Annotated in this window: 40 protein-coding genes (2 of these 40 only partly in view); 16 read left to right on the forward strand and 24 right to left on the reverse strand. The window is 43.6% G+C overall.

Features of this window, described 5'->3' with window-relative positions; genetic code table 11:
- On the forward strand, positions 1 to 842 hold the final stretch of the coding sequence (locus tag ACP26M_RS10485; protein WP_426588612.1) for a copper-translocating P-type ATPase. It extends 1222 nt beyond the left edge of the window; 842 of the gene's 2064 nt are visible here — the last part of the coding sequence; the start codon falls outside the window, past its left edge; it ends in the stop codon at positions 840 to 842.
- Between the two features lie 14 nt (positions 843 to 856).
- Here the strand turns inward: ACP26M_RS10485 and ACP26M_RS10490 are convergent, their stop codons facing one another.
- A complete protein-coding gene (locus tag ACP26M_RS10490) occupies positions 857 to 1549 on the reverse strand; it encodes a hemerythrin domain-containing protein (RefSeq protein WP_426588614.1) in 693 nt (230 codons plus the stop codon).
- A 232-nt stretch (positions 1550 to 1781) separates the two neighbouring features.
- Positions 1782 to 3053, reverse strand: coding sequence for a glutamyl-tRNA reductase (gene hemA, locus ACP26M_RS10495; RefSeq protein ID WP_426588617.1), 1272 nt, complete (start codon positions 3051 to 3053; stop codon positions 1782 to 1784).
- 395 nt (positions 3054 to 3448) lie between these two features.
- Between hemA and ACP26M_RS10500 the strand changes: the two genes are divergently transcribed.
- Positions 3449 to 3901: a pyridoxamine 5'-phosphate oxidase family protein gene (locus ACP26M_RS10500; RefSeq protein WP_090525181.1), complete on the forward strand. Its 453-nt coding sequence runs from the start codon at positions 3449 to 3451 to the stop codon at positions 3899 to 3901.
- Between the two features lie 238 nt (positions 3902 to 4139).
- Here ACP26M_RS10500 and ACP26M_RS10505 read toward each other — a convergent pair whose 3' ends face one another.
- The 3 genes from ACP26M_RS10505 to ACP26M_RS10515 form a co-directional block, all read right to left on the reverse strand.
- Entirely contained in the window at positions 4140 to 5660 is a 1521-nt protein-coding gene (locus ACP26M_RS10505) for a RagB/SusD family nutrient uptake outer membrane protein (protein WP_426588619.1), read from the reverse strand.
- A 9-nt stretch (positions 5661 to 5669) separates the two neighbouring features.
- On the reverse strand, positions 5670 to 9092 hold the full coding sequence (locus ACP26M_RS10510; RefSeq protein WP_426588621.1) for a TonB-dependent receptor: 3423 nt from the start codon (positions 9090 to 9092) through the stop codon (positions 5670 to 5672).
- 138 nt (positions 9093 to 9230) lie between these two features.
- Entirely contained in the window at positions 9231 to 10400 is a 1170-nt protein-coding gene (locus tag ACP26M_RS10515; protein WP_426588623.1) for a FecR family protein, read from the reverse strand.
- Positions 10401 to 10540: 140 nt separating this feature from the next.
- On the opposite strand from ACP26M_RS10515, the gene ACP26M_RS10520 reads away from it, so the two are divergent.
- A complete protein-coding gene (locus tag ACP26M_RS10520; RefSeq protein WP_426588625.1) occupies positions 10541 to 11125 on the forward strand; it encodes an RNA polymerase sigma factor in 585 nt (194 codons plus the stop codon).
- 87 nt (positions 11126 to 11212) lie between these two features.
- Here ACP26M_RS10520 and ACP26M_RS10525 read toward each other — a convergent pair whose 3' ends face one another.
- Positions 11213 to 12658 carry a phytoene desaturase family protein gene (locus ACP26M_RS10525; protein ID WP_426588627.1) on the reverse strand — a complete coding sequence of 482 codons (1446 nt, stop codon included), beginning with the start codon at positions 12656 to 12658 and terminating at the stop codon, positions 11213 to 11215.
- Between the two features lie 391 nt (positions 12659 to 13049).
- Between ACP26M_RS10525 and ACP26M_RS10530 the strand changes: the two genes are divergently transcribed.
- The 8 genes from ACP26M_RS10530 to ACP26M_RS10565 all read left to right on the forward strand — a co-directional run bounded on the left by ACP26M_RS10530 (position 13050) and on the right by ACP26M_RS10565 (position 24225).
- Positions 13050 to 14369 (forward strand): glycoside hydrolase family 2 TIM barrel-domain containing protein, encoded by a 1320-nt coding sequence (locus ACP26M_RS10530; protein WP_426588629.1) that lies wholly within the window; start codon positions 13050 to 13052, stop codon positions 14367 to 14369.
- Between the two features lie 287 nt (positions 14370 to 14656).
- On the forward strand, positions 14657 to 17350 hold the full coding sequence (locus ACP26M_RS10535) for a glycosyltransferase family 2 protein (protein ID WP_426588631.1): 2694 nt from the start codon (positions 14657 to 14659) through the stop codon (positions 17348 to 17350).
- Between the two features lie 5 nt (positions 17351 to 17355).
- Complete coding sequence (locus tag ACP26M_RS10540) at positions 17356 to 19038, forward strand: hypothetical protein (protein WP_426588633.1); 1683 nt, start codon at positions 17356 to 17358, stop codon at positions 19036 to 19038.
- Between the two features lie 124 nt (positions 19039 to 19162).
- The gene (locus ACP26M_RS10545) at positions 19163 to 20113 is read left to right on the forward strand and encodes a manganese catalase family protein (RefSeq protein WP_373613976.1); all 951 of its coding nucleotides are present in this window, start codon (positions 19163 to 19165) and stop codon (positions 20111 to 20113) included.
- Between the two features lie 300 nt (positions 20114 to 20413).
- On the forward strand, positions 20414 to 21268 hold the full coding sequence (locus ACP26M_RS10550) for an SDR family oxidoreductase (RefSeq protein ID WP_188831808.1): 855 nt from the start codon (positions 20414 to 20416) through the stop codon (positions 21266 to 21268).
- A 116-nt stretch (positions 21269 to 21384) separates the two neighbouring features.
- Entirely contained in the window at positions 21385 to 21636 is a 252-nt protein-coding gene (locus ACP26M_RS10555; RefSeq protein WP_090525159.1) for a hypothetical protein, read from the forward strand.
- 134 nt (positions 21637 to 21770) lie between these two features.
- Complete coding sequence (locus tag ACP26M_RS10560; RefSeq protein WP_426588636.1) at positions 21771 to 23699, forward strand: PAS domain-containing sensor histidine kinase; 1929 nt, start codon at positions 21771 to 21773, stop codon at positions 23697 to 23699.
- Positions 23700 to 23886: 187 nt separating this feature from the next.
- A complete protein-coding gene (locus tag ACP26M_RS10565) occupies positions 23887 to 24225 on the forward strand; it encodes a hypothetical protein (protein WP_426588638.1) in 339 nt (112 codons plus the stop codon).
- A 109-nt stretch (positions 24226 to 24334) separates the two neighbouring features.
- On the opposite strand, the gene ACP26M_RS10570 is transcribed toward ACP26M_RS10565, so the two are convergent.
- The 13 genes from ACP26M_RS10570 to ACP26M_RS10630 all read right to left on the reverse strand — a co-directional run bounded on the left by ACP26M_RS10570 (position 24335) and on the right by ACP26M_RS10630 (position 48143).
- Positions 24335 to 25942, reverse strand: coding sequence for an arylsulfatase (locus tag ACP26M_RS10570; protein ID WP_426588640.1), 1608 nt, complete (start codon positions 25940 to 25942; stop codon positions 24335 to 24337).
- A gap of 19 nt (positions 25943 to 25961) precedes the next feature.
- Positions 25962 to 28430 carry a glycoside hydrolase family 31 protein gene (locus tag ACP26M_RS10575; RefSeq protein WP_426588642.1) on the reverse strand — a complete coding sequence of 823 codons (2469 nt, stop codon included), beginning with the start codon at positions 28428 to 28430 and terminating at the stop codon, positions 25962 to 25964.
- Positions 28430 to 29575, reverse strand: a complete 1146-nt coding sequence (locus ACP26M_RS10580; RefSeq protein ID WP_426588644.1) for a glycoside hydrolase family 88/105 protein — start codon at positions 29573 to 29575, stop codon at positions 28430 to 28432. Before ACP26M_RS10580 ends, ACP26M_RS10575 begins: the two co-directional genes overlap by 1 nt.
- A gap of 42 nt (positions 29576 to 29617) precedes the next feature.
- Positions 29618 to 31759, reverse strand: coding sequence for a hypothetical protein (locus tag ACP26M_RS10585; protein ID WP_426588646.1), 2142 nt, complete (start codon positions 31757 to 31759; stop codon positions 29618 to 29620).
- A gap of 10 nt (positions 31760 to 31769) precedes the next feature.
- On the reverse strand, positions 31770 to 32843 hold the full coding sequence (locus ACP26M_RS10590) for a glycoside hydrolase family protein (protein WP_426588648.1): 1074 nt from the start codon (positions 32841 to 32843) through the stop codon (positions 31770 to 31772).
- Between the two features lie 23 nt (positions 32844 to 32866).
- Positions 32867 to 33676, reverse strand: a complete 810-nt coding sequence (locus tag ACP26M_RS10595) for a rhamnogalacturonan acetylesterase (protein ID WP_426588650.1) — start codon at positions 33674 to 33676, stop codon at positions 32867 to 32869.
- A 13-nt stretch (positions 33677 to 33689) separates the two neighbouring features.
- Positions 33690 to 34457, reverse strand: coding sequence for a rhamnogalacturonan acetylesterase (locus ACP26M_RS10600; protein ID WP_426588652.1), 768 nt, complete (start codon positions 34455 to 34457; stop codon positions 33690 to 33692).
- Position 34458: 1 nt separating this feature from the next.
- Complete coding sequence (locus ACP26M_RS10605) at positions 34459 to 37338, reverse strand: exo-beta-1,4-galactosidase (protein WP_426588654.1); 2880 nt, start codon at positions 37336 to 37338, stop codon at positions 34459 to 34461.
- 57 nt (positions 37339 to 37395) lie between these two features.
- A complete protein-coding gene (locus ACP26M_RS10610) occupies positions 37396 to 38781 on the reverse strand; it encodes a glycoside hydrolase family 28 protein (RefSeq protein WP_426588656.1) in 1386 nt (461 codons plus the stop codon).
- 302 nt (positions 38782 to 39083) lie between these two features.
- Positions 39084 to 40607, reverse strand: coding sequence for a RagB/SusD family nutrient uptake outer membrane protein (locus ACP26M_RS10615; RefSeq protein WP_426588658.1), 1524 nt, complete (start codon positions 40605 to 40607; stop codon positions 39084 to 39086).
- Between the two features lie 18 nt (positions 40608 to 40625).
- Positions 40626 to 43841, reverse strand: coding sequence for a SusC/RagA family TonB-linked outer membrane protein (locus tag ACP26M_RS10620; RefSeq protein ID WP_426588660.1), 3216 nt, complete (start codon positions 43839 to 43841; stop codon positions 40626 to 40628).
- Between the two features lie 170 nt (positions 43842 to 44011).
- Complete coding sequence (locus ACP26M_RS10625; RefSeq protein ID WP_426588662.1) at positions 44012 to 46870, reverse strand: glycosyl hydrolase; 2859 nt, start codon at positions 46868 to 46870, stop codon at positions 44012 to 44014.
- A 10-nt stretch (positions 46871 to 46880) separates the two neighbouring features.
- Positions 46881 to 48143 carry an oligogalacturonate lyase family protein gene (locus tag ACP26M_RS10630; protein WP_426588664.1) on the reverse strand — a complete coding sequence of 421 codons (1263 nt, stop codon included), beginning with the start codon at positions 48141 to 48143 and terminating at the stop codon, positions 46881 to 46883.
- A gap of 252 nt (positions 48144 to 48395) precedes the next feature.
- Between ACP26M_RS10630 and ACP26M_RS10635 the strand changes: the two genes are divergently transcribed.
- Positions 48396 to 49427, forward strand: coding sequence for a GntR family transcriptional regulator (locus ACP26M_RS10635; RefSeq protein WP_426588666.1), 1032 nt, complete (start codon positions 48396 to 48398; stop codon positions 49425 to 49427).
- Here the strand turns inward: ACP26M_RS10635 and ACP26M_RS10640 are convergent.
- The 5 genes from ACP26M_RS10640 to ACP26M_RS10660 form a co-directional block, all read right to left on the reverse strand.
- Positions 49422 to 50429, reverse strand: a complete 1008-nt coding sequence (locus tag ACP26M_RS10640; RefSeq protein ID WP_426588668.1) for a substrate-binding domain-containing protein — start codon at positions 50427 to 50429, stop codon at positions 49422 to 49424. The two genes, ACP26M_RS10635 and ACP26M_RS10640, sit on opposite strands and share 6 nt — an antisense overlap.
- A 224-nt stretch (positions 50430 to 50653) precedes the next feature.
- Positions 50654 to 52657 carry an FAD-dependent oxidoreductase gene (locus tag ACP26M_RS10645; RefSeq protein ID WP_426588670.1) on the reverse strand — a complete coding sequence of 668 codons (2004 nt, stop codon included), beginning with the start codon at positions 52655 to 52657 and terminating at the stop codon, positions 50654 to 50656.
- 253 nt (positions 52658 to 52910) lie between these two features.
- On the reverse strand, positions 52911 to 53639 hold the full coding sequence (locus ACP26M_RS10650; protein ID WP_426588672.1) for a DUF72 domain-containing protein: 729 nt from the start codon (positions 53637 to 53639) through the stop codon (positions 52911 to 52913).
- Positions 53636 to 53863 (reverse strand): hypothetical protein, encoded by a 228-nt coding sequence (locus ACP26M_RS10655; protein WP_090525124.1) that lies wholly within the window; start codon positions 53861 to 53863, stop codon positions 53636 to 53638. The genes ACP26M_RS10650 and ACP26M_RS10655 overlap by 4 nt, the downstream gene beginning before the upstream one ends.
- A complete protein-coding gene (locus ACP26M_RS10660; RefSeq protein ID WP_426588674.1) occupies positions 53860 to 54243 on the reverse strand; it encodes a TraR/DksA family transcriptional regulator in 384 nt (127 codons plus the stop codon). Before ACP26M_RS10660 ends, ACP26M_RS10655 begins: the two co-directional genes overlap by 4 nt.
- A gap of 229 nt (positions 54244 to 54472) precedes the next feature.
- On the opposite strand from ACP26M_RS10660, the gene ACP26M_RS10665 reads away from it, so the two are divergent.
- The 4 genes in view from ACP26M_RS10665 to ACP26M_RS10680 are tightly spaced (each overlapping or abutting the next) and all read left to right on the forward strand, a layout consistent with a single transcriptional unit that may run on beyond the window.
- Positions 54473 to 56005 (forward strand): FAD-dependent oxidoreductase, encoded by a 1533-nt coding sequence (locus ACP26M_RS10665; protein ID WP_426588676.1) that lies wholly within the window; start codon positions 54473 to 54475, stop codon positions 56003 to 56005.
- Positions 55992 to 56459 (forward strand): hypothetical protein, encoded by a 468-nt coding sequence (locus ACP26M_RS10670; protein ID WP_426588678.1) that lies wholly within the window; start codon positions 55992 to 55994, stop codon positions 56457 to 56459. Before ACP26M_RS10665 ends, ACP26M_RS10670 begins: the two co-directional genes overlap by 14 nt.
- A complete protein-coding gene (locus ACP26M_RS10675) occupies positions 56443 to 56814 on the forward strand; it encodes an STAS/SEC14 domain-containing protein (protein ID WP_426588680.1) in 372 nt (123 codons plus the stop codon). The genes ACP26M_RS10670 and ACP26M_RS10675 overlap by 17 nt, the downstream gene beginning before the upstream one ends.
- A protein-coding gene (locus ACP26M_RS10680; RefSeq protein WP_426588682.1) for a glycoside hydrolase family 130 protein crosses the window boundary here: on the forward strand, positions 56811 to 57671 show its 5' portion. It continues 192 nt past the right edge of the window; the window shows 861 of its 1053 coding nt (coding positions 1–861); its start codon is at positions 56811 to 56813; the stop codon falls past the right edge of the window. Before ACP26M_RS10675 ends, ACP26M_RS10680 begins: the two co-directional genes overlap by 4 nt.

The raw sequence follows: 57671 nt of genomic DNA on the forward strand, positions 1-57671 counted from the left end.
TTAAGCTGGCGGGGGCATTGGAAAGCAATTCAGAACATCCGATAGCCACAGGCATTTTAAGTGAAGTTAAAAAAAGAAAACTAACCCTTCCCGAAGTAACACAATTTAAAGCCATCACAGGTAAAGGCGTTGAAGCGGTTACAGAGCAAAAGCACATCAAAGTGGTCAGTCCCGGTTATCTGAAAGAAAATAGCATCAGCCTCCCGGTAAATTTCAAGGTGGCCAGTAACGAAACAGTGGTATTTGTATTGATCGATGAAAAACTTGCCGGGTTTGTTGCCCTTGCCGATGCCATCAGAGAGGAATCAAATGGAGCGATAGCAACCCTCCACGAAAACGGCATTAAGTCGATACTCCTGACCGGCGATAATAAGCAGGTTGCCGAAAGTGTTAGCACACAGCTGAAAATGGATGGTTTTTTTGCCGAAGTACTGCCGCATGAAAAACTGGAAAAGATCAAAGAATTGCAGCAACAGGGCGAGTTTGTAGCAATGACAGGTGATGGTGTAAACGACGCCCCCGCACTTGCCCAGGCCGACGTGGGCATTGCTGTTGGCTCGGGCAGTGACATTGCTGCCGAAACCGCCGGCATTGTGCTGGTAAACAGCAATCCTAAGGACATCGTTAACCTGATCCTGTTTGGTAAAGCCACCTACCGTAAAATGACACAGAACCTGGCCTGGGCAACTGGTTACAATGTGATAACCCTGCCACTGGCAGCAGGCGTTCTGTACAACCAGGGTATTATGGTAAGCCCGGCAATTGGCGCGGTACTCATGACAGTGAGCACGGTAGTGGTGGCCATTAATGCCAGCCTGTTATCGATAGGTAACAAAAAATAGTTGGCAATTTGCAGTTAGGTGCCTGGCGTGAACCGGGCCAGCTCATAAATGCCTAAAGACTTTTCGATACCGGCCACTTTCTCAACCATCCCTTCAAACCCGTTTTTGCCAAACAGTTTATGTTCGTTATTTTCAAATTCCTCACCCAGCGCGTCATATTCATGATGGGATACGATCTTGCGGAAGGCGGGGAATAAAATGGTATCCTCGCGCGCTTCATGCGGGCGGTACATCCTGTTGAAATTATTCAACAAGGTAATAAGCTGCTGTTTTTCCGTATCGGTCAGGTTTTGAGACTTAGTTAATTGCATGAGCTCATCCGTGATAGTACGCCCAGCCTTATGCTGCGCCAGCAACGTTTGTACAAGATCAGTTAACTGGTTGGCCTTTTGAAAACGCGGGAACAGGTAGTTTTCTTCCTGCTTTTCATGGTAATCCTCAACAAAGGTGCGGATAATGCCCGCCGAGTTTAACAATGCTTCCATCGGGAAACCCTGCTTATCTATTAGGAGGCCTTTGCAATGGTCATAAATAAGCAGCACCCGGTTCAGTAAACCGTGCTCCTGCATAAGATCCTCGGGCGGCGATACTTTTTGATCCTCCTCATCATCGCTGTCATTACAAGCTGATAACAATGTCAGCCCGGTTAGTGACCCAATGGCGGCTGTCTTAATAAAATCCCTGCGGTGTTGATTTGCGGTTTCCATAGCGAAGTCAGATAAGATGATGATCAATGACTAACAAAAATCGTACTGTATCAGGCAATACTGCAAAATATTTAGCAATAAAGGTACTATGATATTTTGAACGCTGGAAATCCTCTTTTTCTTATCCGCTATTTAATAATCTCTTTCATGCCCCGGTTATATTCAGGCAAAATTGATATTACTTCCGTTTATCCGATAACCTCAAACATCTGCCTTGGCTGTCTATTGTTATTTATATTAACGTTCGCTCAGGATTTAATATGTTGGTTGGTAAACCCGGGGGCGACATAAATTCATTTAAAGCCTCCAGGTAATGGCAGCCGGCTTTGTTAACGCCTTTCATTTTTCCCGCTGTTCCGTTTAATATTTGCTGTATTCTTTTTTCATCCGTGGAAGATACAAAGCCCGCAACACAGCCGGCGGATTTGGATTGGCTTAAACAAATGGAGGTTAACTGTTTTTTAATGGCATTCACCACTATGCAGCTTTTTCGCAGTTCGCACCATTCAACAAACCTGTTGATGAAATGGTTGTTGATCTCTCGCGCGGCAATAACCTGGCTTTGCCTTTTCTGAATAGTTTCACTGTTAACAAGCGAGAGTTGGTCGATATTAACCAGTTTAATGTGCGGTAATTCTGATGCTGCGGGTTCAACATTGTTGGGTATTGCCAAATCTATGATCAGTTTTTCACTGCAATGTTCAAGATCAGCTTTAAAAATTACAGGTGTAGCGCAAGCGGTGGCAACGATGATAACATCTGCATGGGAAATGAGTATTGGCAAATCTGCTATATGGCCATAACTAATATCCATTTCTTCGGCAAGCCGCTCTGCCTTATCAACAGTCCTGTTAACCAAAGTAATACGAACCTTTTGTCCCAGGTAATCTTTAATGTTTTTACATGTACGCTGCCCCATTTTACCTGCCCCTACAATCAAAATATTTGTGGCATCAGCATGATATTGCTTAATGGATTGCAGAGCTGCAAATGATATGGAAGTAGTTCCTTTGCTGAGGCCCGTTTGATTTTTGATCTGCTTTGAAGCTTGCAAAACAGTGTTATATAGCTTTTCCAAAAAGGTATTGATAAAACCACGGTCCTTCGCAAACCTTACAGACTGTTTAAACTGCCCGATAATTTCATAGTCTCCAAGTATCTGCGAATCTAAACCAGCTGCAACGTTAAACATATGTTCAACCGCGCCAAGGCCTTCCTTTTTATAGCAGTGACCCTTAAATTCTTTTATTTCGCCATTGGTAACACTGCATAACAGGTTAACCAGTTCATTTGGCGTATTGGTTACTCCGTAGATTTCGGTACGGTTACATGTCGACAAGATAAATAATGAGCTAACGTCATAATTACCGGCCTCTTTCAATATGGCTTCATATTGCTCGTTTGAAATTGCAAAACGGCCTCTAAGCCGGGCGTCCGATTTTTTATAATTAATTCCGACCGCGTAAAAATTTTCGATCCCAGTTATGCTGCTCTTATTATTCACGCTTTTAAAACTTTAAATTGTATAACAGGGAAATGACCGTTCGTTTACTGGCGGCATAGCTTACCTCAACTACTTTCATAACATTATTTTTATGAGGTAAAGTTGCGATGTTCGGCAGGTTAAAATAGTGACGGCCGTCACTTATACAATTGATTGTACACCCGAAACCGGTTCAATTGATTAATAAAGCAACATAAAAAACAATCACAGGGATATTTACCTGTGATTGCGATGATGTACAACAGCCGGCAGATCGGGATGCATAGCATGTATCACAACGTCAACAGCCCAAGCGATACTGACACAAATGTGACGGCGATCATGCCCTTAACTGACCGGCAGCATTTTGTTTAAACAGTGATGAGCTTAGCTTTGGTCAATTAATATTCGCCGTTATGTTAGGAAAATTGGAACAACCGGAAATTGAAGCGTTGCTTAGCCGGCAGGTAATCGGCCGTTTAGGGTGTCATGCCCAGGGCACCACGTATATCGTACCCGTTAACTATGTATACAAGAACGGCGTAATCTATGCGCATTCCGGTCCGGGAAAGAAAATTGAAATGATGCGAAAAAACCCTAAAGTTTGTTTTGAAGTTGATGATATAAAAAACATCTTTAGCTGGAAAAGTGTCATAGCCTGGGGTACATTTGAAGAAATTACAGACATAGCGGAACAAGAGCAGACAATGCAGTTACTGATCCACCGGGTTATGCCACTGGTGGAACATGCTACAGACCATCCCTCCCATGGTATAACCGCAAATGAGTATGATATTGGCGACAAGATCGACCTGATCGTCTATAAGATCAGGATAGACAAGGTCACCGGCAGGTTTGAACATCATTGAGCTGCATAAATAATATTAATAATCAACACATTAAACTTTGGGCCTTGTGCATTCTGTTTTTAGCTTTTATATAAAGTACGGAATTATACAGTTAAAAGCTTTTGGAATGGGTCAAACTCAAACTAAAGGAATGAGCCCGATAAAATACCGGGCTCATCACATGATTAATTAAGACTGTTGTCCAGATTTTGGCATGCGCTTCATTGACAGGCCGCCTCTGGCTTTTAAGATCCGGTTGCTATTTGTAATCCGGATTTTGTATAAGTACGCCTCCGCTCTTGTCAATTTCTGTTTGAGGCAGAGGCCAATGGTAAAATTTATCCTCAAAACGATAATTGATAAGGCTGGTTTTTACCGCGTTAAGTACCGGGCCGGCAATATGCCATCTTAACAGATCATAGTGACGCAAGCCTTCGAAAGCAAGCTCAACACGGCGTTCGTGCCTGATGCGTTCACGCATCTGATCTTTGGTGTACCCGGCCGGGAAAGCCGGCATATTTACCCTTGCTCGCAAATCGGCCATAGCTTTATAAACTGTTGCATCAGGGCCGGCAATTTCATTTTGAGCTTCTGCATACATCAGCATCACCTCACCTAAACGCAGTATAACCGCATCCTGCTGGCTAACGGTTGAAAAGCCGTAAGGGATATTATTCGGTTCGAGGAATTTGATAATTCCGTAGCCTGTAGGCCTCAGGTTTGAAGGATGGTGAACTTTGCCAGGGCCAAAATATACCGAATCGGCGTATACTGTTTTAGCCAGCCTTGGATCGCGGTTTTTGAATTGATTTTTGGTATCGGTTAATGGCGAAGTGCCATATGGTTGTCCGTCAGTACACTCGTAGGCATCTACCATATTTTGCATAGGCGCACAGGCATCCCAGTCGCCGTAATACATGTCCCACGGAGCTGTATTGTTTGGCGCAAGGAAGTTAACCGAAAACATGATCTCGGTATTATTTTTCTGGGTTGCATCCCTGAAAATATCCTCAAAGTTGGTACTCAGTTTGTATTGTCCCATCAAGTCCAAACAAAGGTTTCGTACCTGGGTTAGCATGGCGGCATCAGGCGTACCGGTGCTGCCAAATGCTGCAAATAACAAAACCCTTGCCTTTAATGCCTTTGCAGATGAAGCTGCAGCGTGGCCGCCGTTAGCATAATAAGCTGCAGCGTTCAAATTGGCAATACCATAATCCAGGTCGGCAATGATCTGGGCAAGCACCTGCGCTGCAGGTACTTTAGGTTGCTTTTGATTACTCAAATCAAGTGGTTGTGTAACCAACGGAACGTCGCCATAAATACTGTATAGCTGAAAGTAAAGAAAGGCACGGATAAACCTTACCTCGCCTTCATAAGTTTTACGCTGGCTATCAGAAATATCGGAGCCTTTGTAACTACTTAAATTTTGCAAAAACAGGTTTACCCTTGTAATACCTATATAACTATCGTTATAAATGGCAGTTTCATAACCACCTGTAGTGGGGTTAAAGTTGCCTTGCACAAAGTCCTTGGCAGCACCCGAATTAAACTGATTGTAGCCGTTATCAGTAAAGCCATCCCTGAAGCCCATGCCATAGGAAAATTCTTCTGGCTGAAGGGAAGCGTAAACCGCTGCCAAAGCCGCGTCAAAGTCTGCTTTCGTTTTATAGAAAGTTGAGGTGGCAATCTGATCGTTAGGGTTAAGATCAAGCGCCTTTTTACATGCGCCTAAAAACAGCGATGTAATTAATATGATGGTTAATATAATTCGATTTTTCATGTGGGCTAATTAAAAGGAAACGTTCAAACCAAAAGAGTAGATTTTATTTTGCGGGTACTGCACCTGGTCTCCGCTGCCATAACGCTCAGGATCAAGGCCTTTAAATTTGGTTATGGTTAACAGGTTATCGCCCGCGAAATAAACCCTTAACCTGTTGATACCTACTTTTTTGGTAAGCTGTGACGGCAGGGTGTAACCAAACACCAGGTTTTTAAGCCTCAAATACGATGCATCCTGCAGGAAATACGATGACCTGCGGCCTATTTTATCCGGTGCACTTTGCCCGAAATAAAGACGCGGCATAGTGGCTGAAGGATGCTCAGGAGTCCAGGCATTCAGCCAATCGGTAGTTGGTGAAGATCCCTGTACAAATGGTATTGTGCCCCAACCTGATACATAAGATTTAACACCGTAAACGCCTTGCATCATGGCTGATAAGTCAAAGCCTTTAAAGCTGGCCGATAAGTTAAATGAGTAGTTTAATTTTGGATAAACACCACCGATTATTGTACGGTCATTTTGATCAATTTTACCATCGCCGTTTACATCTTTATATTTCAGGTCGCCAGGTAAGGTAGAGTCAGAAAACTGTTTAGGAGAATTGGCTACCTCTTGTGCCGACTGGAAGATACCGACAACTTGCAGCATGTAGAATGAATTCCATGGCTGCCCGTTTTGGTTAATTTTATAATCGTTGATTTCAGTTTGACCAAATTTCACCAGTTTGTTTGTATTATGGTCAACGTTTGCCCCTACATTAAAGGCTAAGCCTCTTAAAGCACCATCTGTAATTACATTATTATATGATACACCGAGTTCAATACCCCTGTTATTTACCGAACCGTCATTAATAGTAGGTGCACTTAAGCCCACAGCTGCGGTAACCTGTGCCTGCCTTAAAATATCAGACGTTGTTTTATTATACCAATCGGCAGTTAAATTAAAGTTTTTGAAAACTGTTACATCCAAACCAATGTCGGTCATAGTAGTGGTTTCCCATTTAATAGCCGGATTGTTGAGGTTTTGCTGAGCTACGCCAGTTAACAGTGTCGAATTATCAAAAGAATAATTGCCGGTAAAGTTCAATAAAGCCTGATACGGATAGTTGGCACCATAGCCGTTCATTACTATGTTTTGATTGCCCAACTGTCCCCATGAACCTCTTAGTTTGAAATTATCCAACCAGGTTAAATTCATGGCTTTTACTAAAGGCTCTTCAGTAACCCTCCAGCCGGCTGAAAACGATGGGAATACACCCCATTTGTTTTTACCGGCGAATTTTGAACTTCCGTCATCACGAATGTTGCCCTCTAAAAGGTAACGCCCTTTATAGTCGTAATTTACACGACCGAAATAAGACATTAAGGCCCATTGGTTACTGGTTCCGTTTGCGTTTTGAATATCAGAACCACCTGCGTTTAACTCCTGCAAGTCCAGATCGGCAAAGTTTTTACGATATCCGGATAAATATTGATATTTACTTTGCTCAATGCTGTAACCAAATTGTGCTTTAATATTATGCCCATGAAAATTGTGTGCATAGTTCAGGTAACTGAACAGGTTGGTATATACGGTTTGCTCGTCCTGATCTGTTAAACCTTTACCCAGGTCAAGAGATGTTGCCAGTTGATTAGTGCGGAAATTATACTCATCCAGCGTAGCTTTAAAGTCCTTGTACTTATCCATGTTAAAGTTCACAGCACCTTTAGTATACCAGGAAATATCTTTAGTAAACTGCACCTCAAACCAGCCCTGAGCATTTACAGCATAATCATTGGTGATCCTTCTGAAGTTTTGATCAAGTACAGCTATCGGGTTTTTATTGTTATACTCAAAGTCATAAGCTTTGTAGGTGTACCGCCCGCTACCATCAGCTAAATATGGACCATAAGTAGGCGCCTGCGACATGGCCGAAAGGAAAAGGTCCATAGATGAACCATCCCACTGACTTGGTGATGAAGGGTTACCGGCTACAGCATCCCTGGTGCCTGATTTTAACAATACGTTGGTACCAAATTTTATATGGTCGTTAATCTTTGAAGTCAGATTGATCCGTGCGCTATATCGCTTATAATCAAAGCCCCTTTCAATACCGTCCTGGTTAACATATCCCAGTGACACGTTATACGTAGTTTTTTCACTGCCACCGTTAAACGTCAGGTTATGGTTTTGTGTTACAGCAGTCCTGAATATCAGGCTCAGCCAATCGGTATTAGGATAGCGTACCCTATCTGTAGCGTTACGATACAGATCAATCTGGTCCTGCGGATAAAGTGAGTTAGGATCTGTTGTGCCGCTGTTGATGCGTGCCTGGTTAAACATCTCCATATATTGGGCAGAGTTGGTCACCAGTTTAAACATTTTGGTAGGGCTGTTGTACCCTAAGTTACCATCGTAAGTAACAGACATTTGTCCGGCCTTGCCTTGCTTGGTTGTTACAAGCACCACGCCGTTGGCAGCCCTTGAACCGTATATTGATGCAGATGCAGCGTCTTTCAAAACAGATACATTGTCGATATCGGTTGGGTTAAGATCGCTGAAGTTACCGGGAACACCATCTATCAATACCAACGGGTCAGAACCGGCGCCACTGAATGTGCTGTTACCGCGGATCCGGATAGATACGGCCTCATTTCCAGGCTCGCCTGAGCCTGTGTTGATCTGCACGCCTGGTGCAAGACCTTCAAGCATAGACGCAGTGTTAACAACTGGGCGTTTATTCAATGTCTCGCCGGATACCGATGATACAGCACCTGTAAGGTTTGCTTTCTTTTGCGTACCATAACCAACCACTACAATTTCGTTTAGTGCCGATGTTTGCTCTTTAAGCGTTACATCAATTTTGGTTTGATTGCCTACAGGTACCTCCTGGGTAACAAAACCCACAAAGCTGAATACCAACACCGCGCTATTGTCATTCACAGTAACGGTATAATTGCCATCAATATTGGTTTGTACACCCGTGTTGGTACCTTTAACCTTTACTGTAACACCCGGTAAAGACACGCCTTTCTGATCTTTTACCGTACCGGTAATCGTTATTACCTGTACCGGTTTCTTTTCGGCGGGTTTGGGGGTAACTACAATGGTAGTGTTATTAATTACATAGCTAAAAGGCTGATCTCGGAAACATTGCTGCAATGCTTCTTCCAATCCCGCATCTTTAAGGTCGACGTTTACAGGAAGTGCCTTTTTTAGCATTTTGGAATTGTAGAGTACGCTATATCCGCTTTGCCTGTGGATGTCTTTAAGCGTTTCAACAAGCGAAGCGTTATTTTTACTAAGACTTATCCTTTGCGCAAACGTGGTTGAGGCACTTACCTGAAGTATCGAAACCAGACACAAAAAGAACGACAATTTCATGATCAGAAATATTTTTGATACGGCACGGGGTATCTGCCCGCGCTTTAATGCAGTAGAATTTTTGTACATTTGAATGTTAGGTTAAATAACTGGTTGTGAGAAAAAATGATCGTTAACTGACCTGATTGCTATCCGTAGCATTGAGCCAGGGGCGGTGCGAACGCTCCTGGTTACTTCTTTTTGGGATAGTATTATGTAAGTATGAGGTTACTTCATAATGATAACCCTCCTTCCTTCAATTTTATAGTGGATACTGCCGGTAAGCTTGATATTATCAAGCAATTCTTTAATATCCTTGTATTTGGAGATGGTACCGCCAAATTCATTTTCCTGAACCTGCGTATCTTGATACTCAATATCCACGTCATACCAGCGGCTCACCTGCTTCATGATATTCACAATGCTTTGATCATGAAATATAAAAAAGCCGTTTATCCAGGCCATATTGGCTTCAACATCGGCCTTTTGTACTTTTATTGATGAACCATTTTGGTTTACAGTTCCCTGTTGGCCAGGTAAAAGCATTATTGCGGCTGTGCCTTTACTCATTTTAACCGAGCCTTCAAGCAGGGTGGTGGTAATATCAGGGTTATCGCTATAAGCGTTAATGTTAAAGTGGGTGCCGAATACCTGCACCTGTGTACCATTAGCCTTAACTATAAATGGATGGGCCTTATCTTTTGCTACCTCGAAATAAGCCTCCCCGTTCAATTCAATTTCGCGGGTAGCGCCGCTAAAAAACTCCGGGAATCTTATATAAGAGGCCGCATTGAGCTTTACACTGGTGCCATCGCCCAATATAACCTCGTATTGGCCGCCACGGGGGGTAGTAATGGTATTGATCCGCGGGACGCCCTCATGTGGTTGTTCCGCGGGCTTTTTGTCAAATTTATAAACCACTACACCGTTGGCTGCTTTACTTACTTTTACGCCTGCCCCAGCTGCCAGCTGGCCATTTTTGGCATCATCAAGTACTATTTTATTGCCATTGGCCAAAGTAAGATACGCCTTGTTGCTTCCGGGTAATATGGTTGTTTTAGTATTCTTAGCTATGGTACCTGTCGTATTATCCCTTTTAACAGGCATAAACAGCAAGCCAGCCAATACAGCTATAGCAACTAATGAAGCAGCCGCCCATAGCCATTTGTAGCTTGTTTGTTTAAGAGGTTTTATGACGGTAGCCTTTTGCCTGCTTTCAGTTAATTTTTTCCAAATCCGCGCATGTACATCGGCTTCACTAACCTCTTCATCATCCCAAACCTCGTCGGCCAACTGCATTTCATCGCGGTATGCATCCAATAGCTGTTTTTCAGCATCAGTACATTGACCGCTCATATATTTTTCATACAGCGCAAGGAACTCGTTTTTAGTTATCATCAGGTTGCAATTGCAGGTTTATATGGTGTTAGTGTAAATTTTATGACGACACACACATACATTTCTAACTTTTTTTCCCACTCAGGCTTAAATGTTAAATAATTTTAACCGGCTTTTCCTACTTTTATCCAACCAATTGTATGTACAATTCTCATATTAGTGATCAGGAGCTGTGGCTTGCCGTACGTAATGACGATGAGTACGCGTTCGCCGTACTTTTTGACCGGTACTGGGTAAGATTATATAAGACTGCCCTCCGGTACCTGAAAGACCGTGAAAATAGTGAAGAAGCGGTACATGATGTTTTCCTGAATATCTGGGATCGCCGGCGCCAACTGGAAATAGAATCTGTCCCCAATTTTCTGCTCTCGGCCATCCGCTACCAGGTTTATAATCGTATGCGTGCAGCGAAGCCCCTGGTCGTCCTGGAACTGGATAATCTGGAAGCAGGCAGTTTCCCCGACTACAACCAGGGTGACTTCCGGATCAAAAACCAGGAATTGTTACAGGAACTGAGTTATTACCTGGAGAAGTTGCCCAAGCGATGCCAGGAAATATTTTATATGAGCCGCATGGAAAACCTGAGTAACCAGGAAATCGCCGTCCGCTTAGGAATATCCAAACGAACGGTTGAAAACCAGATAACCGTGGCGTTGAAACACCTAAGGAGCTGTTTCAAGCAAGTTTCAACGATGCTTTGCCTTTATTATGTGTTGTTTAAATAATACCGGTGCGGTGGCGCACGGCTTTGCGAAGCCTAACGTCATTTTAGGTACGAAGAGCTGCTGCGGCTCCTGAGCTTTGATTAATAATTATGATTGAATGCTGATGTTAAATAGATCTTTTAAAGCGCGTTTGGCCGAATGGTAGCCGCACATCCCATGTACCCCCCCTCCCGGCGGTGTGGATGATGAACAGATATAAATCCCCTTTGCCGATGTGCGGTATGGTGAGCGGCGCAATACCGGCCGGGTAAACAACTGGCCAATGTCAATTACCCCGCCGTTAATATCACCTCCGATATAATTAGGGTTATAGTTTTCCAGTTGCCCTGTGTTAAAAGTATGCCTGCTTATGATACGTTCGCGGAAACCAGGGGCAAAACGCTCCACTTGTTTTTCGATAAAATCGGTCATGTCTTTGTTTGATCCGTTGGGAACGTGGCAGTATGCCCAGGCGGTATGCTTGCCCTGGGGTGCACGGGTATTATCAAAAAGGCTTTGCTGGGCCAGCAGTACAAATGGTTTTTCGGGGTGCAAACCGTCCCAGATTTGCTGTTCACACGCAGCAATTTCCTTCAGCGTACCGCCAATATGTACCGTTCCTGCTTGTCGGGCCTCTCCTGCTTTAAACGGAATAACATCGTCAAGCGCCCAGTCAACTTTAAAAACCCCCATTCCGTAACGATAACGTTCCAGTTGCCATTTATACAATGATGAAAATTTATGCCCGGCAATTTGCAGCAGTTGTTTTGGCGTAACATCAAACAAAATTGTTTTTGCCGATGGCAGCTGATCAAAATTATTGATGTAAGTATTGGTTTCTATCCTGCCCCCTATTGATGTAAAGTATGACGCCAATGCCTCCGCTATTTTTACCGAGCCACCTTTAGGCACCGGCCAGCCTTTTAGATGCCCGTTAACCATCAACACTAAAGCAATTGCCGATGTGGTAAGATTTGTTAGCGGTAGAATGCCATGAGCAGCCATCCCGGCTAAAAGCCCTTTGGCTTCCTCAGTTTTGAAGCGCTTGGCCAAATAGTTTACTGAAGTTAAAGCAGCCAGCCCAAAAGCAGCCAGGTGGACCGGATGTTTTGGAAAAATAAGCGGGCCTAAAACATCAGGCGCCAAACCGGGCCACGAAGTTACCAGGGGGGCCATCAGTTTGATGTAGGTATCCCTGTCGGCACCCAACAGAGTGGCAGTTTCAATAATGGATTTTTTAAGTACCGCGGCCGTTCCATTATCAAAGGGGTGCGCTGCAGATATTGTGGGATAAATATATTCAAGGCCGTGCTCATGCAGTGGCAGGGTTTCAAAAAACGGCGAACCAACTGCCAGCGGATGAATAGCTGCACAAACATCATGCTTATAACCAGGCAGGGTTAGTTCTTCAGTACGTAAACCGCCGCCAATAGTACTTTTTCCTTCAAGCAGTAACACCGAAAGTCCGTTTTGTTGCAACAATATGGCTGCCGCAAGGCCATTTGGCCCCGAACCGACTATTACTGCGTCATAATCATGCTTTTCCGGTTTCACATGTATCTGTATTTTGGATTTGCCCGCTACTAATTTGCCTTAGTAAAACGCGCACTGACGATTTAAGTTATCAGGCACAATATACACATCATTTCTTGTAGCCTTACCTTTACGTTCTATAAAATTCGGGCAATTTATCCTGCAAATGGCCTCCAATCATACCGGCGGTAAGGTGTATCTGCTAACACCTGGCCCCCTTCTCTTAATTCCTGATCTACATATAAACTATTAATTATACTTTCCGTATACAGTCAATATTTACATGATTTTTTGAATATTCGCAACATGAACCGAAACCTCCAGTTGGAATTTCTTTTTATTCAAATACGAAGAGTTTTATATAACTACAAAAATATCGTTTGCTTTTTTTAATTGAACCGAACTACTATTTATGAGATGTCCTCTTTTACGATTAATTATTAGCTGTCTGATACTTTGCCTTTTCTCTTTCTCTTGTAATCGCTCACAGCCTCGTAATGTCAATAACAATGGAGTTTACATCAAAAATGAGAATGGCAAATATTCGCTGTACCGTAATGGTGAGCCATTTTTCATAAAAGGAGCTTCCGGTTTTACAAATTTAAAACAGTTAAACGAGGCCGGAGGCAATACGATAAGGGTTTGGGACACCTTAAATTTAGGAAGTATTTTAGATTCGGCACAGGCCCATCATTTAGCTGTAATAGCAGGTTTGCCAATGCCACCAAGCGAAAGTATAGATGACTTTTATAAAACCCCGAAGGCCAGTGCCCATGTTACCAAAATTGCCGGGATTGTTAATAGATTTAAGCATCATCCCGCGCTTTTGAGCTGGTGCGTGGGCAATGAGCTTGCATTCCCTTACAAACCGAAATACAATCAGTTTTATACGATATTTAATGATGTGGTTGATATGATCCATCAGGACGACCCACAGCATCCGGTTACCACAACCATTATGTCCTTTCAAAAGAAAAACATTGTCAATATTAAGCTGCGGACGAAGATTGACTTCATCTCGTTTAATGTTTTTGGCTCGATACAAACATTAAATGAAGATCTTCAAAAATTCAATTGGTTTTGGGATGGCCCGTTCCTGATAACAGAATGGGGAATTGAAGGGCCCTGGGTCGCGGACAATCAAAATGCCTGGGGGGCTTATATTGAAAATACCAGTACAAAAAAGGCTGAGCAATATCTTTATACCTATAAAAAGTATATGCCGGTTAATAACTCCAGGTTTCTGGGGTCGATGGTGTTTTATTGGGGTCAAAAACAGGAACTAACGCCAACCTGGTTCAGTCTGTTTGATGAAAATGGCGCTGAAACCGAGGCCGTTCAGGTGATGCGTTATATCTGGACGGGCCAAAAAGCGCCTAAGAAGGCCCCTGCATTGAAATATATGCTGGTAGATGGAAAAGGTGCCAGGGACAATATCTTATTTAAACCTGGCATAACAATAAACAGCAAAGTGTATCTTGAAGATCCTGATACCACCGGCTTAACATTTAAATGGCAAATATTTGCGGAGGATTGGTTCAAACCCAATGGCGTTTTTAACCAAAAGAAACCAAAGGAGATTAAAAATTTAATAATCGGGCAAAGCGGGCCGGACTTGAAGTTTAAAGCACCCGCCACAGAAGGCCCTTATCGCTTATTGGTTTATGTATATGATCAAAAGGGCTCTTTTGCTACCTCAAACACTCCCTTTTATGTATTAAAGAATCCATGAACAATACTATAAAACCACCTTCCAAACGGCAATTATTTTATTTAAGGCTGATGATTATCATCGGTTTGCTTTGTATGTTTTTTTTAATACATAGCCTGCTCAGAAAATCAGTTATTGGTTATCAGCCACTATATTGGCTATTAATATCAACCTTTATTTATACCTTTTTTAAGGTAATATATGAGTGGTATCATTATTGGTCAATAAGCGTTCCGCCTGCTTTACCCATAACGAAACAATATACGGTAGACATATTTACCACGTTTTGCGCAGGTGAACCATATGAAATGATTGTTGAAACACTTACTGCAATTCAGGCTATACGCTATCCTCATGAAACCTTTTTATGTGACGAGGCCGATGATCCTTACCTGAAATCAGTTTGTAAAGAACTGGGTGTTCATCACATAACAAGAACTAAAAAGATCAACGCCAAAGCCGGCAATATTAATAACGCATTAGCCCAGTCATCAGGCGAACTATGTGTAATTCTTGATCCTGACCATATACCCGTACCCGAATTTCTGGATCCGATAATAGCTCATTTTGATAACCCGGAAATTGGTTATGTGCAAATTGTGCAGGCCTATTACAATCATGACATTGGATGGATAGCTAAAGGCGCCGCGCAACAAACCTATCAGTTTTACGGCCCGATGATGATGTGCATGAACAGTTATGGCACCGTGCAGGCTATAGGCGCCAATTGTACTTTCAGGCGAACAGCGTTGGAATCCATTGGCGGGCATGCTGCCGGGCTGGCCGAAGATATGCATACGGCAATGCAGCTCCATGCACGCCATTGGAAATCTGTTTATGTACCCGCTGTATTGACCCGGGGCCTGGTTCCGGCTACTTTATCGGCTTACTATAAGCAACAGTTGAAATGGTCGCGGGGTGTTTTTGAGCTTCTTGTGACTTCCTACGTTAAACTTTTTAGAAAATTCAACTGGCGGCAGAAACTTCATTACGGCCTTTTACCTCTATTTTACCTATCTGGTTTTGTATTTCTTATTAATTTTTCAATTCCGGTCATATCCCTGTTCACAGATGCTTTTCCGTTAAGGATGGACTTTTCTGAATTTTTAGTTATCAGTGTTCCTTTTATAACTTCAGTAGTTCTGATCAGGCATTTTGTTCAGCAATGGGTAATGGAGGATAATGAGCGGGGGTTTCACGTGGTGGGGGGATTACTGCTCATAGGTACATGGTGGGTTTTCATATTAGGTTTTGTCTATACTATTATCAGGAAGAACGTTCCCTACATAGCAACCCCAAAGGATGTCAAAGATGAAAAAAATTTAAAAAACAACTTACCCAATATTGTAGTGTTGGTTGTATCCATTGCAGCTATTATTTACGGCCTTTACAACGATTGGAACCCTTATACACTTTTCATGTCCGGCATCGTTGGTCTGAACTGTATGTTCATGATATTTATGCTTATCGCGAGTTCGGAACTCAAGTTTCAGGCCTACCTGGATAAACATGCAATATTATTTACAGTTGTTTCAAAAATACAGCATGTTAAAGTATTTTTTTGGCTGTTAAGAAGAAAAATATATTTCGGTGTAAGGAAGATTAGCCTGATACTTAGCATATTAGTTGTTGGCATCTGCATATATGCTTCTCAGGAATCGGATGAAGACGCAAACTTTAATGTTGCGCGTGGTTTCGACGCAAAGAATGATAATAGCAAAAAGTCTTTTGCTGAGTTCATCTCCTCATCAGATACCACCGGGTTATCCCAATTGATCAGGCAATCGCGACTTTACAATAGCACTTCGAGAAAGTTTTCAGATACTTCGACAAATATTATTGAACAAGATCCAGTTACCGGTCAAAAACGTTTATCAGTAAACCCTCCATTTTTTTCTTCAGTAAAAGGCGTAATCTACTCTAAAGGAAACTACTGGTACAAGAACATAGCTCCTCTAACCAAAAAAATGATAGTTAATGATTTTGAAGACATTAGAAAAGCGGGGATAAATACCATAAAAATATATGGACCTAATATTTACGACCACTCAATTTTTGAAGCAGCAGCACAAAAGGGCTTAAAAATTAATTATAGCTTCTGGGTGCCTGCCCCATCAAGCTTCATTAATGATACTACCTACCTGCACGAGCAGTTCAATATCATCCTTAACACCATAAATAAAAATAAATCAAACCCTAACATCAGTGCCTGGAACTTAGGCAATAGTACTTACCAGCAACTATCTCAATTTTATCATGGGCCACAGTTGTACCAGGCCCAACAGCATTATATCAATTTGTTAAAACGTTTGGTAAATGAAATTAAACATGAAGACCCAACAAGGCCATTAACCATCGACCTTTTATCCTCCGCCACACTCCACCCTGCTATGCAAATATTAAAGGGGCAAATACCGGCAATTGATGCTTTCGGAGTAATTGTTGATAATAAACTGTCATTGAAATATGTTAGCCGTGATTTTAAAACGCCGTATTTTTTCAGTTGCACTGATCCCGGTGCACTCGAAGGTGTACAGCATTCCGGCGGAATTTTTTACGCTAACTGGCAGGATCAACAAAGCGGCAACGCTGTCACGTTTGACGGTTTAAAAGACGTATGGGGCAGAAATAAACGTTACCTTTATAAAATAAGCAGGAACTGGAATGGCAATACACCTATCTATAATTTGCCCGATATTAAAATACTAAAACCTGCATTAACAACTACTCCCGGGGCATCCCTGCGCTATAACGCCCTCGTATTTTCCTACGGCCACTGGAACATCGCCGCGTATTTAAAAACCGGATTGAAATTTGAATGGTATCTTGTCAAAACAGATAATTGGGGCAATGCTACCGGCATGAAAAAGGTAGGAAGCAGTCCGGACGTTTACGTTACAATCCCAAAAAATGATGACAGATACAGGCTGTACCTTGTGGCAACCGATGGAGATAATGTAACTGTTGACTACGCAACATTAAATACCCCTCTTCAAAATTAATCGTCATGAAAAAAAAATCCGTAAAGATTTATTTAGCGATCAGTTTAGGTATAATCTTCGTTATATCCTTTTGGGGCATTAAACTTTTTCGCAGTGATTATTTTACAAATGACTACTACCGCAGCAACGAACAGGTGGTTGGTATATTTAACCGCAGGAATTTAAGTGATACCTTACCGGCCAAACCCATTATTTGTTACACGGCAGTGTTCAAAAATACAGCTATAAGGTCAAGCCGGGGCAATGTTGAAACAGCTTTGGCTAACAATGATGTATTAATTACCGTGGAAACCTGGCTTAAAGGCGTAGATTATAAAAACAACGTTTTAACTGAAGTGCTTAATGGAGGTTTTGATAAGCAGATCCATGAGCTGGCTGTTTTGGCGGCAAAAAGTCACCATCAGGTTTTTATCCGCTGGAATCCTGACATGGAAGTACCGGCCAGTGTATTTCCCTGGCAATATAAATCGCCTAAAGACTATATTACTTCATTTAATTATTTTTCAAAAAAAATTAAAATGATTGCCCCAAAGGCACAAATCATCTGGGGGCCCTCAGGTTATCCCGGTGATACCGAATACTGGCCCGGAAATAAGACCGTTGATTATGTAAGTATAACCCTTGGAAGCAAATCAGAAGATACCACTCACTTTTATCCAAAAGACAGTACGGTTTCTGATATGTTAAAACATAAGCTTCATCGCTTAAGGTTTATAGACAAACCGGTATTAATCATTGATAATGCCGGAAAAATACCTTTTAAATACAGTTGGCTAAACGAACAAAAAGACTACTTTATAAAATACCGGAATACCGTATACAGTGCCGACAACTACGTGGATAGTGCAGCTAAAAAGCCGGTAAGGACCTCGCTCAAGATTGGGGTATTTGATCCAAATAAAAAACTGCTTAATCAACCAAGAATTAGTGTAGAACATCTTTTTACAGATTGGGGCGAAGTTGAAAGAGGCGATTTTGAGAAAAAATTCTCGGAGGTCATTAGCCGTCACCATGATGTTATTGTAACCATGGAACCATGGCGTGACACCAGCGGAATACCGGATACTGCTGTCACGGAAAGTATTTTAAACGGCCGTTATAACAAGCAGATCAAAAAACTATTTAATATAATTTCTGCCACACAGAACATCGTCTATCTCAGATGGATGCATGAAATGGAGATCCCTATCCACCGGTACAAGTGGCAAAGCCAGGATCCGGTTAACTACATCAATGCCTTCAGATATTTTATGCAGTTTGACGGAGGGCCGGGCAAAAATGTCAGAAAGGTTTGGGGACCAGCCGGCGACCGGGGCTCGGCGGATTTTTGGCCCGGAAGCGATGTAGTAGATTATATCAGTATAGCCATTTACGGGCTGCCGGATAAAAACATTACCGACCAGGATAAGCAGGAAGCCTTCAGCACCATATTTAACCGAAAATATTTTCGGATGAGGTTTCTTGATAAGCCTTTATTCATAACCGAATTTGGTGTAAAGGGATCAGAAAGCTTCCAGGACAAATGGCTTGTCGATGCCGCTGAAACAATAAATGCAAACCCTCATATTTTTGGCGTTTGCTACTTTAATTTGTATGACAACCCCAAAGCCTGGGGTGATATTAAAGCCCCTAACTGGAGTATTACTCCGCAGTCGATGCTCAAATTTTGTAGTTTATTGAAACAGTAATCATATTAACGATTTGTAAAATAGATTACTTATATTTTCATATTAAATAAATTTATTAAATTATAAAACATAAAACATTGCCCATGGTTGTATCATAACACTATCTACTCTAAAATCAAATGTTATGTTTCACCATGTAAAAGAACTACAATTTAACGCGCGCGTGTCGCGCCCCGACCCACAGTTTGCCAATCTATTACTGGAGCAGTTTGGCGGAGAGAATGGCGAATTGGCCGCAGCCATGCAATACTTCACGCAGGCCTTTGGTGCCAAGGTACCATACCCCGACAAATATGATATGCTGATGGATATCGCCACCGAGGAATTCAGTCACCTTGAAATTGTTGGCGCCACTATTCAAATGCTCCTCAAGGGCGTTAATGGCGAGCTTAAGAATGCTGCCGACAGTTCCGAGATCATGCAGGTTTTGAATGGTAAAGCTGCCAAAGAAGATATTATTCACCAGGCAGTATTCGCCAATCCACAGTTTGGCGTTATTACGGGCGGCGGTGTTACGCCCCGCAACAGCCAGGGTATACCATGGTGTGCCAGTTATATCCATTCAAATGGCGACCTGACCGTCGATCTTCGCAGTAATCTTGCATCAGAGTCACGCGCCAAACTGGTTTATGAACACCTGATGAAGTTCACCAATGATCCTTACATCCACGAAACACTGTCCTTCCTGATGACCCGTGAAGTGGCGCATTACAAGATGTTCGAAGCGGCTTTAAACGATATCCAGCCTAACTTTCCACCAGGGGTACTGGCAGCCGATCCACGCTTTACACAGCAGTATTTCAATATGTCTAATGGTGCCGACGTTCACGGCCCCTGGAATGAAGGCGAAATGCCCGATTTGAAAAAAGAATTCATTTACATAGCTGACCCGGTCAAGCACGTAAGGGAAACACAGGGCCTCACCCAACTGGAAGATGATAAGGCGAGGGAACTTAAACAGGCCGAAAAGCTGAATAAGCAAATGAGCCAGGAAAAAAGCACAGAAGTAAAGGACTCTGAACCCGAAGGCGTGGCGCAATGGAGTACTTATCCTGATAATAATAACAGAGTCTGAAATACTAAAAAAAACAATGCTACCGGCCGTCATCCTGCTGATGACGGCTTTTACTAAACAGTTGCCCAGGCGTTTTTAATACCGCTGACTTCCCCCCCCTTTTTCGAGAGCTTTATATCGATCGATTTTAAAGAAAGTTTATTAGATCTGCACTCCCGTGCTTACAAAACATTTTCTAATTTTTTCAATATTATAAACATTTAAGAAAAAAAATCATTATTTAATTAAACAACTTCTAATAAGAGTCGGCATTCCGTTTTATTTAATCAACTCAACAACAAATTTTTTTTTTAAGAATTTATGATAACCAAAGAAGAAACACCGCAAAAACAGGACAGGCAGCCAGGCATTGAAGCAAAGATGCATCCGGCTCCGGAATACATTAAAGACAACTATAAAGCTGCCGGCAAGTTGCAGGGAAAAATAGCCCTGATTACCGGAGGCGACAGTGGGATTGGCCGCGCGGTAAGTGTACATTTTGCGCAGGAAGGTGCCAATGTGGCCATTGTTTACCTGGATGAGGATGAAGATGCCAAAATAACAAAGGACCTGGTTGAATTAACAGGTCAGCAATGCCTGCTCATTAAAGGAGACGTAAAAGACCCCGCCTTTTGCAAACACGCGGTACAACAAACTATAAAAGAATTTGGCAAGCTGAATATCCTGGTGAATAATGCAGGTATGCAGTTTCCGCAAAAAGACGTTAGGGCGATTGACCCCGGGCAACTGGATGTTACCTTCCGCACCAATATATTTGCCTATTTTTATTTTGCAGAAGCTGCATTAGATCATATGCATGCAGGCGATTGCATTATCAATACAACCTCGGTAACGGCCTATCGCTCTTCGCCTTCGCTTATTGATTACTCATCAACCAAAGGCGCTATCACCACGTTTACGCGATCACTGGCTACCAACCTGACAGAAAAAGGGATCCGCGTTAACGCCGTAGCGCCCGGACCCGTCTGGACACCGCTTATTGTATCCACCTTCGACGAAGAAAAGATCAAAAAGTTTGGCAGTGAAACGGCTATGAAACGTGCCGGACAGCCTTCTGAGCTTGGACCCGCCTATGTTTTCCTGGCTTCAGACGACTCTTCCTTTATTACAGGCCAGGTAATCCATGTTAACGGCGGCGAAGTAGTAAACGGATAAGGTGACATCTGATAAAAGTAAACCCAAGAGCGGCATCAGTTATCTTCCTCCGGGCAGACAGGCTTGTTTAGCAGTAAAAGACAATCACCTTTTTTAAACGTTATAATAGCATCACCATGAAAACAACAAATCTAATTATTGCGGTCGCTCTGTTGCTCTACGTCAGCACCGGCTGTAATCCTGCCGATCGAAATAGAAAAATAGGTGGCTCTACCGATAGCAGCAGTGTAAACAGGGGCGGCGGGCCATCCATCTCCGACACAAGCACCATAAACAGTGCAAGGAAACAACACCTACAGGATTCCTTAAGCGGAGATACCACATCGAAAGGCAACGTGCCGCCGAGCGGCCAGCTGCCAAAAAAATAAGCGCTGTCGGTAAAGCTCCCCCACGTTCAATACCAATTGCCTGTCAATTTTTATAACCTGTAAATTAAATATTTTTAATCTCCTTAATTTGTATTTAACTTATATTTATCCATAAGAAATTACTTATTACTTATATGCAGATAGCCGGCGAGGAAGATTTATATTCGATCATGCTCCACGCACCTGTGGGCATTTGTATACTTCATGCGGAAAGTATGACCATTGAAACAGCTAATATTCATTTGTTAAAGCTGATCAATAAACAGGCTGAAGACCTGGCAGGGAAATCTTACCGGGAAATCTTTACCCTTGCAAAACCTGGTGATGAGTCGGCACTGAAAATAGCAGTAGAAGGCAGGCAGCACCAGGATGATAAAGGAACGATGATACAAATGCTTAACGGGGAGAAAGAGATTGTACCCGTTACCTTTGTTTATAAGCCCGTAAAAAACAACAAGGGCAAGGTTACTCACATAGCCATATGGATATTAGAAAACACCAAAGAGGCGCTGGACGAGGAACTGGCAGCCATCAACGAAGAGCTGGCCGCCACCAATGAGGAGTATGCCGCGGCCAACGAAGAGCTGGCAGCTGCCAACGAAGAACTGGCCACAACCAACGAGGAACTGCTGGAAACCCAGGAAAATCTCCGGCGGAGTGAAAAACTTTTCCGCTCCATTGCTCTGAACATTCCAGGTTCGCTGATCCTTGTCGTTGACCGGAACCACCGGTATATAGCCATTGAAGGCGATATTATGGAAAGGATGGGTTATGACCGGCGCGATTATGAAGGCAAGCATCCGTCAGAGATTTCGCCCGAACGCTATGAAGCCTCCAGGCATTTATATGAGAGGGTTTTGTCCGGCGAAAAGTTTTCTATAGAGCGAAAGGCAGAAACGGGAGAATTTTATCTTATCCATTTTGTGCCGCTTAAAAATGACGACAACATTGTAGAATCCGGGCTTATCATAACCCTGGATATTACCGAGATCAAGCAGGCCGAAGAAAAAAGCGCAAAGCTTGCCGCGATCGTCGAAACTTCGGATGACGCCATTGTAAGCAAAACGCTGGGAAGTGTGGTCACCAGTTGGAATGCCGCGGCCGAACGAATGTTTGGCTACACAGCGGAGGAAATGATAGGGCAAACAATTTACAAGATCATTCCCGAAGACCGGCAAAACGAGGAACCGCACATTCTTTCCAGTTTAATTACAGGCGAACGGGTTGATCACTTTGAAACCAGGAGACAAACCAAAGATGGGCGGTTACTGGATGTTTCGCTGACCATCTCTCCTATTATGGATAAGCAGGGGAAAATAATCGGCTTATCCAAGATCGCGCGCGATATCACCGATAAAAAACAGGAAGAACAACGCAAAAATGACTTTATCGGCATGGTGAGCCATGAACTGAAAACGCCGCTGACCTCATTAGCTGCCATTATACAGGTTGCGCAAAAAAAATTGGCGCAAAGTGAAGATCAATTCCTTTCAGATGCGATGGAGAAGGCAAACCAGCAAGCCAGGCGGATGGCTACTATGATTAACAGTTTCCTTAATATCTCGCGTCTCGAAGCCGGTAAATTATTAATTGAGAAGCAGCCGTTCGATCTGGGGCAATTACTGCAGGAAATACTGGAGGAAACCCGGCTAACCGTAACGAGCCATATTTTCAGCCTTAAAGAATGTAGCAACCTCACGGTTAATGCCGATCGGGATAAGATCATTTCCGTTATTTCCAACCTCATCAGTAATGCCGTAAAATACTCGCCCAAAGGCCGCCAGATCGATATCAGTTGTAAACTCAATGGCAGTATGGTAATAGTGAGTGTAAAAGATGAAGGCATGGGCATAAAGCCCGATGATCTCGGCTATATTTTCGACCGGTATTACCGCGTTGAAACCAATCATACACGCCATATTTCCGGTTTCGGGATCGGCCTTTATCTCAGTGCCGAAATTATTAAACGGCATGGCGGCGAAATCTGGGCTGAAAGTGAATTGGATAAGGGATCAACTTTTTATTTTTCGCTTCCCCGGGCTGAATCACCCGATAACTTGTAAGTCTACGACCTGTCCAACTCCATCCCCATTCCACCAGTGTATTAACGCCAGAACCGGCACCTCATCAATTTCGGTAAGCGGGTCGATTCACAAAAGATTATTCAAATGCAGAAAAATAAGGCTTGCATAAATAAAGTTTATAATTTAACTTTGAATAACAAAGTACTTTTAAGTATCAATATAAGCCATGACAGAAACGAGACAATTTACAACAAGACCTTTTTTTACCGATGCTTTGGGAAAGCGTATGTTAACAGGCGCAGGTATCGGTTTATTGATGATCAGCTTTTTTTTGATCAGTGCCGGTAAGGGTAACCCTGCCTGGAATGAGTACTGGCGGGTGAAACCCCTGCTGTTAACTCCTTTTTTAGGTGCGTTGATTGGCGCCTGCTACGATTTAACAGAGCCGCTTCGCCGCCTTGACGGCTGGCTGGGGCGATTGTTCCTTGTGCTGAGTTTTGTGGGTTATTTCATCGGCCTTTGGATGGCCCTTGTATTGGGCCTTAACGGCACTATGTGGAACTGACCTGAAACATTGGCATTGGTAAAAGGTGGAAGCTGAATGCACAAAGCTTAAAAGCTAATTTATAGCTGCTATAGTGTTGCTGCATAAGCAAATGATTAATATTATTTAATCATTCACCTTTTGCTTTTGCTAATTTATCAAACTCCACCACACCTGCCCTGGTGGCCCATATCTTGTACATGGCTTCAAGCTCGGTCACTTTTTGAGGATATTGGGCACTCAGGTCATTTAATTCGGAGCGGTCGGTGCTGATATTATAGAGTTCCCATTTATTTTCGGGGCGTTGAGAAACCAGTTTCCAGTCGCCTTGCCTTACAGCACGATTGCCTTCATGTTCAAAAAACAGCCCGTTATGCCCTTGCCACTTCTGGCCTTTAAATACCGGCACCAGGCTTATACCTTCTGTTGGCGTAATGTTATTGCCATGATAAACTTTAGGATAAGTTGCGCCGGCCAGATCAAGGCAGGTAGCCATCAGATCAATAATGTGAGCAGGCCTATTGACTATTGACCCTGGCTTAATCACATCGGGGTAATAAGCTATAAAAGGGGTAGCTGTCCCCCCTTCATATTCCCAGTGTTTAAATAAGCGGAAAGGTGTGTCGCTTACATTGGCCCCCAATGACCCGTACGATGTAAAAGAAGTTGGGTCACTTGCAGGCTTACTGTTTGCAGCCAGTACCTCGGGGGTAAAACTCGGCCCCGAGATAGTTTCATTACTGGCGCCATTGTCTGACAAGAACATGATCACCGTATTTTTATCCTCACCCAGCTCCTTAAGCTTTTTCCTGATGCGGCCTATATTCTGATCCATCCGGTCAACCATCGCAGCATATACAGCCATTTTGGTATCAAACCGCTCTTTTTCTTCCGGGGTAAGGCTATCCCATTCCGGTACGCTCTTATCCCTCGGCGAAAGCTTTTCATCCTTAGCGATGATCCCCAACTGTTTTTGGCGCTCCAACCGTTCCTGCCTGAGCTTATCCCAGCCTTTCAGGTATTTACCTTTGTATTTAGCAATATCTTCGGGCAATGCCTGAATTGGCCAGTGCGGGCTGGTAAAAGCCATATACAGGAAAAATGGCTTGCGTGTGCCTTTATTACCTTCAATAAACTTAAGGGCATAATCAGCATAGGCATTAGTTGAATACCAGTTTGGCCCTGGTGTGTATTCCTTATCATCTAAAGCGATGGTAAGTTTTTGATTAGGGCGATAAGGCATTGTTGGATTAAAATAACTGCTTGCCCCATCTATTAAACCAAAGTAATGATCAAATCCGCGTTTAACCGGCCAGCGCGAGGGGTCAGTACCCACATGCCATTTGCCTGCCATCAGCGTATTATAGCCTCCTTCTTTAAGCGCCTCGGCTATGGTTACGCAGTTTTGGTTCAGGTAGCCTTGGTAAGCCGGTACATCGCGGTGGTTTACCATATCGCCTACCCCGGCCTGATGCTGATAAAGCCCAGTAAGTAACGACGCGCGGGTTGGGCAGCAACGCGATGCGTTGTAAAACTGGGTCATGCGCAAACCACCTTTCGCCATCGCATCAAGATTGGGCGTTTGGGTGTCGGAGCCGAAACAGCCTATATCCGAGTAGCCCATATCATCGGCCAAAATAATAATGATGTTTGGCCGCTTAGCCGGTTGCTTATGCTGGGCAAATATTGGACTGCTTGCTACTGCAAAAAGAAAGATGGTTTGAAGGAACTTTTTCATAGGAGACGATTATCGCAATCTATTTAAAATTAAGGGTAATATCATCCCTGTTACTATTGGATGTTTTTATCCAAAGCAAATGATTGATTTTATCATAATACCAGCCAGCTGTTTTGTTTAATGCTTCAACATGATCAGCCGCTTTCAATGTTTCATTATTTTCTATTATTGAAGATGGAGCATTATCATAAGCCCAATGTATTTTTGTCAAATAAGTATGCTGCGCCGGGGTAAAGTTACCTGTGGGCTTTTTAATTTGCAGTTGCCAGCCATCGGCAGTATTCGCCACAGCAATTTGGGTGATCGCCTTGTCGCCCTGTTGATATTTTAAACTGATGCCATCATCTTCATACAACTTAAACTCAGATGCCTGGCCCAAAAACACGTCCAACGTTATCAAATCTACCGGTTTTTCATCCATGTATTTCATGGCCGGTTGCATTGGGATAATGCCTCCTGCTTTTACAAAAATGGGTAGATGATCTGGAGGGGTCAGGATATGGATATATTGCTTTCCGGTATATTTTATGCCCGTCCAATAATCAAACCAAATCCCCTTTGGTAAGTAAACAGTACGTGTTTGAGCGCCCTTTACAGTTACCGGGCAAACCATCAAATTATCACCAAACAGGTATTGATCGGCTATATTGTAGGTATTGGGATCGTCCTGGTATTCCAGCACCAAAGCACGCATGAGTGGCATACCGGTTTGATATTGTGTGTATGCGTTACTGTAGATATAGGGGATCAGCCTGTAACGCAGATCGTCGTACTTTTTAAAGTTAGCTAAAGCCTCAGCCCCATAATTCCAGGGTTCTTTATAGCCCGGATGGTCCATACCAAAAACCATAGCTACCGGACTAAACATACCAAACTGTACCCAACGCATGTATAATTCCGGATCGGCAGCATGTTCAAAGCCGCCCATGCAATGCGCCCAATACCCCACGCCCGACAGGCCAATATTTAATCCGGCTTTTATAACCGGCGCAAAGTATTGCCATTCGCTTGGCCAGTCGCCTGCAAAAATGAACGGGTAACGCTGGATGCCGGAATAACCTTCGCGCGTTTGGTTTAAACCACGAATGCCATTGTATTGCTGAAATTTCAAATATGGTGCTTTAGCATATGCAATAGGGAATACATTATGAAGTTGTGCCACTTCTCTACCAGTAGGCCCAACTTTTTCACTTTCATTGGCTAATGAGCCAAAGGCACTGCCTTCATCTGTTTTCAGGAATTTAGCACCAATTGAGGCAACTTTCATAACGCCATTATCCCACCACCAGTTTGCAGCCTGCTGATCAAAAAAATTCACGAACTCGCCTGGTTTGCCATTTTCGGGATAGGTAAAACCTTTGGCCTGTGCCTCATCAAGCAGGTTCAGATTTTTGGCATTATCAAACCTTGGGCGGATATGCAGCCCCACCATTTTAAAGTTCATGGTATACAGGCTATCAAACATGGCTTTAGGGTCTTTAAATGTTTCGCGCCATTCAAAGGTCGTGGCCCCCTTACCCCCCTTTTTACCAAACAAGCGCCAGGTGGAATCAAGAAAAAGAATATCAACCGGGATGCCCATCTCGCGCATCTTACGGGCCAGTTCTATCACATACCTATCCGAAGTAAGTTCTTCATGGCCCCAGGTGCCGCCGCTATAAGTGCCCATGTGCAAACCGAACGCAAACCTTGGCAACAAAGGCGATTTACCTGTAATGCTTAAGTAACTGTTTAAAATTACCGGGAACGTTGGACCGTAAATAAAGTAATAATCCAATTCGCCATCATTTGCTTTAAAGCTGTATTCATCATCAGTTTTGCTACCCATATCCCATTCGGTAGCCGATGAATTGTGCAGGTATATGCCGTAGCCCTTAGTGCTCATAAAAAATGGTACCGGGCAATAATTAGCCTCGTTAATGTTATAGGCACCAAGTAAATTATTTTTGCTTTTTCCCCGGCCCACGTTCAGCTTTACCAGTTTGTTACGCTGATCGGTAAAATCCATGCGCTCACCAAAGCCAAAGAAATGCTCATCGGGCAACAAGTCTTTGGTACACATCACGGTATCGCCCAAGTGATGCAAACCGCCGTTTTGCTTGCTGTCAGGCACATATTCTGACGATAACATCACGCCCTTACTATCAGCTACGTTAATTATAAACGGCGATTTAAGCACCGTGATAATTAAGGCCGACGTTTGAATCACGTATGCCGATTTAGCATCAGTTATTTTATAATCAACAGCAAGCCAGTTATAATTCTCCTGCATCAAATGCTCATCGGGCGCAAATTTGCGGCTCCAGCTGGCCCTTACGCGGAACATGGATGCTGAACAAAATTCTATTTTAACATCGCCACTGGCATTACTGAAAAATAAGGTATTGCCATCCTTTTTATATCCGGATTTATTGCTGCCGATACCCGTTTGCGCAGAGGCAGCTATCGCAATGAAAACAAGGGCTAAAAACAGGGGGATCTTTTTCATTACTTGCTCAGTTTATAAACTTCGCTGCCTGCCAGCAGGAAACATCCCAAACCATAATCTTCAAAATCGGGTACATTGTTATAGCCAACAGGCTGCCCATCCTTGGGTTCCTTGCCTGTGCCCTGCACAAAGCCAAGCATACCATCCGGATGCAGGCACTCTTTTGCCATGGCATTCCATGCTTTGAAAACTATTGGCAAATAGGTTTTCTTTTTCAGGATACCATGGTTAATTCCCCAGGCCATACCATAAGTAAACAAGGCTGTGCCAGACAACTCCTTCCCGCCAAAATTGGTCGAATCTTTCAGGCTCACATTCCAGTAGCCATCAGCATGTTGCAACGGCACTAATGCCTCAATCATTTCTTTATATACCGATAAATATTCCTTACGGTGAGGGGCATTTTTAGGCATAACTTCTAACACGCGCAGCATAGCAGCTACTACCCAACCGTTCCCGCGCGACCAGTAACAATCAGCACCATTAGGTTCTTTGTACGGTGGCACAAAGTCTTTATCTCTCCACCAAAGATGGTCTGCCGTGTTGTACAATCCTTTGCCGCCGTGTACGGTTTTTGAGTAATTGTAGATGTCGAACATCTTTTCATAATACTTATTGTCGTTATATACTGCACCGAGCCTGGCATATACCGGCATAGCCATTTGCAGCGCATCTATCCAGTTCCAGTCATCCTTTTTTTCGCTGTTCACCATCAGGTCGATGCTTTGCTTTATTTTTTCAATCCGTTCTGGCTTTTTATCAATCAGGTAAAGATCGATATAGGTTTGCCCGCAGCACTGATTGTCGGCATTACGGGTATCAACAGCCCCGCGGGGACTCCATTGATGTTTTTCGCCCCAGTCAACCGCATAATCATAGTACTTTTTTTGAGGATCGATTTTGTACATCGCCATCAATCCCTCGTAATAAACAGCCCTCGTCCACAAATTACTGGTGCGGGTTACATTTTTTACGGTAACAGATGCTCCCGGATCGGGCCATTTCTGCATAAAATAATTATTGGCCAGGGTCATACCAGCCAACACCTCTGTTTTTGCAGGCTGTTGGGCATATGCGCTACCTATCATACCCATAACAGCGCATGTACTCAATACCGTTTTTATTGTAAGCAATAGTTTATTCATATCGTAGATTTTATATATCCGTTTTAAAAAACGCGTTAAACATTAAGGCATTTTCTTAAGCCCTTCCCACCTTACTTTCCATTTTCCGTTTTTAGGGAATCCAGGATTTACAGTGGTTGAGCCATCCCAGCCGGCACACATCATGGCTACAGCGGCCAGCAAACCGCCATTGCCGGGCAGGTACATGCGTAATCGCCCGTCCTGGTAATTGTGACCGTTGGCTAAATAAGTATTGGTTTTTATGGGCATAAATAAAGCATCGATGGTCTTTTCGGGCATATTTAAGCGGGCTGCTGTCATGGCAGTCATCGGGAAATCCCAGCCCCAGGTATCCTTCCAATCCCATACATCCCAAATCAGGTTGAAGGTTTTCTTCATTACCACGGTATCCAGTTTATCATTATAGGGCAGCATACCATAGGCAGCTAATACTGCCGGGTGATCTGTTTTTAATTTAGGATTTGTGTAGGCATCGGGCGAGCTTTCAGCAGCGAGGTAAACGCCATCCTTTTGGGGTAACAGGGCCAGTTTATCAAGGATTTGCGCATACCTGCCATCGGGCTGCATGCCCAGACGTTTGCGCCATTGCTGGGCCGTATTCAAAGCCCAGCGCCAGTATTGCAACTCATAGGTTGGATTATATGTTTCTTCGGGCTTATAACGTTCCTGCGCCAGGATAATGCCCTTACCTACATTATACCGGTCATTCTCCTTGTCATAAGTTACGAACGAAGCCATAAAATCCGCATCGGCCATTACAAGGTCTTTATATTTATCGAGGGTTTGCTTATTCGGGTGGGCACGATAATCCAGTTCGGCAAAATAAATAAAGTGCGGTTGCTGCCAGATCAGGAATGCCCCTACCGATGATGGGCTTTCATTGCCATCGGGATCGGTCATTTTTTGCCAGCGGATGCCATCATATCCTTGTCTTTTGGCGATAGCCCTGGCATTGGCTTTTACGTGATGGTACCAGTCCAAACTGTTTTCGAGCAATTTCTCTCTGCCCCATAGTGCAAAATGGATCCCGTGCCACCAGTGCATCTCGAGGTGCGGTTTACCATACCAGCTGTTATACGTTAAGCCGGTTTCCTGCGGGGGCTGATGACCAGAACATTGTATTTTGGTAAGATATTGAGACAGCACCACCCTGCGTTCCAGTTCCTTTGCGCGGGGATCGGTACTGCCACTGAAATCGACCGCACCTCCGCTTTGCCAAAAGGCTTTCCATTGCTGTATGCTGTTGGCTTGCGTTTGGGCAAAACCAGGTAAAGCCGCAGTGGATTTCTTTGGATTAAACGAACAGGTAAACGTCAGTTCAGCGGCTTTATCCAGAGGCGTTAACACAAACTGATGGGCAGCAGTATGCTTAACCGAAGCTACACCGTTCCAGGCGAGGCGAACAAAATATTGGCTGGTATCCAAACGATGAATGATGGTAGCCTCGCTGGCACCGGAACCAACAATTGCCGAATAGTGTTTTTGCGGATTTTTCCAGTTATCGCCATAGTCGGCAAACTGATTGGTGGGGAAAGGGAAACGTAGCCTTACCTTAAGTCTCCCCTGCGCTAACAATGGCGATTGTACTTTCACAGCTATCAGATCCTGCCCCTGGTGCGCATAGGTTTCAACTTTTACCTGTTCGCCGTCAAAAGTAAATGAGCTGCTGATGCACCCTGTCCACAAATTAAGTTCCTGCCGGATATTTTGAATCTCGGTTATCTGTGCCTCGCTCCCATCCTTATGCAATAACAGGAAACCAAGGCTACCCAATTGCAGGCGATGTACATTTTCCCTGAACCAATTGGCAGCATTCCTGTTACGGCCGGGCTGGTTCCATTGTATCGAATAACTTACGTTACGGCCATTGAGCGTGTATGTTTTTAACGTTTCGTCAAACTTGTAGCCTGCAGTATCTTTAAAGCTGTGCCAGCCCCATTCAGATTGTGTGCCCAAGGGAATACCTTTATCATAATGCTCAGGAAAAGTTTGAAGACCTGTAGCATCAACCGTAAAAGCAAATCGACCATTACCAACCGAGAGAGGAGAAAGCGTATCCGTGCCACTATTTATGACATTGTGCCTTTGCACCAAAGCCTTACGGTCAATTTTATTCTGCGCCCTCAATAAAACCGGCCAAACAACAACAAATAATGCAAAATATACGGGCAGTATTTTCTTCATGTTGAGGATACTATGATTCTATTTTAAATATGAATGGCGATGCTGTCATGTATTTACCGCCCTGCGATGTAGTAAACATGTAAGTGGGTTTACCATTTTGAAATAAAAGCTGAGGCCTTTCAAACCGGCCGTATTTATTCAAATATTTCGGTGGCGGTGGTTGATTGATATGATAATATTCAGCATTAAAATAGCCAATCTCCGGTTCGCTCCATTTTTTACCGGTTTTTGATTCCATGTATAAACCATACTGGTGATTAAATACCCCCATATCCCGGGCAAGCATTCTAAAGCGTCCCCTGTCAAGCCAAACAAAAGCATCCTCCAACTGGGCATTATTGCCCCGTCCCGAAAAATCTATAACCGGGTTGCCATCATACTTGATATAAGGGCCTTCCAGCTTATCGGCAATAGCTAAACCATATTTACGGTTCCCCTTTACCAGCGGGTCGGTTGATGTTTCATATTCTTTGGTGTTCCATGATTTATAAAACAGCCAGTATTGCCCGTTGGGATGCTTAACAAATGCCGGATTGGTGGTACAATGATCGTCCCAAGCCCCTTCGGGACCGGGCAGCAGCAACGGTTGATCCGGACGGGTCCAGGGGCCATCAAGCGAATCGGCCATCGCCAACCCTATCCGTTTTGTATTGGTTTTACCGTTAGAGTTGCCCATAAAAAACAGGCAATATTTACCATCAACTACTTTTATTGATGGGTTATGACAGGTAGTTGCATCCCAATAACCCGGACCTCGCGGGGCAAGGATTACTTCTAAAAACTTAAATTCGCTTTCCGGCGTATCTGCCACAGCATGGCATATTTCAGATCCGTTGATCCATCCGCCCATTTTTTTTGAGGCAACCCATCTCGAAAAAAACACATGGATCCTACCATCGGGCCCCTCTATCGGACTATTGCACCAAACGTAATAGCCCTCCATTTCCAATGCACGACCAACAGGCTTCAGCTTTTTGGCGAAAGCGGAAACATGATCATCGGTATTACCAAAGGCCAAACCCGGCAATAATGCCATAGCCGAAGCCATGCTTAACCATTCAATAAAATCTCTTCTTTTCATCATCCAAACAACTATGTTTATTGAACCTATTGTTTTAAATATTTATTGAGCGCCAACTGATTGAACGATCGGATACCCTGAATAACCAATTTGGCATTTAGCTGCGCACCCGGCTCCAAGGTGTGGGTAGCGTCGGTACCGAAATAGGTTGACTTAACCTTTGCTTCACCTTCCGCATCATAATCATCGGCAATTAGTTTGTTTAGGTCGATGAAAAAAGCCCCGGTTTGTTCGCCCAGCTCACGCGCCCATTGCCCGTAACTGTTTTCATTGTTGCGCCCTGCAGATTTGCCATCTTTCCAAACATTACGTGGTATCGGGGAGCAGATGATCGGAGTTGCACCCTTTGCTTTAATATCAGCGATAAATTTGCGCATATACCAGCCGTAGGTATGTACCACCTCTTTTACTTTCCTGATCGGGTTATATATTTCCTGTTGTTCGTCACCAATACCTTTGATAGTTCCGCGGGCACGTGCCGTATCATCCAGCGCACTGGCATCGTTATGGCCAAACTGCATGATCACAAAATCGCCGGGTTTAACTTTAACCAATACCTTATCCCACAAGCCCATGGTTTGGAAAGTGCGGCTGCTGGTGCCGCCAAGCGCATCATTTTCGACCGTTATTTTTGTTGTATCAAAATAAGGGGCTATGTAATTTCCCCATCCCCATAAACCACCATCGCCTTTGCCCTTACCATTTTTCACAGTCGAATCGCCTATGAGGTAAAAGGTTGGTTTATTGGCAGGTTTCATCAACATAAAAGAAGATAACACTATACTCAGGGCGAGCAGTAAGCTTAAGCCGGCATTTGTACGGATCATATTTTTCATAGCAGCCTGAAATTTAGTTTTTAAGGTATTTATTCAAAGGATTTGCGGGATTGGCCTTAATGCCATCAACTACTGACTCGGCATTTACAATGGCGCCCATTTTGTTAGTGTGAGTATGATCTCCGGGGAAAAACTTCTTAACCGAATCGGCTCCCCATTTATCATATTTATCGGCAGTGATACGGTTCATATCAATGAAGATGACGCCTTCCTGCTGCGCTACTTCCTGTGCCCATTTACCATATTCATTATCGGCACGGATAACCTTGCCATCGCGAAACTCGTTCCTCGGGATCATGGATAGTACAATAGGCGTTGCACCTTTAGCTTTGGTATCCCTTATAAATTTGTGAAAATACCAGCCATAGGTATGTACAGTTTCCTTAGTGCCGTTAGGCCAGGTAAGCTCTACAGTTTCATTACCGGTGCCTTTTAATACGCCACGGTAACCGGCTTTGGTAGTATCGGGTTTACTGCCTTCATTATGGCCGAATACCATCATCACATAGTCGCCCGGCTTTAAAAGCGAATCGACCTTATTCCAGCGGCCTTCCTTTATAAAAGTGCGAGTGCTGCGACCGGCCATGGCATGGTTTTCAATATTGATCTTTGCCAGATCGAAATAATATGGGATGATGCTTCCCCAGCCCCATGTTTCTTTATCGTTGTTATGCGTAGTGGAATCGCCAATTAAATAAATGGTTGGCTTTTGCTGATTGATAAAAGCCAGGCCTGCAAAAGCCATTACTAATAAAGCTAAAACCGGTTTCAATACTTTCATATTATTTTTTTATGTTTTTAGGCTTCAGTTCGTCCGGAGCGCCGTTGGTATAGGACACAAACACCTCTTTTGAAGCAGTTTTAAAAAGATCATCAATGGCTTCTATCGATATGCTATCAGCAGGTTTAAACTGCGCTGAAGACATGTATTTTAAAATACTGTAATATAATTGCTTGGCAGCAGGCCTGTCGTCGCCGGTTGTTGGCGAAAGATCGGCACTGCTTACCATCAGACTGCCCTTACCCACCCTTGCTTCAAAGAGCAACGCCAAACGGCGGTTCATGAACCACGTATCGATAGGCTGAATAACCGGGCGGAATGTCGCCGGAAAATCTTCCAGGTGCATTACCTGGGCGTTCGAGAGGATATCCCACCATTGTATTTCACTGTATGACGATGTTGAGAAATCATCAAATGCAGGATGTTTAGGATCGCATACAAAACCCAGCGTATGCGGCGGGCGCATTTTAAACCAGGAGGTATTCCAGAAAACCGGGGTAAAAGATTGTATAACTTCTTTACCCTTTATTACCTTGCCTGAAGCATTCAGAAATACTTTGCCGCCATGATTAAGTACTTCTTTGGCCTTTTCATCCAGCGAGGTGGTGTAATACACATCGGTTTTTATAGCAGGCAAGGTTGCCGGATACACCCAAAAGTCCCAATCGTTTACATATTGAGTGTTGGGCACAGCTACTTCAAGGTTCAGTTTTACCGGCGATTTTATTTTTGGTAAAGCCACACTAATCACTCCTGCCTGCTGGCAGTTACCCATTACAAAACTTTTCTTATCCAACACACCCGTGTTGATTACTTTATGCTGTGCATCGGTTAATTTCCAGTTAAGCTTGGTTACCATAGGCCTGCTATAGTTAAACAGCTCAACCTGCGCCTTTAGCGTTTCGTTGTTTTGGTATACAAACTTTTCGGTACGGATAAGCGGTACGGTGGCATTGCAAAACCGGGCAAACTGCTTTGCAGTTATATAACCCTTGCTATCCCAAAAGGCATTGAGTATCCCAACCAGTGCCGTTCCCTGCCCCGGATAGTCATTTAACGAAAGCAACTGAAAACCCGAATATCCGGGCGTACGCATGGCTTTTTCAATTTCGTGCTTATAACATAAAGCCTGTAATTTTCCCGAAGCCATCAGGAATTTTTCGGCCTCATCGGCCATTCCATGATCTTGGAGGTCTTCCTGAAAAAGTTCGAAATTTTTAGCTCTATAGATGCCGGTATATTTCCTAATCTCCTTAAAATCGGGAAAAGCGCAATACTGCCCCATTTCGTGGGCTACAAAGGGCACATTAAACTGGGCTATCTGTTTGCTATAATCCGAATAACTTTCTGGCCGCTGGTTCCAGGCCAGGCCACGCGCGCCCGCACGGGCCATATATTCGTTATTAGGGATCACCGGCCAGCTGCCGCCTACCGCTGCACCGGTATACAACCTGCGTGGATCTTTGGCTTTCCAGTAATCAACAAATTTGGTAAGGTATTCTACCTGTTTACCACTGGGCTCATTGCCATAAGCCATCATGCAAAACGAAGGATGATTACCGTACCACTTAACCATGCGGTTTGTTTCGTCATAAATATATTGGTCGATGGGCCGTCCTAAACCTAAACCGCTGCCGTGGTTGGCCCATGAAGGCCCCTCTACATGCAGGTAGAGCCCGGCTTTATCAGCGGCATCGAAAGCAGCCTCGGGCGGGCACCAGGAGTGGAAACGCATGTGGTTAAGCCCATGCTCCCTGCAAATTTTAAAGATCCTATCCCATTCTGCTTCGGTGGTGGGCGGATAACCCGTAAGTGGGAACTCACAGTTGTTCACTGTACCGCGCAGAAAAACGGGTTTGCCGTTTATGTTAAATGTCTTTCCATCGGCTTTAAACTCATGCATGCCAAAATTCATCTCCCTCGTATCTGTTGATCCGTCGCCGGTCCGCAGCGTTGCTGTAAGCCGGTATAAAACCGGATTAAATTCATCCCATGTCTGCATTTTAGCGCTCATTGGCAAATCAATCGTTAACTCTGCTACGCTATCTTTGATATTAACAGGTTTACTTACAGCAGGTATAAGCTGTGAAACCGGGCTATTAAATGCTTTAGCCGAAAGTGTGATTTTACCGTTAACAGCTCCGCGTTCGGTTTTAATTCGTACTTTGATATGGGCTGTTTTTTGTTTCAGATCAGGGTAAACCTGGATCTCATCCAGCCAGGTCTGGTCTCCGGCTCTCAGCTCCATTTTTCCGATCACGCCATTCCAGTTGCCCTGTGTATGATCAGTAATACTATGTGAATCGGGTCCTACGTTGATCGCTTTAACGCGGTTATCAATACAAAGTGTAATTTGATGTTTTCCGGGCGATAGTTTGTTTCCCAGATCAAATTGATGCGGGGTTACCAGGCTGTTTTGCATCCCAATTTCGGTATCATCAACCCATAACCTGGTTTCGGTATGAGCCCGTTCGAGGAAAAGCACGAGATGTTTATTTTTCCAATCAGCAGGAATAATTACTTCTTTTTTATACCATGCCGCTCCTGTGTAATGTTTCGGCGGTGTAAGCCAGAAAGGGATTTTGAGATTGCCGGGAACCCGGTACTTGGCTAAACGCGGGTTATAAAACCATGAACTGTCATAAATACTGCCTGTCCATTTTGTTTTAAAGGTGATGTCGTCACCCTTTAAGTTTTGGGCCATGGAACCCGGCAAATGGATAGTATCCGTTAGTGATCTCAAAAACCATTTCTCTTCAATCCCCTTATCAGCGCGATCCATCTGAAACTGCCAACGACCTGCCAGCGAAATAACATCACCATTCTTTTGTGCCGAAGGAAATGACCATGCACTAAAAAGCAATACCAAACTTGCTCCCACGCAAATAAGAGTTCGCTTTAAAAGCTTGTATTTATTATTGACCGGCTCCCGCATCATTTAAATTAAGTTTGTACTATCCTGAGTAGTGATCTGCGAGTTTTTCCACTCCCATCCTTTTGCAAACTGCACATCGCCCGCCGTGCCCGACTCAATATTAACCCCATCAAAATGGAAATTTTGCATCGTAGACTCTTTAAGACCTATAGCGTTAATGGCCTTTTTAGCACCTGTTACTTTAATATTTGAAATAAAAACATCTTTGAAATGCGGGATCCCTTTTTCGGCAGGTTCCACTTTATGCAGGATCTTTTTCCAATGGTCGGGCAGCGTCGCTTCAATGTAACCATCGGGCAGTTTAGAATAACTGTAGCTTGGGTTCCAGTTCATGGTGATTTGAAAGGCCGTGCCTACACCGTTCATCGTTATATTGGTAAAGTGGATATCTTCCACCGTGCCCCCCCGGGTAATGGCCGACTTAATGTTTAACCCATTACTTGTTCCGTTACCTGTCAGGTCGGTAGCAAGCACGTGCCTGATCCCACCCGACGTTTCGCTGCCACAGGTAAGCAACCCTGCACCCGCCCTTGATACACATTTACGGATCACCACATATTCGGTCGGTTTATTTACCCGCAACCCATCCCAATCCCTGCCGGCTTTAAGGCAAAAGTCATCATCGTTACAATCAATATCGCAGTTTTGCACAAGGATCCAGCTTGATGAATCTATATCTATACCATCTGTCGATGGCCCATGTCCATCAACATTGTTGCGGATGGTAATGCCATCAACAGTAACATGATCTGAGTAAAGCAACTGCACCGTCCAGAACCCGGCCTGTTGCAGCGTAATGTTTTTAATGGTAACATCTGCCGAATTAGAAACCAATAACGTACGCGGGCGCCTGGCGTCATAATCAACTATCCAGCGCAAACCTTTAGGGTCATATTCAGCCCGCATTTTCCGGTAGAGATCCCAAAATGGTTTACCCTGTGCGTTTACCAGTCCTTTCCCGGTAATTGCCACATTGGCTTGCCCGGCTATGTTGATCAAAGCGGCAGGCCATTTCATTTCAATACCGGCAACGCGGGTATCAATTTCGGGATAATCTTTCAGATCCTGGCTACCCAACAACGTTACTCCCTCATCAATATTCAGGCAAACATTATTCTTCAAAAAAATTGAGCCGGTTAAATATTTACCCGGCTTAAATGTGACTATGCCGCCACCTTTTGCCGAACACTGATTAATAGTTTTCTGTATGGCGGCTGTGTTTAAGGTGACACCATCATTGACTGCGCCATTATCATTTACATACCACACCATTGTTTTTTGCGGCGCGTGCCTGGCCCCAACCTTTTTTGCCCAGTCAAGCTTAGTTTGCCCGTTTACCGCATTTGCGGTAATAACTATCAGGAAAACCGAATAACGTAACAATTTCATAGGTAAGTTTAATCTTTAAATGGTTTATTCCCCCCAAACAGGCATAGCCCGTCAACCTAAGGTATAAAAAGCGGGGGTACGTGCGATTCCCCTCTTGAGAGGGGCGGAGGGGTGTGTCTCTGCTTTGATAAGCCTACTGCAGAAACACACCCCTGCTACCACTCGCCCCTCCGCGCCCCCTCTCAAGAGGGGATTTTAAAATCTTCTATTCAATCCCCCACATAAATTGGCGGCTATACCCAAGCAGGGGGATAAACCACTCTTACGATGATCAATATAGCTTGTTCATCATTTCCCCGAAATCAATATCCGGGATTTTGTGAATATAAGCCCGGTGCCGCATCCAATTGTGTTTGTGGTACAGGGTAAATAACGTAATTAGCAATAACCGGCTTTATCGCTTTCTGAGCATCTTCTTTAGCGATCCAACTGTTCATAATAGTTACCAGGTTACCACTTCTTTGCAGGTCGAACCAGCGCGAACCTTCATCGGCAAATTCCCTGCGGCGCTCATCAAACAATTGTGCCAGCGTTACACCTGTTACCGGCGGTAAGCCGGCCCTTGTACGTACCTGGTTAACAATAGCGTCAACATCAGCCTGTGAACCTCCGGTTGCACCATTCAAGATACACTCCGCCTTAAGCATTAACACATCGGTATACCTGATAGCGATAAAGTTAATACCCCAGTCAAAGCGGCTGGCCGTTGGGATTTTAGTTATATCAAGCCATTTTTTAAAGAAAGGGCGATTTTCTGTGCTGCCCGCATTAGTGTAACCCGCGGTATATACTGTAAACGCTTTGCGCACATCGGCGGCGTCATAGCTGTTGGCCAGATCATTTGATACCGGGATGATTTCCAGGCTTCCATTTGATTTGGTATCCTTAATAGATAAAAAGTAAGCATTAGGTGTAAGTACCCAAGGGTATGAAGCTCCGTAAAGGTCGCTGGTGCCGCTTATAGCACTGGTATACATCACATCAAAAATAGCTTCTTTATTAACGGCAGGGCTTTGATTGGTATATGAAAAAATATTGCTGTAAGTGGGTTCAAAAGCAAACTTACCGCTGCTGATAATATCCTGCAATAATGGCAAAGCCAAATTCCATTCGTTTGATCCCGTTCCAGGCCCCTCAATACCGTAATTCGGTGCCGATTTAGCCATATACACCTGTGCCAGCAAAGCTTCTGCAGCGTATTTGGTGGCACGGCCTACGTCTACCCCGGTATATGTGGTGGGTAAGTTGGCTACGGCGGATTGCAGATCGGCTATAATCAGTTTGTAAACATCAGCTACAGAACTGCGACCGATAGAATTTGCTTCAGGCGCAGTAACCGGGTGGTCGATGATTGGAAGCTTACCAAAATACCTAAGCAGATCGAAGTAATATAACGCCCGCAGAAACTTAGCTTCGGCCTGTAACCTGGTTGCTAATGAAGCCGAACCTATGTAGCTGCCATTTTTGGCAACCTGGTCAAGCAGGGTATTAGCCCTGAAAATACCGTTAAAGTCGGTGCCCCAGGCTTCGGTAACGTAAGCGTTTGCTGCTAATGATGGCGAAAAATCATTCACCGGGTCCCAGTCGCGCACGGTGACCGAAACACCATAAATATTATCCGAACGAATTTCAGACATATTAGCTAACCGCACCGGGTAATTGTGCAGATCGGCATAAATAGCGTTTGTTGCCTGCAAAAAATCGCTTGGCGATTTATAAAAAGTTGCTGTTGTTGAGCTGGATATTGGTACCTGATTTAAATCCTTATTACAGGAAGCCATTAAAATAACAGCTGATATGGTTGATAGAAAAAATATCTTTTTCATTTTAATTGGTTGAAATAATTAAAAAGTAACATTTAAGCCGAAAATCAATGATTTAGCCAGCGGCAAGCCTCCGTAATCCCCTGCTTCGGGATAGTTACTGTCAGAACTGATGGCTGTGTTTTGCGCCTCCGGGTTGAAACCTCCATAATATTTGTCATGCCCGAAGAAGTTTTCGGCCGTAACATACAAGCGTGCTGCTCCTAAAACTTTGGTTTTAAAGACATTTTTAAGATCGTACCCTAACGCGATATTTCTAACCCTCACATAATCTGAAGAGTACAACCAATCGGTATTGGCTACGAAACCGAATGTAGAATAGGCTTTGCTAACGCGGCCGGCGCCCTGGTTTTCAGGAGATCTCCAGCGATTATCATAAAATGCAGGAGCATTATCAGTAAAGCCCTGGCCGGTACGGGTTATAGCCCTGCCCAGTAAGGAATAAACAGATCCTCCATTTTGGCCCTGCACTAAAACACTGAGGTCGAAACCTTTCCAGCGTACAGTATTGGTAATACCCCAGGTATAATTGGGGTTGGGATGGCCAACAATTTGTTTATCAGCTTCGGTTATTACACCATCGCCGTTAAGGTCCTGGTACTTTGGATCACCAACGGTTTCGCCAGTGCCGTAGGTTGCCACATGGTTATCAAGATCGGCCTGTGTAAGGAAACCGATTTGCCTTACCACATAGATACTGTTTATTGGCTGGCCTACGCGCAAAATAGCGTCTGAAACATCAAAGGAGTTTGGAATAATAATTTGTTTCTGATTACCGTAAAGGCTTACGATTTTATTTTTGTAATGACTGATATTAATCGAGGTACTCCATTGAACCTTACCAACCAAGTTACGACTGGTTAATTCCAGCTCCTGGCCAACGTTGCGCACAGAACCGGCATTGCGCAGCTGGCTGCTGAAACCGGTAGATTGCAGGATAGGTACGTTCAGCAATAAGTCGGTATTTAGTTTATTATAGTAATCAAATGAACCGGTTAAACGGTTGCTAAAAAAACCGAAGTCGAGGCCCACATCATAAGTTTGTGATTTTTCCCATTTGATATCGGGGTTCGGGAGGTTGCTTGGGGCCTGACCAATGGCCAATGCCTGCGGCGAACCCAAAACATAACCATATGAACCTATTTGCGAAATACTTCCATAATCGGCAATGCTGTTATTACCATTTACGCCATAACTAAAGCGTAGTTTCAAGTCGCTCATTACAGGCAGCTTTTTCATAAAATCTTCCTGAATGATGCGCCAGCCTACAGACGCCGAAGGGAAAATACCGTATTTGGTATTGCCGCCAAACCTTGAGGAACCGTCTTCACGTAAGCTTGCGGATAAGAGATACTTGTTCTTATATGCATATTGCGCGCGGCTAAAGTATGATACCAACACACTTTTAGTGCTGGAGGTGCTGCCTGTTACCGCTGCGGCAGCATTTAAAGTTTGGATGACGCTGCTAGTATAACCGCCAACTGATGATAATGAAGACTGATCTAAACGATCTGTATTGTAAGACTGGCCTAACAATATACTCAGACTGTGATTTGCGTGAATAGTGGTATTATAAGTCAGCGTGTTTTCATTAACAAAGGTTTGCCTTTTAAAGGTGCTGTATGATCCTGAAGTATTAGCTGTTAAATTAGGATTTTTAGCAGCATCAAATGTTCTGGAAGCAAGATTACCGGCTATTGTATACGGTGTGTAGCTATTAGTGGCATTGTCAACATTATCCAGGTTCAGTGAGCTTCTTAATGTTAACCCTTTTATAATTTCGTATTCGGCAAATATGCTGCCTAATGTGCGGTATTTTTTGGTTTGTCCTACCTTGTTCTCCAATTTAGCGATAGGGCTGTTTGCCGAGTTGCCCCAGGTATATTGTCCGTTCTTAAACGCGTTGGGGTATAAACCTACCGTATCTTCCTGGATAGGGCTATAGCTTATGGCCTGGTGAAAAATATTGTCTTTTCCTTCTACCCCAGGATCCTGCGAAATTGAATAAGTAGGTGCAATGTTTAAACCCAATTTCAGGTTTTTGGCAATACGAGCCTCCACATTGGCCCTGGCCGAGTAGGCTTTATAACCCAGGCCTTTCACAAAGCCATCCTGGTTGGCATAGTTTCCTGAAATAAAATAATTTACAAATTCGTTGCCACCGCTTGCGCTCAATGCCTGGTTTTGCATGGCACCTTTCTGCTCAATCGCTTTCTGCCAGTCTATATACTGCAGGCCGGGGTAGCCCGGCATGGCCCATCTCGGATCGAGCATATAGGCTGAGCTAAAGGCACCGCCATTCATCGCCTGGCGTGTTGCATTATCATCACTGGCAGTTGCACCTTTTGCACCATATTTGAGCACATAGGCAGCATTGATCATTTCGGTAGCCCTGTCAATCCATTGGTCGCCGTTAAGCATGGGCAAATATTTAGCCGCAGCATTATAACCATAGTAAGCACTATAGCTAATTTTAGCCTTACCCGATTTCCCTTTTTTGGTAGTGATCAAAACAACACCGTTTGAGGCCCTTGAGCCGTAGATAGCCGCGGCAGCCGCATCCTTTAAAACCTGGATATCTTCAATATCATTTGGGTTGATATTATCGAGCGGGTTTCCTGAGCCAAAGCTACCACCGCTGCCTATTGCCGATACAGACAAAGGAAAGCCATCTATTACATATAAGGGCTCATTACCGGCACTTATGGAGCCGCTGCCGCGCACGTTAACACTAAATGCTTTACCCGGTACACCCGTTGTTTGCTTAACAGTTACACCTGCCATTTGGCCTACCAAGGCCTGGTCAACACGGGTTATAGCCCGCTCGTTCAGGTTATCGGCCTTGAAGGTAGCCTGAGATCCGGTAACATTAGCCCGTTTTTGAGCGCCGTAGCCGATTACCACCACTTCGTTCAATTGCGATTCAGTTTCCGTTAAACTAACATTGATGGTATTGTTTGTGCCTACGGTAACTTCTTTAGCATCAAAACCGATTGATTTAAATATTAATACCTCTCCTGTTGAGCCCTTAATGGCGTATTTTCCGTCTATATCAGACGTGGTACCCGATTTCGTGCCTTTTATTTGCACGGAAGCAGCCGAAACCGGTTGGTGCTTACTATCTGTAATAGTACCCGTAATGCTAAGCTTTTGTGCCAATGCACTGTTTGCCCCTGCCACATTAAAGAGCAGCAACAGCAATAGCATTTTACAAGAATAAATAAAAATTCTTTTCATAAAATCAAATTAAGGGGTTTACTGTTTGGTACAGTTTGGGTTATAATTGTATAAACGAACATAAAAGTTAATTTCAATAATACCATCCTGTAGTATCCTGCTCCAATACATTAAAAACACAAAAAAAGGCGGCCAACATGACCACCTTTTTGAAATAAATCCTTAAATAATTACTTAACAAACAACGGCTTAACCGGCTCAAGTGTTACCGGACCAATCAAACCTGAAGGCTTCGGTTCCCAGTTTACAGCTGTAAAAAGTCCGTCCGGTCCTTTAGAACCCGGACTGTGTGATTGAAAATTGGTATTATAAAATATACGGTATGGGATATGCTTCCTATCCATGTCAATGATCCGGTTAACCATGAGGTTAGCTACCCTTACTTCCAACTGATTGACCGTCCTTAACTGTGCTGAAGGTATAGTAACTACATATTGCGGACCGATGAGCGTGGTCAGCTTTTTTCCGTTTAAATAAACCTCTGCACTTTCATTAACTTTCCCCAAATCAAGCTTCCAGACAGCAGCATTTTGCACCGGCTTTTTAAAGGAGATAGCGTAACTGCCCGTTCCGGAAAAAGCCTTGAGATCATCACCGCCTAAATCAGTCCATGATTTGAGCGCTGCGGTTTTTATTGGTTGAGGTAATGTTGGGCCACCTTCGGTAAAGCTCAGTGTCCACGTACCGTTAACAGGCACTTTATTACCTACAACCTGATAATAAGGATACGCTGCTATTTGAGTTTTTACAGGCAGGGTTTGTAAAATACAGCTTTGTCCGGGCGATAATTGCAGGTATACGCTGGTTTTACCATCGGCCTGCTTGCGGCTTTTAGCCAATCCGTAACTTTTTGTCATCGGATCAAATACTACTACTGATGCAGCATTAACAGATAGATCAACCCAACCATTAACCTGGTTACCGCCGCTATTTGTTATAAAGTAGCAGTTCCCATTTTCATAAGTACGGCGTACAAATTGCAGCCCTTTATCGGTCATTTGTTCCCTGTTTATTCCCGCCGCGTCCAGCAACGGAACAATATCATCTGCTATTAAAAAACGGCCTTTGCCAACTTTGGCAGTTTTAACACCATTATTTTCAGCAGTAAAATTAAGCCCGGCAAGCACTGTTTTAAATGCTTTTTCGCGTTCCTGCAACCCGGAATATCCCGGAACACCCGATGGAAGATTTTTATACACCACAATTGTTGCCCCGGCCTTTGCCAAATCCACCATTTTATTAAAGGTTTCGAACGGGATATATTTATTATCAGGCAAAAGGATAGTCTTATAATTAAGACCGCCGGTAAGCAAATGACCACCGGAGGTTTGTAAATCCATTATTTGCTTATCTGATATAAAATCAAACGTGTAGCCTTGTTTAAGCATTTCTTCGGCAGAGGATTCAAAGCCTGTCCCCTTAAAATCGGGTTTCATGGCATCATAATGCTTAAGCAGGCCCCTATCCCCCGGCTCGGAAAAGCTATCAAATAACGGGTAATAAACCAATATATCATTATTGGGCTTTCCTTGCTGCAAAAACGACTGACAATTAGTTATGTATTTATTTAATGTTGAAAAATCATTCCAGAACGGATTGGTTTGATTAAAATGTACCGCGGCATAAAATAACCACCCCGGCCATTGGGCATTTTGAGGCGAGTAACTGATTCCGTGATAGAAAATATGGTTTACGCCTCCTACAAAATATTTATCAATAGCCTGTTTAACATCTCCTAACGACGATAGAAAATGATCATTAAGCCATGTCGCCGACTCAGACGATGCAAGGGGCTTCCCCATTACATGTGCTGCCGATGTGGCAAATTTAAACCGCAGCACATCATCGCCCTCTGTTTCGGGAATATCAATAGCAGCATACAGATCCAGTATATTTGATGGGGAACCGTGTGATTGATTGCGGATTAAAGCGCCCCTGGTTTTAGCCCAGCCATGCCATGGTTTGGTAAAATCATCAAGCAACAGGTCGGATATAGTTTCCCGGTAGTCACACAGGATACGGCTATTGTTTTCTTTGCTATCATTACCAAACAGAGCAGGCAAGTGATCGCGCAGATCGTACCCGCGGCGTTTAATAAATTCGTCAAAAAACAGCGGGGTAAAGTTCGATTGCCCGCGAGCATCATCCACTTCGTACGAGTCATTAAAATATGCCCTGATCCCGCTTAAATCCCGCCCTTTAAATGCCTGATCAAACCGGGCAAGGTAATGATTAACTGCCGGCTTGGAAAAATGATCGATAACATAACCCTCACCTCCGGGAGCCGCACGCTCAACCATCTTACCATGCCAACCCTGGAAAAGTGCATAAAGTTTCCATTCGCCGGCGGGTGCTGTCCAGTTAAGTTTGCCGGCTGCATCAACTTTATCGGTAAGGTTCAATACCTGCCCCTTGTCATCATAAGCCATTAAAACCGTTAAAGGGATCCGTTTCTCAAACCTTACCTGGTCAAGGGCTATTAACTGGAGGTTTTTATTGCTGCTGATGGGTTCAACAAGGTCGGTGATCTTCGGAGCCTGGCCGTCCGCCCTCACTAAGGGTTGCTGCACAAATACCACGGCGTCGCTTAGTTTTTCGCCGCCTTTAACATCGTAATTTTTCCAGAACATTTCCTTACTGGCATCTTCATTGGTAACCCAAGGGCCACCAAAAGGCCAGCCAGTGGCATTAGCCAAATCGATACCCATATTTAGCCGCTTCGCCTCTGTGAGTGTATACTTTAACATATCTACCCATTGCGGCGACAGGTATTTTATAAACTCATTTTCGTGCCCTTTTACACCATAAATCGGCGTTATTTCCAAACCACCCAAACCTGCATTATGGTAGCTTTCCATGTTCCAGGTAAGGTCTTTTTTGTTTACAGCGCTGCCCTCCCACCACCAGCGGGCCCAGGGTTTAGTCTGTTCAGTAGTTGCAGGCCAGCCAACTTGTGCAGATGCTGTTTGAGTGCCAGCTAACAGTGCAATTACAACAGCCTTTTTTAAATTATTTTTAATGAATGACATCTGTTTAAAATTATTGATGTTTAGCAATTTCCACAGCGTAAACACCTTCGTGACCTTCAAAGTTGGCCCTGAAGATAACCCATTTTTCATCGGGCGAGAAATGCACATTAGGTTCCAGGTGGTAATTATGATGTTTCATATTTACCAGTTTTTCTGATTTAAAATGATCACCATTGGGCTTAAATAAATAGATCCACATGCCATCGGGTGCTTTGGCTACCTGCCCGGAATTGCCACCGTCGCCGGCAAAGGTTTGCTCATCTTTAGTTACATTAAAATGGATAGACCATTCGTTCCTGTCCATTTGATAAACACGGTCTTCTTTTCCTGTTTTCATGTTGATACCTGCCAGAAAAAAAGTTTGCCCTTTAGGTTTCTGCAAATCAAACCACTCAGTATTGCCCAACGGTGAAAAAAACTCATGACCGGCTATTTCATTGACCATGGTGCGCTTGTGCAACAGCTTGTTTTCGCCGGTTTTTATATTGATGTTCCAAATCCGGTCCACCTTTTCCCAGGGGCCTTCATGGCAATATGAAAGGTTATCAGGATCCGTCGGTGAAAAAAGCAGGTGATTTGTCCACTCGTTTTCCTGGTGTATTTGTTTCAATGCTTTATGTTTAACGTCGAGCACGTATAAAGTATGTTGGATATGCGCATCATAGATCCGGTTAAAGAAATCATGCTTTTCGGGATATTTTGCAAGTATTTCACGTTCCTGCTCGCCGGTAGCCTTAACGCAGGCCATATAGGTTCCATCGGCATTTACGGTACCCACCCTTCCTTTAAAATCGGGTGCAAAGGCGTAGATAAACCTTGTTTTGTGCGTGTTAACATTTACAGCGAAGATACTATCGGCACTTTGATAAAAGGCTTCACGGGTTTTGGCACAGACCATCTCGCCGGATACTTTTGTCCTGTTCGTTAGCTGTTCTATTTTCTGCGTTTTTAAATTAACCGTAAATAGCTGCTCTCCCTTATCCGTTTTACCGTAAAACACCATCAAATCGCCTTCATTCTTCAATTGAGGAACAAAAGGCGTATTGTTAAAATAAAAACTGCCATTGTCATTTTCGCGGTTCACCAGGCGCATCACTTTATGACCGGTTTCGCTATCAATCCATTGTTCGGGCATATGCCTGGTGCCACCTGTTTCCATTACTTCCTGGGCCTCTACAACCTGTGAAAGGACAAGCAATAGCTGTACGGGTACAATGAGCCGCAACGAAACGCAAACAGAACGCAGCAAGATCTTGTAAGGCAGCTTGATCATTATAGTATAATTTATCTGGTTACCGGCCGGTTTATACGGGCCGAGGTTTATAATAGATAAAGTTAGAGCATGTTTATACCAACAGCGTCCTGCACCATCCTGACTGAAGGCTCTCTTATTGTAACAAATTCATCACTTTATTTATTTTGGCTGCTTATTAAGCTTCCCCGGCTTACACACGCAAAAGGTGGGAGTCTTATCAAACCTAATTTGATTAACTTTAAGTTTTTGCCAGTAGCCAGTTCAATAGTTATGAAGTCTTCACGATTTTTAGAATACATTTATATTGATTATTATTCGTCTACCCCCAAATACATCCAGTTAGCTAACTCGATCATCAAAAGTGTACGTGAAGGAAAATTAATCATTAACGAAACGCTGCCATCCATTAACGAGTTAAACTGCAACTTTGAAATATCACGTGATACTGCTGAAAAAGCTTACAAACACCTGAAATCAATCGGTTTGCTTGGCTCGGTACCCGGCAAGGGGTATTACATCAAAAACACTGAAGCCGGGCAACAGTTTAAGGTGTTTTTAATATTTAACAAGCTAAGCACTCATAAAAAGCTGGTTTATGATGCCATAGTTGATGGCCTTGGGCATGAAGCCGCGATAGACTTTTATATATACAATAACGACTTCGAATTTTTTAAAAAACTACTTCAAAACAACAGCAACGATTATACCCATTATGTGATCCTGCCGCACTTTATGCACGGCGGCGAAAACGTTCACGACATAATCAATATGCTGCCAAAAGAGAAACTAATCATACTTGATAAATTAGTACCGGGAATAAAAGGCGATTTTGCCGCTGTATACGAAAATTTTGAAAAAGACATTTTCCAGGCCTTGGAGGAAGCCCTGCCGCAATTAAGGAAGTATCACACCCTAAAGATCATATTTCCTGAATACACTTATTTTCCGGGCGAAATATTGAAAGGCTTTTTCAGTTTTTGTATCCAATACGCGTTTACTTACAAGGTAGTTCATGACATACAAGGCGAGCCGATACATGAAGGAGATGTATTCATTAACCTGATGGAAAACGACCTTGTGGTTTTGATTGAAAGAATCCTGGCTACGGAATTAAAGATAGGTAAAGATGTTGGCGTAATATCATACAATGAAACCCCGCTAAAAAAAATCATCCTCAATGGCTTAACCACCATATCCACAGATTTTGAACAAATGGGAAAAATGACCGCGGATATTATTAAAAATGGTTCTACCGGCCGTTACGAGGTGCCTTTTTACCTTACACTCAGGGCTTCGTTATAGCGATTTTCGGATAATTATTTTAAAAGCGTTTTTAATAACGGCAGCTTTGTTTTGCAACATTAGCTCAGCTGCTTTTCTGCCCATTTCTTCAAAATCACTGGTAATAACGGTAATATCCAATAATTCTTTAAACACGGTTTCATTAAAAGATATGATCCCTATATCTTTCCCTAATTCATATCCACTTGCTCTCGCGCCTTTAATCAAATCGGCCAGGTCATTTTCGGTCAAAACAATATAAAGGGTGCCTTTTTTTAGATCGTCTGTTTTAAAAGCGTCTATTACTTCAAACTTTTTGTTTTTCTCTTCACAAAACTGCATTATTCCATCCTTAATCTCGGGCGGATGGTGACGGTCTACGGGATATATGATTATTAATTTTTTGTATTTGGCAATCAGATCGGTGACCACATTTAATGCACCGTAGATATCGTTGCGAAAATCCTGGAATACAGCCGATTGCCTGCCTAATTTGGGCAAATCTTTATCCAGCAATATCAACTGATCAACCGGGATCTTCTTTAAAATGGTTAAATATTCCTGCTCGTTACTATAATCAAAAAAATGCGGCATTACCACATAATAATGGTAATTGCCCAAATTTGAATCTATACTTTCCTCAAGCAAAGCGGGATTATAATGATGAATATGAAGATCAACCCGGGCTTTATCACCCAGGGTGCGTACGATGGTATCATAAACAGTTTTCTTATAAGAGCTTAACTTATTAAACAATAAAAGTACCTTGATCCTCACATCGGGCTTGCCAACTACAAAATAACCCTTTCCGGAAACCGAACGGATGTAGCCGTTGCTCTTAAGTATCGTGTAAGCTTTTTCAATGGTATCCCTTGCTACGCCGTGTTGCTTGCTGTACGTATTTATTGACAGCAGCTTTTCATTTTTCCGGTAAACCCCCTTGTCAATATTCTTACTGATTGATCCGACAATTTGCTGCACGAGGGATCTCACCCCGTAATTAGCTCTTTGCTTTGTTTGCATTATGCTTGTTTAATTGGTTTACAACGGCGATTTAAACATAGTTTAATTTTATCAAAGCCGTGATAAGCAATGAAAATATAAAATATGTTATTAAATTAAAATATTGGGGGTATAGGCAGCATCGGTATTTTTTATCAGCTATTTTAAGGCTCCACCTCTAATAAAATAAATCTATGTTTAATATGGGCATTTAATAATTTAAGCGTCGCACAAAAACGATAAAACTACCTAACAGGTACAAAAAGCACTGCATCAGCCACAATTACGCCATCCGCGTTTTTATTGGAAATTTCAACATATGCCTTTTTTTCTCCTGAAAAGTTATATAGCCCCAGTGGAAGCCACTCACCTGAAGTTTGGCCTTCTACCTGCAAATCAGACTGGTTGATTATCTTTTCTGTGGCCTTATCACCATCATAAATAGTAATATAAGTTTTTGTTGTCGGATTCATAACCTTAGGAAAATAGGTATAAACGCGGTAAGCACCTTTTTTTAATCTTTCCGGAATAAACCTTACCGATTTTGCAGTTTCTGCTTTTGAATCATCCGTGAGATAGGTTGGCCCATAGCCGCCTGATTTTTCAGTTTTCCAGTCGCCTGTTATGTGACTGTCCTCATTATCAACCAGTACTTCGGGTATACTACCATCTGCAAGAGGGTCTGTCCTGAGCAAGCTTTGCACCTCTTTTACATTAACTTGCTGTACCGCAATCTTTTTATCAATAACCTGGCATGCAGCCACAGCCGAAGATTGGCCTAATACCATGAACACCGGCTCCATCCTGATTGATCCGTAAGCTATATGACTTGCAGATAAGCATACCGGGACAAATAAATTAGCGGCTTCTTTTTGCTTTGGGACTATAGCTCTGTACGAAACAGCGTATGGTGCAAAACCATGTACCTGAACATCTCCCTCATTTTTCACCATCCCGTTCACTACCAGCCTTTCGCAATTATGCGAATCCATACCATATGCGGCCATTCCTACCCCATCTTGTACCTGTTCTTTTCCCTGGCAGTGGTGCTGGGTCATAACCAGTTCACCAATCATTCGTCGGGCTTCCCTGATATAAAGCTGTGGTGTCCAGTTCCCATTATCCGTATATTCATCTTTGGGATACCCCCATTGTTTCATTTCGTCCCTGATATTTCCGGGTATGCGGGTGTCATTGCCGATAAAATAAAAGAAACCTTTGGTATAATCTTCATGCTCCTTCCATATTTTGGCCCTTGTATTATAATCAGCCTCCGGATATTCCCAGTTCATCCCGATCATATCCGTAGAGAAACCTCCGTTATTATTGATATCCGTTTTGCCATTGGGCATTTTACTTATAATAAAAACATCGGAAATTGATTTCCAGGGTTGCTTCTCTTTTAAACGCAGCAGTAACTCATACTTTTTAGGATCATAGTTGTCGGGTTTTGAAATTGGGATCCGGTTTTCGGGCACCTTGGTTAACGTGATACGAAAATTGTATGCCTGCACTTTTTTATCGCCCGCACCATTTACTTGTAATACCTCATTACTTATGCCCCACAATAAACCGCTTTTTGCGTCGCCCGGCACTTTATAGGGATCAATATTATCCGGAAACTGGTGTTTATCCAGCAACTCTACTCCGTTTATAGTTTCATCATACTGGCTGTTAGCTTCTCTTCCTACAGTATAAGAAACACCCGAGCGGGCCATCAGGTCCCCTTCATAAGTACAATCAATAAATACCTTAGCGCGAATAGTTTTATTGGTAGCAGTCGAGGGCTTATAGCTGTCCTCTACTATAATTTCCTTTAGCTGATTTTCTTCCTTTTTCACTTTTATAAGCCTGTTCCGGAATAAAACAGGAAAGCCAGCCCTTTTTAAATAATCGTTAAAAATGCTCTCCGCTACCTTTGGCTCAAATATCCATTGTTCAAATTTTCCATAATGCGTACCTATACGGCGGTAAAAATCCCGCGCTAAGCCCGTCACCACATATTTGTTCCCAATATCCGTATAGCCAAGACCTCCCGAACTCATGCCACCTAAATGCTTTCCCGGCTCTATCAAAATCACCGTTTTCCCCATCTTTTTTGCCGTATATGCAGCGATTACCCCTGCGGAGGTTCCGCCATATACACAAACATCGGCGGTGATTAATTTGCTGCTTTGACCATTAACCGAAGCTCCGGCCATAAAACAGGTCGTTACTATTGCAAGGATGATCACTTTAATATTTTTCATGATTACTTATTAAACATTTCAAATTTTCAGAAAAAGATATGCCGGCAAATCTTAAGGGATAGGTAGTTAAGACTTGTAAATTTTGATTATTTAATTTTAAGCCTAATATCTGACAATTTTAAAAAAATATATAAATGTTTTCAGATCACGCCCGGGAGCTTAAATGATGGCGTATAGGTTTCGGAAGTTTGCTGCGATGAGTTGCCAATAAAGCGTTCGTTACAGGGCAGGTTTAAGCTATCAGGGGTTTTGCTTAAACGAGAAGCTGTTTCAATGACTGAAGATTTTCCAGTGCCGCCCCGGCGGTATTATTGAAGTACACGTAAACTGTTTTACCCTCCTGCTGCCATTCATTGATATACGATGCGTATTCAGAAAGGAAACTTTCACTGTAACTTCCTTTATAATTGCCCGATGGGCCATGAAATCGCAGATAAACCAGTTCATCGGCAGTGATTTCCATGGGCGTGGCCGATTTGGGCATATCCTGCAGTACCATTGCAGCCTGGTACCAGTTTAAAAGTTCAAAAACTTCATCCCTGTACCAGGACGGGTGACGAAATTCGACGGCGATGGGCCAGGTATAAGGTTTAAGCGTCTCCAGTAATTCTGTTAATTGAGGAAGTGCACCCGCCTGCAGGCTTGGCGGAAACTGAACAAGCAGACAGCCCCGCTCAGTTTCCGGCAAATGGATAGCCTGCATAAAACGGGTAACCTCTTCCTCATTAAAAAACAAACTTTTTTGGTGCGTGATCCCCTGCCACAGCTTGAAAGTGAAACGAAACCCCTCGGTTACTTCCGTTGCCCACCGGGCTATGGTTTTTGCCTGCGGGATTTTATAAAAAGAGCTGTTGATCTCTATACTGTTTTCCTGCAAAGCATAATAACCCAGCCGCGACAAATGGCTGTATTCAGGGGGAAAATCCCGCCTGGGCCTGTCGATTTGTAAGCCACTGGTACCTCCAAAAAATAGTCCTTTCATAGGTCAAGTATGATATACCAATGATTGTCATCGTCAAGGGCATAGGCCAGGCCGTCACTCATTTCATAAACATCACGGCCATGTTTTTGACTAAAGTAGATTTTCTCATCACGGATAATAGTCCCGTTGTTTTCCACCCGCAGAAAAAAAAGCAGTGCGCCTATATTCGGCGCAACATCTTTAAGGTGCCTGGCCTCCCCCTCTTTTACAAATGCCGAACTCATGCCTGTTTCAGTTTGGCTTCCATACTTTGGGTAGTGTGCGGAACCGCAAGCAGGCGTTCCTTTGGTATCAGTTTACCGGTAGTACGGCAAATGCCATAAGTCCTGTTTTCAATGCGCATCAGCGCGGCTTCAAGCTGCTCGATGAATTTTTTCTGGCGGGCGGCCAACTGGTTGATCTGTTCCTTTTCAAAAGTTGCCGAACCATCTTCAAGCGTCTTGCCCGCAATTGCGGCATCATCCCCGTTGGTGTTTGAAGCGCTGAGCGTACCCACCAGTTCTTGCAGCTCTTCGCGTGCCATGCCGATCTTTCCTTTGATCAACGTTTTGAATTCATTTAATTCGATATCAGTGTACCGTGTTTTAGTAGTTTCGTGTTGCATGATTGGCTTAACAAACATATGCATAAATGGTTGGCATAAATGTGATATGCTATATAAACCTGTTCAAACCGTTAATCCCCAACCCTTTGGATTAACCCTAACAGCACTTCCCCGCGGGAGTCGACTATATCAGCTACACCCTCTCCTAATTTAATTAAATAATTAAAAATATTCTTCAAAAGAAACCATTACGCATTTGCACTGTATTTAATGGTACAAAATCTATGCAATGACATTAATCAATCTTAAACGAGATGGTACCAGGAATAGCCCCTGGCAGTCTCTCAGCAGTTCGTTAGCCAGGGTTAGGCCCGAAGATAAAATATATGATTGCCTCATTGTTGGCGCCGGAATCACTGGTATGACGGCGGCGCTACTATTACAAAAAGCAGGCAAGGCTACCATTATTACAGAAGCGCATAATACCGGTTTTGGGACAACCGGCGGCACCAGCGCGCATATCAATACTTTTGCTGATACTACTTACAGCGAAGCTGAAAGTGCTTTTGGCGAGGAAGGCGCACAGGGTTTTGCAGACGCGATCAATGAGGGGTTCGAACTGATTAGGACCAATATCGATATCTATGGCATCAAGTGCGATTATGAACCGAAAACCGGTTACCTGTATGCCGAAAATGAAGACGAAGTGAAAATGCTGGATGACATATACCAGGGTGCTACCAAAGTTGGCGTTCCTGTAAAATATACTGACGAAGTACCGACACCTGTTCCTTTTCAAAAAGCTTTGGCTTTCGATGGCCAGGCACAATTTCATCCCATACAATATTTAAAAGGATTACTAAAAGCTTATTTGGAAGCCGGCGGCACCTTATTAGAAAATACGCTTGTTGAAAAAATAGTCACTGAAGATGAAATACATAATGTGCAGGCCGGTGAAAATAAGATCAGTGCAAAAAATGTAATCTATGCCACCCACATGCCGCCGAATATCAATGTACTCAATTTCGAATGCGCACCTTACCGCAGTTACGTATTGGCCGTTAAACTCCATAGTGGAAAATATCCTGACGGACTTATTTATGACTGCCAGGAACCATATCATTATGTGCGGACACATGTAATAGACGGACAGGAATTATTATTGATTGGCGGGCTGGATCATAAGACGGGGCACGAAGAGCCGGAGAAATCTTTTGGCGACCTTGAAAAATATGCACGTAAGTATTATAATGTATCATCGGTGAAATACCGGTGGTCAAGCCAGTATTATGTACCCGTAGATGGCCTTCCTTATATCGGCCGGATGCCTTTAGTGGCCGATGGTATTTACTGCGCAACCGGTTATAATGGCAACGGCATGATGCTCGGAAGTGTTGCCGCCCAAATCCTTGCCGACCTGGTAAGCGGCAAAGGCAGCAAATATGAAAAACTGTTTAATCCGGGCAGAATAAAACCGATAGACGGGTTTAGCGAATTTGTAAAAGAAAACGCCGATGTAGCCTACCACTTTGTGGCTGATCGCCTGAATATTAAAAGTACCGATTCGCTGAACAGGTTAAAGCCTGGCACCGGCAAAGTGGTTGAAGTAAACGGAAACAAAATCGCCGCTTACCGCGATGACGACGGCGCCATACATGCCTTAAGTCCCGTTTGCACTCACGCCGCCTGCATTGTTAGCTGGAACAGCGAAGAAAAAAGTTGGGATTGTCCTTGCCATGGTGCGCGCTACGATATTGATGGCAATGTATTAACCGGGCCAGCAACCAAAGGCCTTACGAGGATAATCGATGATGAAAACTAAAGAAATTTTAATTTCGGGAGTCACCGGCACTACCTTCATGACGCTGTTCAGCTATCTTGTATCGCTGGCCGATGGCGAAAACTTTAGCGAACCAGAGCGACTGGGGCAGCTAACCGGCCGCCTGATCCCTAAATTAGATAAGCAGCAAAGCCAGGCGTTAGGCTGGCTGGGGCATTACGGCGTAGGCCTGCTGTTTACGCTCGTTTATGTAGAACTATGGCACCGCGGTAAATTAAAACCTGACCTTAAAACAAATCTTTGGTTGGGTGGCCTAAGCGGGCTGTTAGCTGTAGCTGTTTGGAAAACGACCTTTAAAATGCACCCGTTGCCCCCATCCCTCAACTTTAAAAAATACTATCTGCAACTGATACCAGCACATATTGTGTTCGCAGTTTTTGCCGGCATTGGTTATCACATCTCACAAAAAACAACAAGCTATGCTACAAATGATTAATAATCTCCCGCAGCACGTGGTAGGGATTTATGCCAGCGGCGAAGTAACCCGCAACGATATGGAGACCATACTGATACCCAAGATACAGGAGCTGAAAAACCGCCAGGGTGAAATTAACTATTTGCTGGTATTGGGAACAGGCGTGGAGAATTTTACGCTGGCGGCCTGGTGGGACGACCTCAAACTTGGGCTAACCAACTTTACAAACTGGCACCGTATTGCAGTAGTAACCGACCAGAAAGGTGTGGAATGGTTTACGGACCTCTTCCGGTTTATGATACCCGGCAAGTCGCGCGGTTTTTCACCCGATCAACTGGAGGAGGCCAAAGCCTGGGTTAGCGGGGAAGAAATATGAAAGACCTGGCACAACGCTTTCCCGAAAACCCTTTGCTGCTGCCAAAAGATCTTGCTCCCAGTCGCGAGGGTTTACAAATTATCAGCCTGCTTAATCCCGGCGTTTTTAGGTATGGCGGTAAAACCTGGCTTATTGTAAGGGTAGCCGAAGGGGTTATGCAGGAGGAAGGAGTTTTATTTTTTCCTGCCCTGGATGCCATGGGCAATACCGAGATCATCAAAGTGCCGCTTAACGACCCCGACCTTATCGCTACCGATGCCCGGGTCATTAACTACAAGGGGTTGGATTATCTCACTACAGTTTCGCATTTACGTTTACTGGCCAGTGACGATGGGATCCGTTTTACTGAACAGGAAGGCTATCCGCCCTTATTCGGAAAGGGATACCTGGAACGTTTTGGTATAGAGGATTGCCGGGTTGCGCAGATAAATGACACTTATTACCTCACCTATACCGCTGTATCTGACAGCGGCGTAGGTGTAGGCCTGCTAACTACCACCAATTGGCAGCACTTTGAAAGCGGCGGAATGATCCTGCCTCCGCATAATAAGGATTGCGCAATTTTTGAGGAAAAGATCGGCGGAAAATATTACTGTTTACACCGGCCAAGCAGCAAAGAGATCGGCGGCAATTATATCTGGCTGGCAGAGTCATCAGACAGCCGGCAATGGGGCAATCACCAATGCCTGATAAAAACCCGGCCCGGAATGTGGGACAGCGGTCGCGTTGGCGCGGGCGCGGCACCTATCCGTACGGAACATGGCTGGCTGGAGATATATCATGGAGCAAATGCTGAACACCGTTATTGTCTTGGAGCTTTTTTAATGGATATTAACAATCCATCAAAGGTTATCGCC

The sequence above is a fragment of the Mucilaginibacter sp. R-33 genome, assembly GCF_049949235.1.
GTDB lineage: Bacteria > Bacteroidota > Bacteroidia > Sphingobacteriales > Sphingobacteriaceae > Mucilaginibacter.

Coding starts and splice junctions, on each gene's coding strand:
- ACP26M_RS10520 (WP_426588625.1), top strand. CDS start 10,541: ATGTACAATTCTCATATTAGTGATCAGGAGCTGTGGCTTGCCGTACGT.
- ACP26M_RS10655 (WP_090525124.1), bottom strand. CDS start 53,863: ATGAGTTCGGCATTTGTAAAAGAGGGGGAGGCCAGGCACCTTAAAGAT.
- ACP26M_RS10500 (WP_090525181.1), top strand. CDS start 3,449: ATGTTAGGAAAATTGGAACAACCGGAAATTGAAGCGTTGCTTAGCCGG.
- ACP26M_RS10565 (WP_426588638.1), top strand. CDS start 23,887: ATGACAGAAACGAGACAATTTACAACAAGACCTTTTTTTACCGATGCT.
- ACP26M_RS10590 (WP_426588648.1), bottom strand. CDS start 32,843: ATGATGAAAAGAAGAGATTTTATTGAATGGTTAAGCATGGCTTCGGCT.
- ACP26M_RS10670 (WP_426588678.1), top strand. CDS start 55,992: ATGATGAAAACTAAAGAAATTTTAATTTCGGGAGTCACCGGCACTACC.
- ACP26M_RS10570 (WP_426588640.1), bottom strand. CDS start 25,942: ATGAAAAAGTTCCTTCAAACCATCTTTCTTTTTGCAGTAGCAAGCAGT.
- ACP26M_RS10600 (WP_426588652.1), bottom strand. CDS start 34,457: ATGAAAGTATTGAAACCGGTTTTAGCTTTATTAGTAATGGCTTTTGCA.
- ACP26M_RS10620 (WP_426588660.1), bottom strand. CDS start 43,841: ATGAAAAGAATTTTTATTTATTCTTGTAAAATGCTATTGCTGTTGCTG.
- ACP26M_RS10665 (WP_426588676.1), top strand. CDS start 54,473: ATGACATTAATCAATCTTAAACGAGATGGTACCAGGAATAGCCCCTGG.
- ACP26M_RS10660 (WP_426588674.1), bottom strand. CDS start 54,243: ATGCAACACGAAACTACTAAAACACGGTACACTGATATCGAATTAAAT.
- ACP26M_RS10550 (WP_188831808.1), top strand. CDS start 20,414: ATGATAACCAAAGAAGAAACACCGCAAAAACAGGACAGGCAGCCAGGC.
- ACP26M_RS10555 (WP_090525159.1), top strand. CDS start 21,385: ATGAAAACAACAAATCTAATTATTGCGGTCGCTCTGTTGCTCTACGTC.
- ACP26M_RS10595 (WP_426588650.1), bottom strand. CDS start 33,676: ATGAAAAATATGATCCGTACAAATGCCGGCTTAAGCTTACTGCTCGCC.
- ACP26M_RS10640 (WP_426588668.1), bottom strand. CDS start 50,429: ATGCAAACAAAGCAAAGAGCTAATTACGGGGTGAGATCCCTCGTGCAG.
- ACP26M_RS10535 (WP_426588631.1), top strand. CDS start 14,657: ATGATTGTTGAAACACTTACTGCAATTCAGGCTATACGCTATCCTCAT.
- ACP26M_RS10585 (WP_426588646.1), bottom strand. CDS start 31,759: ATGAAGAAAATACTGCCCGTATATTTTGCATTATTTGTTGTTGTTTGG.
- ACP26M_RS10675 (WP_426588680.1), top strand. CDS start 56,443: ATGCTACAAATGATTAATAATCTCCCGCAGCACGTGGTAGGGATTTAT.
- ACP26M_RS10490 (WP_426588614.1), bottom strand. CDS start 1,549: ATGGAAACCGCAAATCAACACCGCAGGGATTTTATTAAGACAGCCGCC.
- ACP26M_RS10540 (WP_426588633.1), top strand. CDS start 17,356: ATGAAAAAAAAATCCGTAAAGATTTATTTAGCGATCAGTTTAGGTATA.
- ACP26M_RS10635 (WP_426588666.1), top strand. CDS start 48,396: ATGAAGTCTTCACGATTTTTAGAATACATTTATATTGATTATTATTCG.
- ACP26M_RS10505 (WP_426588619.1), bottom strand. CDS start 5,660: ATGAAAAATCGAATTATATTAACCATCATATTAATTACATCGCTGTTT.
- ACP26M_RS10645 (WP_426588670.1), bottom strand. CDS start 52,657: ATGAAAAATATTAAAGTGATCATCCTTGCAATAGTAACGACCTGTTTT.
- ACP26M_RS10560 (WP_426588636.1), top strand. CDS start 21,771: ATGCAGATAGCCGGCGAGGAAGATTTATATTCGATCATGCTCCACGCA.
- ACP26M_RS10630 (WP_426588664.1), bottom strand. CDS start 48,143: ATGATCAAGCTGCCTTACAAGATCTTGCTGCGTTCTGTTTGCGTTTCG.
- ACP26M_RS10575 (WP_426588642.1), bottom strand. CDS start 28,430: ATGAAAAAGATCCCCCTGTTTTTAGCCCTTGTTTTCATTGCGATAGCT.
- ACP26M_RS10610 (WP_426588656.1), bottom strand. CDS start 38,781: ATGAAATTGTTACGTTATTCGGTTTTCCTGATAGTTATTACCGCAAAT.
- ACP26M_RS10650 (WP_426588672.1), bottom strand. CDS start 53,639: ATGAAAGGACTATTTTTTGGAGGTACCAGTGGCTTACAAATCGACAGG.
- ACP26M_RS10625 (WP_426588662.1), bottom strand. CDS start 46,870: ATGTCATTCATTAAAAATAATTTAAAAAAGGCTGTTGTAATTGCACTG.
- ACP26M_RS10515 (WP_426588623.1), bottom strand. CDS start 10,400: ATGATAACTAAAAACGAGTTCCTTGCGCTGTATGAAAAATATATGAGC.
- ACP26M_RS10545 (WP_373613976.1), top strand. CDS start 19,163: ATGTTTCACCATGTAAAAGAACTACAATTTAACGCGCGCGTGTCGCGC.
- ACP26M_RS10530 (WP_426588629.1), top strand. CDS start 13,050: ATGAGATGTCCTCTTTTACGATTAATTATTAGCTGTCTGATACTTTGC.
- ACP26M_RS10615 (WP_426588658.1), bottom strand. CDS start 40,607: ATGAAAAAGATATTTTTTCTATCAACCATATCAGCTGTTATTTTAATG.
- ACP26M_RS10510 (WP_426588621.1), bottom strand. CDS start 9,092: ATGTACAAAAATTCTACTGCATTAAAGCGCGGGCAGATACCCCGTGCC.
- ACP26M_RS10580 (WP_426588644.1), bottom strand. CDS start 29,575: ATGAATAAACTATTGCTTACAATAAAAACGGTATTGAGTACATGCGCT.